General features: G+C 41.5%; 36 protein-coding genes. 16 read left to right on the top strand and 20 right to left on the bottom strand.

What is annotated here, in order from left to right; genetic code table 11:
- The first annotated feature begins 363 nt into the window (after positions 1-363).
- Positions 364-753 (top strand): hypothetical protein, encoded by a 390-nt coding sequence (locus tag VB740_RS04260; protein ID WP_323198820.1) that lies wholly within the window; start codon positions 364-366, stop codon positions 751-753.
- Between the two features lie 154 nt (positions 754-907).
- On the opposite strand, the gene ptsP is transcribed toward VB740_RS04260, so the two are convergent.
- Both ptsP and VB740_RS04250 read right to left on the bottom strand, forming a co-directional pair.
- Positions 908-3427: a phosphoenolpyruvate--protein phosphotransferase gene (gene ptsP, locus VB740_RS04255; protein WP_323198822.1), complete on the bottom strand. Its 2520-nt coding sequence runs from the start codon at positions 3425-3427 to the stop codon at positions 908-910.
- Positions 3428-3512: 85 nt separating this feature from the next.
- Complete coding sequence (locus VB740_RS04250) at positions 3513-4697, bottom strand: hypothetical protein (RefSeq protein WP_323198819.1); 1185 nt, start codon at positions 4695-4697, stop codon at positions 3513-3515.
- A 162-nt stretch (positions 4698-4859) separates the two neighbouring features.
- On the opposite strand from VB740_RS04250, the gene eis reads away from it, so the two are divergent.
- On the top strand, positions 4860-6038 hold the full coding sequence (gene eis, locus VB740_RS04245) for a GNAT family N-acetyltransferase (RefSeq protein ID WP_323198818.1): 1179 nt from the start codon (positions 4860-4862) through the stop codon (positions 6036-6038).
- A 435-nt stretch (positions 6039-6473) separates the two neighbouring features.
- Positions 6474-7778, top strand: a complete 1305-nt coding sequence (locus VB740_RS04240) for a serine hydrolase (protein ID WP_323198817.1) — start codon at positions 6474-6476, stop codon at positions 7776-7778.
- Between the two features lie 310 nt (positions 7779-8088).
- Here the strand turns inward: VB740_RS04240 and VB740_RS04235 are convergent, their stop codons facing one another.
- Positions 8089-10359: a cytochrome-c peroxidase gene (locus tag VB740_RS04235; RefSeq protein ID WP_323198816.1), complete on the bottom strand. Its 2271-nt coding sequence runs from the start codon at positions 10357-10359 to the stop codon at positions 8089-8091.
- A 278-nt stretch (positions 10360-10637) separates the two neighbouring features.
- On the opposite strand from VB740_RS04235, the gene VB740_RS04230 reads away from it, so the two are divergent.
- Both VB740_RS04230 and VB740_RS04225 read left to right on the top strand, forming a co-directional pair.
- Complete coding sequence (locus tag VB740_RS04230; RefSeq protein WP_323198815.1) at positions 10638-11561, top strand: DMT family transporter; 924 nt, start codon at positions 10638-10640, stop codon at positions 11559-11561.
- A gap of 417 nt (positions 11562-11978) precedes the next feature.
- Positions 11979-13688, top strand: a complete 1710-nt coding sequence (locus VB740_RS04225; RefSeq protein WP_323198814.1) for an alpha/beta hydrolase — start codon at positions 11979-11981, stop codon at positions 13686-13688.
- A 214-nt stretch (positions 13689-13902) separates the two neighbouring features.
- Here the strand turns inward: VB740_RS04225 and VB740_RS04220 are convergent, their stop codons facing one another.
- The 3 genes from VB740_RS04220 to VB740_RS04210 all read right to left on the bottom strand — a co-directional run bounded on the left by VB740_RS04220 (position 13903) and on the right by VB740_RS04210 (position 15783).
- Positions 13903-14157, bottom strand: coding sequence for a hypothetical protein (locus VB740_RS04220; RefSeq protein ID WP_323198813.1), 255 nt, complete (start codon positions 14155-14157; stop codon positions 13903-13905).
- Between the two features lie 587 nt (positions 14158-14744).
- Positions 14745-15227 carry a response regulator gene (locus VB740_RS04215; protein ID WP_323198812.1) on the bottom strand — a complete coding sequence of 161 codons (483 nt, stop codon included), beginning with the start codon at positions 15225-15227 and terminating at the stop codon, positions 14745-14747.
- 433 nt (positions 15228-15660) lie between these two features.
- A complete protein-coding gene (locus tag VB740_RS04210) occupies positions 15661-15783 on the bottom strand; it encodes a hypothetical protein (RefSeq protein ID WP_323198811.1) in 123 nt (40 codons plus the stop codon).
- Between the two features lie 43 nt (positions 15784-15826).
- Here VB740_RS04210 and VB740_RS04205 point away from each other — a divergent pair, with 43 nt between their 5' ends.
- The 3 genes from VB740_RS04205 to VB740_RS04195 all read left to right on the top strand — a co-directional run bounded on the left by VB740_RS04205 (position 15827) and on the right by VB740_RS04195 (position 20726).
- Entirely contained in the window at positions 15827-18196 is a 2370-nt protein-coding gene (locus VB740_RS04205; RefSeq protein ID WP_323198810.1) for an ATP-binding protein, read from the top strand.
- A gap of 52 nt (positions 18197-18248) precedes the next feature.
- Positions 18249-18704, top strand: coding sequence for a response regulator (locus VB740_RS04200; protein WP_100901603.1), 456 nt, complete (start codon positions 18249-18251; stop codon positions 18702-18704).
- Positions 18705-18983: 279 nt separating this feature from the next.
- Positions 18984-20726: an ATP-binding protein gene (locus VB740_RS04195; protein WP_323198809.1), complete on the top strand. Its 1743-nt coding sequence runs from the start codon at positions 18984-18986 to the stop codon at positions 20724-20726.
- Positions 20727-20901: 175 nt separating this feature from the next.
- Here VB740_RS04195 and VB740_RS04190 read toward each other — a convergent pair whose 3' ends face one another.
- Both VB740_RS04190 and VB740_RS04185 read right to left on the bottom strand, forming a co-directional pair.
- On the bottom strand, positions 20902-21915 hold the full coding sequence (locus tag VB740_RS04190; protein ID WP_323198808.1) for an alpha/beta hydrolase: 1014 nt from the start codon (positions 21913-21915) through the stop codon (positions 20902-20904).
- Between the two features lie 484 nt (positions 21916-22399).
- Positions 22400-22909: a hypothetical protein gene (locus VB740_RS04185; protein WP_323198807.1), complete on the bottom strand. Its 510-nt coding sequence runs from the start codon at positions 22907-22909 to the stop codon at positions 22400-22402.
- Positions 22910-23183: 274 nt separating this feature from the next.
- Between VB740_RS04185 and truB the strand changes: the two genes are divergently transcribed.
- The 4 genes from truB (at position 23184) to VB740_RS04165 (ending at position 25905) form a co-directional block, all read left to right on the top strand.
- Positions 23184-24068, top strand: coding sequence for a tRNA pseudouridine(55) synthase TruB (gene truB, locus VB740_RS04180; RefSeq protein ID WP_323198806.1), 885 nt, complete (start codon positions 23184-23186; stop codon positions 24066-24068).
- Positions 24069-24144: 76 nt separating this feature from the next.
- Positions 24145-24453, top strand: coding sequence for a hypothetical protein (locus tag VB740_RS04175; RefSeq protein ID WP_323198805.1), 309 nt, complete (start codon positions 24145-24147; stop codon positions 24451-24453).
- Positions 24454-24465: 12 nt separating this feature from the next.
- Positions 24466-24873 (top strand): hypothetical protein, encoded by a 408-nt coding sequence (locus VB740_RS04170; protein ID WP_323198804.1) that lies wholly within the window; start codon positions 24466-24468, stop codon positions 24871-24873.
- A gap of 183 nt (positions 24874-25056) precedes the next feature.
- Positions 25057-25905, top strand: coding sequence for an alpha/beta hydrolase (locus VB740_RS04165; protein ID WP_323198803.1), 849 nt, complete (start codon positions 25057-25059; stop codon positions 25903-25905).
- A 168-nt stretch (positions 25906-26073) separates the two neighbouring features.
- On the opposite strand, the gene VB740_RS04160 is transcribed toward VB740_RS04165, so the two are convergent.
- The 5 genes from VB740_RS04160 to carA all read right to left on the bottom strand — a co-directional run bounded on the left by VB740_RS04160 (position 26074) and on the right by carA (position 30460).
- A complete protein-coding gene (locus VB740_RS04160) occupies positions 26074-26376 on the bottom strand; it encodes a DUF1816 domain-containing protein (RefSeq protein ID WP_323198802.1) in 303 nt (100 codons plus the stop codon).
- A gap of 86 nt (positions 26377-26462) precedes the next feature.
- The gene (rlmB, locus tag VB740_RS04155) at positions 26463-27542 is read right to left on the bottom strand and encodes a 23S rRNA (guanosine(2251)-2'-O)-methyltransferase RlmB (RefSeq protein ID WP_323198801.1); all 1080 of its coding nucleotides are present in this window, start codon (positions 27540-27542) and stop codon (positions 26463-26465) included.
- Positions 27543-27634: 92 nt separating this feature from the next.
- Positions 27635-28114: a Mini-ribonuclease 3 gene (locus VB740_RS04150; RefSeq protein ID WP_323198800.1), complete on the bottom strand. Its 480-nt coding sequence runs from the start codon at positions 28112-28114 to the stop codon at positions 27635-27637.
- A 586-nt stretch (positions 28115-28700) separates the two neighbouring features.
- The gene (locus VB740_RS04145) at positions 28701-29066 is read right to left on the bottom strand and encodes an STAS domain-containing protein (RefSeq protein WP_190727785.1); all 366 of its coding nucleotides are present in this window, start codon (positions 29064-29066) and stop codon (positions 28701-28703) included.
- A gap of 227 nt (positions 29067-29293) precedes the next feature.
- Positions 29294-30460, bottom strand: coding sequence for a glutamine-hydrolyzing carbamoyl-phosphate synthase small subunit (gene carA, locus VB740_RS04140; protein WP_323198799.1), 1167 nt, complete (start codon positions 30458-30460; stop codon positions 29294-29296).
- 221 nt (positions 30461-30681) lie between these two features.
- Between carA and VB740_RS04135 the strand changes: the two genes are divergently transcribed.
- A complete protein-coding gene (locus tag VB740_RS04135; RefSeq protein ID WP_323198798.1) occupies positions 30682-31749 on the top strand; it encodes a retropepsin-like aspartic protease in 1068 nt (355 codons plus the stop codon).
- Here the strand turns inward: VB740_RS04135 and trpD are convergent.
- The 4 genes from trpD to VB740_RS04115 form a co-directional block, all read right to left on the bottom strand.
- Positions 31679-32746 (bottom strand): anthranilate phosphoribosyltransferase, encoded by a 1068-nt coding sequence (gene trpD / locus VB740_RS04130; RefSeq protein WP_323198797.1) that lies wholly within the window; start codon positions 32744-32746, stop codon positions 31679-31681. The genes VB740_RS04135 and trpD overlap by 71 nt on opposite strands.
- 79 nt (positions 32747-32825) lie before the next feature.
- Positions 32826-33707, bottom strand: a complete 882-nt coding sequence (locus VB740_RS04125; RefSeq protein WP_323198796.1) for a DNA adenine methylase — start codon at positions 33705-33707, stop codon at positions 32826-32828.
- 12 nt (positions 33708-33719) lie between these two features.
- Positions 33720-34124 carry a type II toxin-antitoxin system VapC family toxin gene (locus tag VB740_RS04120; protein WP_323198795.1) on the bottom strand — a complete coding sequence of 135 codons (405 nt, stop codon included), beginning with the start codon at positions 34122-34124 and terminating at the stop codon, positions 33720-33722.
- On the bottom strand, positions 34125-34418 hold the full coding sequence (locus VB740_RS04115; protein ID WP_323198794.1) for a hypothetical protein: 294 nt from the start codon (positions 34416-34418) through the stop codon (positions 34125-34127).
- Between the two features lie 235 nt (positions 34419-34653).
- Between VB740_RS04115 and VB740_RS04110 the strand changes: the two genes are divergently transcribed.
- Complete coding sequence (locus VB740_RS04110) at positions 34654-35382, top strand: cytochrome b/b6 domain-containing protein (protein WP_323198793.1); 729 nt, start codon at positions 34654-34656, stop codon at positions 35380-35382.
- A 175-nt stretch (positions 35383-35557) separates the two neighbouring features.
- Positions 35558-35737, top strand: coding sequence for a high light inducible protein (locus tag VB740_RS04105; protein WP_069071239.1), 180 nt, complete (start codon positions 35558-35560; stop codon positions 35735-35737).
- A 148-nt stretch (positions 35738-35885) separates the two neighbouring features.
- Here the strand turns inward: VB740_RS04105 and VB740_RS04100 are convergent, their stop codons facing one another.
- The 3 genes from VB740_RS04100 to VB740_RS04090 form a co-directional block, all read right to left on the bottom strand.
- Positions 35886-36977: a hypothetical protein gene (locus VB740_RS04100; RefSeq protein ID WP_323198792.1), complete on the bottom strand. Its 1092-nt coding sequence runs from the start codon at positions 36975-36977 to the stop codon at positions 35886-35888.
- A 159-nt stretch (positions 36978-37136) separates the two neighbouring features.
- Positions 37137-40112, bottom strand: a complete 2976-nt coding sequence (locus VB740_RS04095) for a molecular chaperone (protein WP_323198791.1) — start codon at positions 40110-40112, stop codon at positions 37137-37139.
- A 211-nt stretch (positions 40113-40323) separates the two neighbouring features.
- Positions 40324-42864: a proteasome protein gene (locus VB740_RS04090; RefSeq protein WP_323198790.1), complete on the bottom strand. Its 2541-nt coding sequence runs from the start codon at positions 42862-42864 to the stop codon at positions 40324-40326.
- A gap of 799 nt (positions 42865-43663) precedes the next feature.
- On the opposite strand from VB740_RS04090, the gene VB740_RS04085 reads away from it, so the two are divergent.
- Entirely contained in the window at positions 43664-46618 is a 2955-nt protein-coding gene (locus tag VB740_RS04085) for a PAS domain S-box protein (protein ID WP_323198821.1), read from the top strand.
- Positions 46619-46675 lie beyond the last annotated feature (57 nt).

Below are 46675 nucleotides of genomic sequence, written 5' to 3'. Positions count from 1 at the left end.
TGTCGCTAACGCACCCTACGTATCTTTTCAAAAATCAAACCGGATTCCTATATATGATAGATGTGGTTCAAATACAAATGATGAAAATTGCTGTAGCTAATATTACATAGCTAAAATAATGCTTGCACTCATCGGGCACTCAAATAAGTTTCAATCCGTCACAATTAGTCATCATGGACAAACCACCGCAAGGCGGAAGTCAAAAATCAAAAGTCAAAAGTCAAAAGAATTGTATTCTGAGCTTCTTGCGCCATTTGAAATGGTATGTTTATTTCCGCGCCCGTTGTACTAGTTAATAGGATTAAAGCAAGGGTAGTTGCAAGAGTTCTGATTAAAATGCAGCAGTTAGTGTAGGAAAACAACGTGAAAATAGCGATTATTGCTAAAACATTAATTACATCTATCGGAATGTGGGCTTTATTTACCCCAAGTCAAGCATCGGCTCAACTTATACCGCAACCTTGGGTTTCAGTCGGTGGAAAAGATGGTGACATAACTTATGCTGTGGGAGCTAGGGCTTTGGATTTTGGGGTTGAGGTAGGAATTGGCCCTGATGGTGCTACCGGAGTAGATGTTTTGAAATTTATCAGTTTGCCATTCATTTCACCCTATGTAGGAGTTGGACTTTATTCAGAAGATAAAGGTGTTGCAGTTTCGGGTGGCGTTCAGGTAGGTGCTACTGATAACGTTTTTGTTGGTGCTGGTTACAATTCTATTCGTGGCTTTAACGGGCAAGTGGGAATAAGATTTTAATTAATTCGTAATTCGTAATTCGTAATGACGCTCCTACGGACGCTCGTTCCTCGCTACCGCTACGCTAACGCTAACGTAATTATTGGTGATCTTGAATTAGTTGGGGTCTAAATCTACAACTAATTCAATTACGGATATCAATTACGAATTAGTATTATGCGGGGGGAATAACTGAAGTTGAGATTAGTTCTCTGACATGAATTGCGGAATCTTGTTGCAATGCTGATGCCACGATCGCTTCACTTTCAACTATACTTAGCCTAGCGATCGCTTGCTTGACTCCAGCTATGGCTTGAGGATTCACGCTCAATTCATCCAGCCCTAAGCCTAATAATATTGGTGTAGCTAAAGTATCTGCTGCCAATTCTCCACATAATCCTACCGAAATTCCCGCCGCATGAGCAGCTTGGATAGTTTGCTGCACCATTCGCAACACTGCTGGGTGTAGGGCATCAACTAAATTTGCCACGCGGGGATTGGTGCGATCGCTAGCCATGACGTACTGACTCAGATCGTTAGTCCCTATACTAAAGAAGTCTACTTCAGCAGCTAACTGATCTGCGATCGCAACTGCTGCCGGAACCTCTACCATAATCCCTACTTTCATCGCTGCATCAAAGGAAATACCAGCTTGATTTAATTCAGCCTGCACTTCATCCAAAATTACTTTAGCTGCACGTACCTCAGTTACACTGGCAATCATTGGCAACATGATCTTAATTTGCTGTCCCACACTAGCTCTCAAAATTGCCCGTAACTGAGTTTTGAACAAATCCAAATGATCTAAACAGAAACGAATTCCCCGCCAACCCAAGAAAGGGTTAGCTTCGGGAAACCCTATTCTGAGATAAGGAAGTGGCTTATCACCACCGACATCTAAGGTACGAATAATTAACGGACGATTATCTAAAACTTGAGCGATCGCCTGATAAACTTCTAGTTGTTCTTCTTCTGTGGGGGCGCTTGTTCTATTTAGATAAAGAAACTCAGTGCGGAGTAATCCCACACCTTCTGCACCGCTAGCAACCGCAACTTGCACATCACTGATACTCCCAATATTGGCGAAGACGCTAACTTGCCGTCCATCACGAGTAATTGCTGGCTGGTGTGCTGTAGTTCGTGCTTCTTGTTGGGCAGTTTGCCAAGCTAACTGCTTTGCTGCCAGTAAATCCAGGATATGTGATTCTGGTTCTACCCAAGCTCTGCCAGTTTCACCATCAAGTGCCATAAGTGTACCATCTGCCAAGTGCAACACTTGGGCATCCACTCCCAAAACTGCCGGAATACCCAATGTCCGGGCGATAATTGCACTGTGAGAAGTAGCGCTACCTGAAGTTGTACAAATACCCAACACCTTTTTCGGATCTAATCTCGCGGTATCTGAGGGGGTTAAATCAGTCGTCACCAAAATTGCAGGTGACTCAAGATGTAGGCTAGCAGGGACATTCCCACCTAGTAATCGCAGCACTCTTTGCCCGACATCTACAACATCGTCAACTCGCTCTTGCAGGTAAGAATCCTCAAGTGTGCGGTAGGAAGTCGCTACTTCATCGACTACGGCTTGCCAAGCTGCTTCAGCATTTATATGGTGTTCAAAAATTCGCTCTTTAGCCGCTTCCAGTAATACTGGATCTTCTAAAAATAGTAATTGGGCATCGAAGATGGCGGCTTCAGCGTCACCAATTTGCAGAGAAGCTTGGGAGAAAACGGCTTGAATTTCTTGTCTAGCGGTGTGGATTGCTGCTTGTAATCTTTGCCACTCTGGATTGGGATCGTTTACGTGATATTCCGTAATTAAAATGTGGGTGGGTTGATAATGAACAACAGGTGCGATCGCAATTCCGGCAGAAGCTGCAATTCCCGAAAGTTCGCCGTGAGTTGCTGGGGTAACTTGATGATTAAGTGCAGGTGGAGAATTTAAAACAACATTATTTTCACCAAAATTATTTGCGAATAATGCCTGTAATGCCGTTAGTGCTTCATCTGCATCAGAACCAGTGGCAGCGATCGCCAATTCGTGTCCTTGACGCACCCCTAAAGTTGTGACTTGGTTAATACTGTCACCTCTAACTAGTTCAGTATTTCTCGTTAAATTCTGCACTAGAATTTGCGATTGAAACCGGGCTGCGGTTGCGACAAACTGCGCTGCGGGGCGGGCGTGTAATCCTAAGTGATTGCTCACAATTAGCCGGATTTCTCGCGTTGGTGATCCTATATTGGTTTTTGCTTGAGTGTTGTGGCTGACAAGTGACAATGGCCTACTAACTACACCCAATTGAGTTGCTTTTGCTAAAAGTGCGCCGTGTGCTTCCGCTATGACTTGATGAATATCTCTACCAGCCGCCGCAGCCACCACAGCAGCCATTGCACCTTCTACTAGAGGTGCTTCACACAAATGAACTTTTTGCTGCTGTGCTTCTGGCAAAAACTCGATTGCCATTTCCGCACTCAGCAAAGCACTACCCAAATCCATTAATACCAAGACACCATTATCAGTGAAAACAGAAGCGATCGCTTCATAAACCTGAATGGGATCTGTACCCAAAGGGTTGTCCGGATCTTCAATCCCTGCTGCAACAGCAATGGGAACTTGGTTCTGAACCATCTGCGCGGCGAGTTCCCGCACACCCAAAGCTAGTTGTTTACTGTGAGAAACGATAACAATTCCGATCACTGCCACACCGCCAAACTTGTTGAGAGGTTTGCGTTTAGCTAGTTATCCCTTTCATTTTCTCATTCCGCACCGCTAAAAACAGGGCTTATTTTAAATTTAATTGTAACTGCCCGAAAATATTCCGGTCTTTCCAGCTAGAAATCCGAATAAAATAGCTTTCTTTTACGGAAATACGTGGTGTCCACTGATAAACTCCATCGCTAGCGGTACGGGAAGAAATGTTTTGGATAAGTTTCTTCCCATCGTACAACTTAATCGAGACATCACCGTTAAGATTATCCCGCCACAATATTAAATAAGGCTGATCTTTCTTTGGAAGTACTTTCCCAACTGGCTGACTGACCAAGATTTTTGGCGCAATCTGATTTTTAGTTTTCTTGCGGAATCCCAGATAATGAGGTAGGTTTCGGAAAGCAGGATTTTCTTGTGAATTAGACAGTTGTGGAAGAATAATATTTCCCTTCTGAGAATTAAATAAATAAGTTGATCTACCTCCGTCAACGGTAATAATATCCCCTTTGACTCCTAATTTACGTAATAAATCGGCTGCCTCATCCAGAGTTGCTTGATTCACCGTCATAATCAACAAAAGCTCGTCACCCTTAACACGATCTTTGTCCAAAGTTCCAATGACTTGATACTTATTTACTTGGTTTTGGGCTAATACTTTTGCCGGATGATCGCTGTATCGGTAAGTGACAATGGCGTTCTTGACTGCATTTTGGTTAAGAGGCGCACCGCTAATTTGGTCATAATCGGTAATATATGCCTGCTTGTTATCCCAGACTAAGGCCTTGAGGCGAATATTACGATAAAATTTATCTTTAGGTTCCTTGATTGGGCCATAAGGGCTATTGCCGCCACTGATGACTACACCATTGAATTTAATTGGAAAGGATAATTGAGTACTAGATTGGTATTGCTCAAAAAAAGAACAATTAATTATTGAGAAAACGTTGTTTGCGTAAAGTTGCTTATATTCGTCTGTTACTTCCGAAAACAACTTATTTTTGAAAAAAGGGCTGTAATGTCCGCCTTCTCCTTTATAATATTTGCCCTCATTTAGACCCATCTTATCTACCTCTCCGGTAATTTGATCTATCTGCATTTTGCCCAGATCAATAACTTGTAGATATGCTTCGTTCCCATTCGTTAATTGTTTTTTATATAATGCTGCCCCATCTATAGTTTGGAGAGGCTGATAAGAAGATAAAGGGTTGAGAGTTTGGGCAATCCAAAGACTACTCAGAATTGGCAATAAAGAAAGCATTTGTTATATAAATCAACATGAGAATTAAGTAAACCTACTAAGTATCCCATATCTGCAAATCCAAACCGCATTAATCTTCTCCTTGTGTACTAAGTCGATGAAGCATTCAAAAAACATCTGTTGTACTATGATTCTGGTTTTGTAATATTAATGGTATAAGAGATGACGGCTCAATTTGAATACAGCACTCTCAGCCATCCGCAGGATATTCAGCAGATGATGTATATCCTTGAGCAATGTTTTCTTAGCCCACTTAGTGCCGAGGAAGCTTACATCAACCAGATTGGCATCGAAAATTTTCGCATTATTCGGGGATTAGAGCAATTAGCGGGTGGATTGGCAACTCTGAATATGGGCCAGTGGTGGGGTGGTGTGCGTGTACCAATGACAGGAATCGCCGCAGTAGGCATTGCTCCAGAATATCGCGGATCAGGAGCTGCGATCGCTCTCATGCAGCACACCCTCAAAGAACTTTATGAACGGGGTATACCGCTCTCTGCTCTTTATCCAGCAGTTCAAAGCTTGTATCGAAAAGTCGGGTATGAGCAGGGTGGTAGCTGGTGTAATTGGGAAGTTGCTACTAAAAATATCCAAGTGCGGGAGCAACCCCTACCTTTGCAACGAATAGTGGATATCAATCATCAAGTCTTTCATGAACTATATCAGCAACAAGCAAGACAAACGCATGGATATTTAGACCGACATCCCGCAATCTGGGAGCGCTTAATCCAACCAGACGAGAAGGAAACATTTTACGCATATTTTATTGGTAGCAAAGAAAAACCTCAAGGCTATATCCTCTTCAGCCAACATCCAGCAGAGGATGGCGCAATTCTGCGAATAAAGGATTGGGTAATTCTCACAGATGCGGCTGCACAATCATTCTGGTCTTTTCTTGCCAGTCATCGCTCCCAAATTGACAAAGTGCGATGGAGGAGTTCTGCAATTGATTCCTTGACATTGCTGCTACCTGAGCAAACTGCCAAGCTCAAGAATACGATGCGTTGGATGCTGCGGATAGTAGATGTAGTCAAGGCGCTGGAAATGCGTGGTTATCCATCGGGAATTCAAGCTGAACTGCACTTAGAAATTCAAGATAATTTGCTAGATGCAAACAATGGTAAATTCATTCTTTCTGTTGCCAATGGACGCGGTGAAGTTACAAAAGGTGGAAAAGGTGAGTTGCAGCTAGATGTCCGAGAACTAGCACCAATATATACAAGTTTGTTCACCCCCTACCATTTGCAAATAGCCGGAAAACTGCATGGGACAGAAACCGCTATTTCAGCAGCTACGCAAATATTTGCAGGTGCGTCACCTTGGATGGCTGATTTCTTTTAAGGGGAGTGGAGATTGGGGAAGCGATTAAACTGTTGTACCTCAAGTTTTTGCTCAACTCACATCCCCGATGCTCCCCAATCCCCAAAAAATAAGTTGGAAACATAATTAATCATTAGATCGTCGTTCCGCTAGATTAGCAATTTCTGTTGTCAATTCATATCACAAACAAGACTGTCAGCGTTTTTTTGATAAATCGTGATTATCTAGCCCTAGATAAGTAAGTAAAGATGAATCAATTCAATTTTGTAGTTTGCGTTTGCGCTATTTCCGCTAAAACGCAAACTACAAAAGTGGATGTTCTCTACTTAGTTATCATCAAAAAAATAACTTGATGAAATTTATGTTTTCTGTCCGGAATTTCAGTATGATCATCAGAAAACAATCTAAGCTCAAGTTGATTTAGTTGCTCCATACTTGCACACCCACAATCACAACATGAAATCACATTTACTGGCGATCGGTTTAAGCAGTTTGCTTCTAGTTGCAGGACAAGCTAAAGCCTCACGATTACAGTCTTGGTACTTTGACTCTAAGCAAAACCAATTACATTTAACTACAATTTCTGGAATCCAACCAAAAGCCTTTTTATTAGAGAATCCTAATCGATTGATAATTGACTTACCTGGAACTAGTTTTAATTCAGATAGCGTCAAAAAATCTTTTGGTAATGCGATTAAAGAAATTCGGATTGGAAAACCAGACAGTAAAACAACTCGTTTTGTCGTAGAATTAGCTCCAGGTTATCATATTGATTCCCGTAATATATCCATCAAGGGAGACTCTCGTTCCCACTGGATTGTAAAATTCAACTCATTTGACCGCCAAAACAATAACATCTCTGGGGAAAATAGAGAAGATATTACCATAAATTCCACAGATGCTTCAACATTTGCAGGAGTTGTAAATCTTGGTCAAGAAATGCCGGGTATCAGTTCTCAGATTCGCGCATTGTTAGCAACTTATAAATCATTGAACCCTGGAATATTTTTCTTAGATTTAGATACAGGTAACTATATAGATATTAATGGCGAAAAAAGATTTGCTGCTGCTAGTACAATAAAATTCCCTTTGTTAGTGGCTCTTTTCCAAGAAATAGACGCTGGGAGAATTAAACTAACAGATAAATTAGTGATGCGGCGCGATTTAAGGGTTGGTGAAGCCGGAACTATGAAATACAAACCCATCGGTACTAAATTTAGCGTCCTCCAAACTGCTACCTTGATGATGACAATTAGCGATAATACCGCAACCAATATGGTTCTTGATCGCTTGGGTGGTGTAGCAAGAGTTAATCAACGTTTTCGTAGCTGGGGATTGCAAAATACAGCAATGCAGAATTTGCTTCCAGACATTCCTGGCAAAAATACAACCAGTTCCAAAGATTTGGTCAGATTGGCGGCGTTAGTTTCTAACAATCGTTTGCTATCCCCAAACAGCCGCAATCAAGTTTTAGGCATCATGCGCCGTGTCAAAACTAACAGTTTGCTACCAGCTGGTATTGGTAAAGGAGCTACGATCGCTCACAAAACTGGTACATTGAGATTTATCATTGGCGATGCAGGTATTATTGAAATGCCTAATGGCAAAAGCTATTTAGCAGGTGTTTTGGTGCAAAGACCAAACCACGATCGCAGAGCTGGAGATTTTGTCCGTGAAGTTTCTCGCAGGGTTTACAATTACCTAAACCAAACCAGAGTTAGCAATATAGAAGCCTCCAGCAATGCCTCCGGCGGTAACTGAGCGACTTGCCTTGAGCGTATCGCTAAAGCGAAAGCTCCGCTAACGCGTAGCGTCTCGTAGAGAAGTCGAAAGGAGCCGAAGTGATGCACTCGTTAAATTGCTCGTAACTACCGTAAATGTAAGGGCGTACAGCTAGCTGTACGCCCTTACATATCCAATACTTTTCGGTTAAGGGGGAAAGGGGAAGGGTTTGATATTTCCCTTTCCCCTTTCCCTTTAACCTTTCCCCAGACCAAAAGAGAGATTGTTGGATTTATCCGAAAAGTATTGCCTACATATCTATCTGTATTAGGTATTTCTTGAAATATTATTAGTTCAAGAAATTTGGTGTACCACTACCACCATTTCTACCAACAGCAGGAATTTCCAGTAGGCTATCTGTAGCTTTGCCAGTACCGTCATTGGTAACAGAGCTAGAGTTCCCTGGATGTCCATTAGGAATGAACAGTTGCGGGTGGTCAAAGGGTGCTTTGTCAGAGACGACTCGCTCATCAGTGAGTCCTTTCAAGAAAGCCACTAAATCATCTTTTTCAGCTTCGCTTAGTCCCAATGGGCGGAGAATGCTTTCCTGGCGGAAATCTCCACCACGATTGTAGAAGTCAACCACTTGTGGCAGAGTCAAATAGCCACCATTGCGGAAGTAAGGGGCAGTTAGTTCTATGTTGCGTAGTCCAGGGGTCTTAAAGTTTCCGTCTGCAACTACTTTGTCATTGGAGCTAACTGTAACATTAGGGCTTGAACCGAGAAGTAGTGGGAATTTACCCAAAGCAGCTACCCGCGACTCCGAAAGCGGATTACCAAATGGGTCTTGACCACCAACACCAACGTCGTCTAGGGTGGGCCTAACACCGATATTAAAGAAACCTGTGTCCGAGACGCTTCTGGGGGTGGTGGTGGCTCTAAGTCTTTGCTTCTTGACGCTGCTAACCGAAGCGTTGGTGAGTTCCGACCCACTATGGCAGAAGATGCAGGCAGCTTTGCCCTGGAATAGTTGTTTGCCTCGTTGCTGCTGTACAGTGAGGGCACTGGTGTTTCCTTCTAAGAAGCGATCGTAGGGCGTATCGTTGGCAATGAGTGTAGACTCGTACAACTGAATTGCCAGCCCAAAGAACAGCGAGAAGTTATACTCCAACAGCGTGTACTCTTTGGTTTTAGAAGAGTTATCAGGCCTGTTGACAAAAGTCCGTCTACCTTCAGCATCAACTTGGATGAGTCGATTAGACTTCCACCACTCCGGCTTAAAGGCATCTTTAATTAGCTGCTCGTAAGTTCTATCCTTCAATCCGGGTTGAGGCGATCTACTATCTGCACCTAAAACGCTGTCTTGTGGATGCACAACCTGTTTGCCTAGCGGTCTAAGGCTAGATAATTTTTGCCCTAGTACTCGAGGGAGCTTTGTACCCCTAATTGACAGAACTTTTTGTAGCAGTGTGCTGATAGATTCGCTGTTGCCAAGTTGCTCCAAATTATTAGTAAGTTCATCAACGGAACTGAGTAGCGGGCCAACTAGAGCATCATCAATATTATCAATATCATCTAGCGGCAGTGTGCTGAGAGATTTTCTGTTATCAATTCGCCCGAACTTATCACCAATTTCTTGAAAAGTGCGACCATCAGCAGACGACTCGAAGGAACTGAGTGGCGGGCCGAGCGCCTGGGAAGCCAAAGACGAATTATTCAGTCTGACTTTGACAAATTTGGGCTGATTTGGCTTTTCTGCTTTCACGACAGAAGCGTTAGGATCTCTTAAACCGAAGGGATTCACTCCATTAAAGATATCCTGCGCGCTTCCATCCCAGAAGTTGCGGAAGTTGAATGCTGCATTAATTACGCTTGGGGTGTTACGCGGCTGGACACGGCGCACATTTGTACCTCCCACGTTAAACACCGGATCTAGCTCGGTTTTTACTTCGTCTTCCGCGCTACCAGGTTTAACATTAACAAACTTTGCATTGGAAACTCCCTGGGAGGAACTGACATCGTTACGGTCAGATATAACCGTCGTAGAATCATTTGGGTTTGACAGCTTATGAAAGGGAAAATCTTCTTTTCTCAGCTGGTAGTTTGGCGCACCACCTACATCAAAAGCTGTATCCGGATTGACTGTACGATCAGCGTTAATCCGCAAAAGTCCAGGAGAAATCTGATTTTTGGATCTATTGTCGGCTCCAGCATGGAAGTGACAAGTAGCACAGGAGGTCTTTCCGTCGCTCCCAACCTGCATATCCCAAAAAAGAGCTTTTCCTAACTTGATTGCAGCTACTTTGTCTTTTACGAAGTCTCCAAGATTGTCAGGCACTGGAACCGATACGCTCTTGAGCGAAGTTAGAGGTGGCGGTGTAACTTGCGCCGATACAGTGTTTCCAGCTATTACTGCTGCCAAAATAATAGCAGCAATTGTTATAGTTCTTGAAAATCTTGATCTCAGGTAGTTAGGCAAAACATTCCTGAATTTCCATCCTTGGCGTTTTATTTTTGTCACCAAAGATTTGAGCAAAAACCGACCTCTTGAGGTCAGTAGCAAGTAAATTGATAAGCCAGTAATAAAGATTACTAAACTTATTATGGGTATAATCCCCATAGGTTTTTTTGGTAAAATAACACCGGGAAAATTATACAACTTCAAGAACACTTCAAATGTAACATTTATGTAAATTAATTACACGATTACAAATTTTATGTAAACAAAAAACGCTATAGGGCTACAAATAAATTCAGTAGGTAGGTAATATATTCTACATTTAACTTGCATAAATAGGCTGCTAAAATGCTTTATCTACAAGAGCTTGGTACAATTTAGGTATGCAAATTAGATATGTTTTAATTTATCATCAGCCCTACTTTAAATAAAATATTTAAATGTCACTACATAAAACTTCTGGTCGCTGGCGTTTAGGGCTAGCGTTATCGCTATTAACGGTCTTATTGTGGGGAGTTTTGCCTATTGCTCTGGCGGTAACTCTGCAAGTGCTTGATGTCTATACCGTCATTTGGTTTCGTTTTTTGGTATCTTTTTTACTGCTTGCCATGTATTTAGGCATACGCGGTAAATTACCAAAGCTAGAACAACTACGTTCTGCTTCTTGGAAATTATTAGCGATCGCTACACTCTTTTTAGGGATTAATTACTTTCTGTTCATGCAAGGTTTAGCACTAACATCGCCTGCTAACGCTGAGGTTCTCATTCAATTAGCTACCCTTTTATTAGGTTTCGGAGGGTTAGTAATTTTTAAAGAACGTTATCGGCTGTATCAATGGATTGGTGTCAGTGTCATGACTTGCGGTTATCTTTTATTTTTTCGGGAACAACTAACAAATTTAATTACAGCGCATGGCACATATATACTAGGTAGCATTTTGGTTGTGCTAGGAGCAATGGCATGGGCTATTTATGCTTTGGCACAAAAGCAGTTATTACAATCTTTATCTTCCTCTAGCATCATGCTGATTATTTATGGGGGCTGTGCTTTATTATTCACTCCTCTAGCCAAAATACAATCACTTTTTATACTTGATGGGTTCCATTTAATAATGCTGGTTTTTTGCGCTTTGAATACTTTGATTGCTTACGGTGCTTTTGCTGAATCATTAGAACATTGGGAAGCATCACGAGTCAGTGCAGTATTAGCTTTGGCTCCCATTGTGACATTAATATCAGTCGCGGTTGTATCAGTTATTGCACCTAATTGGATACCATCAGAACACTTTAGTTTTATAGCAATATTAGGAGCGGGTTTAGTAGTCATAGGTTCAGTAGCGATCGCCTTGGGAAAAACTGATTAATAATAAGCATTCTCAGGATTTTTACTGGTTTTCTCATCGAGTGAATTCGTGCCATCTTCAAAGCTACAACATAAATACTGAGGCAGAGTATTTTTTATTTGTTATGATTTGATAGTGAAGGCAACCTACGAGAGTCAGTCTCTTATATGATGGATAGTTTACCCATCTGTGTGACTCTGTAGGATCTGATTTTTGACTTGATAGCCAAGATAAAAATTCATAAATCAGAATTCAGGAGTCAGATAAAGCTTTCTACATTCGCAAGTCATACACAATTCATACTGGATTCTAACGGCTAACTCCTAAATTCTGTTTTGAAAAAATTGCGGCTAAAAACTTTAAGTAAACCAAGCAGGGTGCCCGAAAAACTACCATAGCCAACACCTAATAAAACCAGACCACCGAAACAGTTGAGCGATGAATAGTTTGTTTGGTAATTGGGCCAGTACCCTGAGAAAAAATTTCTTATTGCTGGTTCTTTCAACACTGCTGCCAACATTTGGAATTAGTAATTCTGTCTTGGCAGCGGAGCGGATTTATGCATCTTATTCAGGTTTAGAGCTTTCCATTTCAGTCGCTACTTTAGAAAAATATGCCAAAACAGGTGTAATTAACGAAGATTTGGTAGGATATCAGCAATATCTGCCTCTACAACAGCTTCAAGAATTGCGGCGGATTTTACTCAATCGTGTGAAAGTTAGTCCGGTAGTAGTTTCGCAACTTCTCTACACACCCCAAGGAGAATTTTTACTGCATCGGTTGGCGCAAGTCATTAAAACTAATCACCCAAAACCAGGATTTGGTAGTTTACGTTCGGCGCTAATTTTAGCTTCTGCGGAATCGGGAGGCTTGACACTTTTGAATGTGTTACGTAAATATCCCACCAGCAGTATTCGCCTTGATGTCGCAGAGACTTTGGAAATAGCTACAGAATTGGAGAAACTCGTTAACCAAACCCATCGGGCGATCGCAGCAGTTTCCCAAAAGTCTAAAATAGAAGCTGCTACCATCAAACAACCAAATTTATCGAAATTACCTGATTTACAAGTTCCGGGAAAGTTGAAGTCGCAAAAATCCACTCTAAAGTTTTTCGACTCAACACGTAATCGGCTTTTATTAACTGATGTTTACATTCCCAATGTCCAGAATACTGCACCCATAATTGTGATTTCTCACGGGTTGGGTTTAGATAGCAGCAACTTTCAATATTTAGCCACGCACCTAGCTTCTTACGGATTCGCCGTCGTTGTTCCCAATCATCCTGGTAGTGATGCTAAACAATTACATTCTCTGTTGAATAAACGCGCCAATGAAATAGCAGAACCAGGTGAATTTAAAGACCGTCCTTTGGATGTCACATATATCCTGAATCAATTGGAAAAAGGCAATCAATCTGATTCACGTTTTAAAGGCCGGTTAAATCTGCAACAAGTTGGAGTATTAGGTCAATCTTTGGGAGGCTACACAGCCTTAGCCTTGGCAGGCGCTAAAATCAACTTTGAGCAGCTAAAACAAGACTGTCGCCCAGCAGCACTGCAAAATACCTGGAACATGTCTTTACTGCTTCAGTGTCGCGCTTTAGAATTGAGCATCAGCAAGTCTGGCAAGGATTATAACCTGCGAGATGAGAGAGTGAAAGCTGCGATCGCAGTTAATCCCATTACTAGTTCTATTTTCGGCAAAGCTGGCTTAAGTCAAATAAAAACTCCAGTGATGATTGTCAGCAGTAGCGATGATACAGTTGCACCAGCTTTATCCGAGCAAATTTTACCTTTCTCCTGGTTTGCAAATTCACAAAAGTACCTCGTCACCCTTGTAGGTGGCACCCACTTTTCCACCATTGGCAACGGGAACCCTGCAAATCAGCAAGTAGCATTACCTGCCGATATGATTGGTGATGCTTCCCAAGCGCGTCGTTACATGAATGTTTTGAGTTTACCTTTCTTCCAAACCTATGTTGCAGGAAAACTGCAATACACCCCCTACCTTAACGCCGCCTACACCCAAAGCATTTCTAGTAAGTCGCTTGGTTTGAGTCTTGTCAAATCATTGAATACAACCGAATTAGCACAATTACTGGATATAAAAGGAGCCAAACCCGCAAAAAAAAAGTTCCCAACACCATAGTCGGCTTCGGATTTTGGATGTTGGATATTGGTGTTGCATTGCTGCACGTAATGATTTTTATTTGACTTGTACAGACTTAATTAATTATATCTGTGCAGTATATTTGCATAAAGGTGCAAATATAAAAGCAATCCTAAATCATTCGTAAAAAAAATCTGTTGCCTATTGCCTATTGCCTGCCACTTTTTTAAACCCAAAGCATAGAAAAAAAAGTTCATCGGTTTTGTTCATTACCAATTCCCAGTTCTTTTTTGCTGTGCTTCAATTCTTTCCAAAGTCCCTTAATCTGCTTGTAAGCTTCTTCGGGGTCAAGCTTTCCCGATGTTTCTAAAATCGAGATGAAGCTAACTTTTTGAGCAAATTCTTGGAGATTGGCGTTAAATATTAGATACTCTGGTCGAATTTGACCATAGTAACGGCTGCGGGGGTAAAAAAAACTGTTTTTGTCTGGGTGATTAGGTTGTACCATTAGCTTGGCTCCTATCTATAATTTTTATTCATAATAGCCAACCCATTCAAAAATTGGTGTGACAGTTGTTACAACACATTTACCTTTAGGCTTTTAATCTGATTTGTAGCTAGAGATTCGAGAAATACTTTTGTGTTTCCGATTGAAGTAGCATTTCCACATCCCAAATCTATTGAGTAGAAACCATCGCTTGTATCAATACTAGAAGCGAGAGAGGCTGCTAAGGCAGCTTTTTCTTTAAAAACAGCTATTATTAGCTTAATAACATCATACTTGCTTTCAGTAAGTTCGTAAATATTTCTTAATATAGATTAAAACCCATTTCTTCTAAGTATAAAAATTGATGTTTTTATACATAAACGTTCGTTTAAGGACATCCAAGAATTAAATTACTCAATTCCTGCATCCAACGTCACTATCCAATTTTTTCTTCCCCTGCTCCCCCTGCTCCCTGCCCCCTGCCCCTGCCTTCCAAAACGATTGATTATTTTTTTAGTTGGAAGTTCTCTAGCCCTTTAGGGCTGGGGTTATCTTACGAGTAGTGAAATTATCTTCGTTTATCGGCTTTTGAAAGGTAGGCTTTTCCTCTACACACGAGAATAGTCGCCAAATAACGAAGAACTTTTTTTACTAGGACACCTAAGCAGTTTCGCTACTTCTATTATTAGCTGTGTAGGGTTTGATGGCTTTTTCATATAAGTTTGAAACCCAGATGCAAGAGCCTTTGTGTGAGCATTATCTTCAGCATTACCACTAAAAGCGATCGCTGGAATTTCTCTAATTTGTACTGAATTAATTGCTCGTACTTTCTGTATTAACGAATACCCAGATTCACCTAGCATATCAATATCGCTAATTAGAAGATCCAGTTTACATCGTTTTATTGCTTCAAATGCTTCTAAAGCTGATGATGCCGTCATCACCTGAATTCCATACTTTTTAAGAACACGGCTAATCAAAACAAGAATATCTTGATTATCATCTACAACTAGAATTGTGATTCCTTTGAAAATACCTACATTTTTTATATCTTCAAGAGGATGTGCATTTTCAAAATGGTTTGACACCATATATTCGCCTCCTGAGTTGGCTAATCAATTAGGGAGGAAGTCCTACAGGTAGCTAGCCGCAAACTAGCTGCCTAGTGGGCATTTTATAATGTTATTAACCTGATTAAATCAGGTTTTACGATCACTAGTCTTATTTCCTTAGATATAAAAATGGCTCGGTTTCGGGAAATTGGTGCTGATTTTTACACAAAACGATATTTTTAGGATTTAAGTTAAATATTGTTTGTAGTATGTTATCACGTTAGCTACAACAGACGAAACTTTGCTTCTCCCATCTCACTTCTAGCCTCAACTATGCAATAGACATCTTGCAAAAGTTCCTTTTGCAAGATGTCGGGGAAAGGTTAAAGGGTAAAGGGTAAGGGAAAATTCCATCCCTTTCCCCCACTTCTGTAATAAGTCTAATAAATAAAGTATTGGCTCTCAAATATCCTCATATGGGAAGCAACATGAGGATATTTGTGCTGAGGTTTACTACTGTAAAAGCCGTGACAAGCACAATTGGTATGCGATCGCATTCATGCTTATCGGCATATACTTTAAAGAAATGTGACATTTAATTGCGCTATTGTAAAAATCAGCTTTACATAAGTTGATTTATGAGCCAGCCTGAAAATACTACTACCCAAGCTACTGCTCTGACTAACCACGATCGCAAACCTATTCACATACCTGGCTCTATTCAACCTCATGGTATTCTACTGGCACTCAGTACTCAGCTAGAGATACTGCAAGTTAGCGACAATACCCAAACATACTTGGGCAAAGAGCCAGAAGAATTGCTCGGTAAACCGTTGAGCTATTTACTAGAAGCTCAACCAGTAGAAGCTGTAAAGCAGTGCTTGGTAAAAAAAATTGGTAGCCATAATGCATTTCAAGTATCAATAAATACTTTACACAGAGAACGATACTTTGACGCGATTGTTCATCGTACAGAAGAAGTTGTGATTCTAGAGTTAGAACCGACAGACTCAAAATCCGAGGTAAGTTTTTTAGGCTTTCATGCCTTGGCGGGTGAAGCGATCGCAAAAATGCAAAGAACATCAAACCTGATAGAATTTTTGCATGTAGTGGCACAAGAAGTCCAAAAAATCATCGGTTTTGATCGGGTAATGGTCTATCGATTTGACCAGTCGGGAGCGGGTTCTGTTATTTCAGAAGTCAAACGAGAGGATTTATCACCTTATTTAGGACTCCACTATCCCGCTACAGATATTCCAGCGCAGGCTAGAGAGTTATATACACGCTGCTTTCTTCGATTTCTCCCTGATTTGACTGCCGAACCTGTTAAGCTACTTCCACCGGAAAATCCGACAACACATCAGCATCTTGACTTAAGTTACTCTGTGCTACGAAGTTTTGATTCGTGTTGTGCGGAATATCATCAAAATATGGGAGTAAAGGCTCTTTTGGTGATTTCGCTGATTCAAGAGCAGAAGCTTTGGGGATTAATATCTTGCCATCATTTAACACCAAAGTATATTTCTTACGAAGTCCGCAAGATGTGCGAATTTTTGGGACAAATTGTGTCTTCTGAATTAGCGCACAAAATTAGTTATTCGGAATGGGACTATAAGGTAAAGCTCAAATCTCTACAATCTGATTTCCTTGAGTCCATTTCCCAGGCAGATAATTTTATCGATGCTCTAATTAAACCTGAAATCCGCTTGCTCGATCTTGTTAGTGCCACTGGAGCGGCGGTTTGTCTGGATAATGAAATTACCCTTGTGGGAGCAACACCGAATATTCATGAAGTTCGGGCGTTAATTGAATGGGCGGATATTCAAGTTAGTAATAACCTATTTTCCACTGATTCTCTGCCCAAGCTTTACCAAGAAGCGCTCATATTTAAAGATACTGCCAGTGGCTTGCTGCTACTGCGAATTTCTAAAGTCCGGCGTTATTATATTCTTTGGTTCCGCCCCGAAGTTATCCAAACGGTAAACTGGGCAGGTAATCCCAACGAATCCATTCAAGCTCAGGCAGATGGTAGCCTTAGCCTATCTCCACGAAAATCCTTTGAGCAATGGCAAGAAACAGTTAGATTAACTTCTCTACCTTGGCAAGCTTGTGAACTTGAGAGTGCGATCGCTCTGAGTAATGCGATCGTTGGTATTGTACTATCTAAGGCGGATGAGTTAGCTAAAATCAACCTAGAGTTAGAGCGCAGCAACCAAGAACTAGCATCCTTTGCCTACGCCGCTTCCCATGACCTCAAAGAGCCTTTGCGGGGAATTTATAACTTCTCAACGGTGCTGCTAGAAGACTATGCTCAAGTATTAGATGATGACGGAATTGAGTGCTTGCAAACAGTAGTTTCCTTGTCTGTACGCATGGAAACCCTCATTAATGCTCTGCTGCGACTCTCGCAGTTAGGACAAGCACAACTGCGAGAGCAAGCAACTGACCTCAACGAATTAGTTACCCAAGTTATTGAAGTCTTTCGTGCTAGTCGCCAAGACTCTGCGCTTGTAGATATTCGCATTCCTCGGCCTTTACCAACAGTTCAGTGTGACCGAGTTCTTGTTAATGAGGTCTTCAGTAATCTCCTGGGCAATGCGTTTAAATACAATGATAAGCCAGAGCAATGGGTTGAGATTGGCTACCTTTCTCAAGAAGAAGCAGGGGGACAAGGGGACAAGGGGACAAGGAGACAAGGGGACAAGGGGACAAGGGGACAAGGAGACAAGGAGACAAGGAGACAGGAGGAAGATAACCCTACCCAATCCCCAATGCCCAATGCCCAATCCCCAATCTTTTATATCCGAGATAACGGTATTGGAATTCCACGGCATCACCTAGAAACTATCTTTCGACTATTTAAGCGGCTCCACTCTCAGGAAAAGTACGGTGGAGGAGCAGGTGCTGGACTAGCTATTGTTAAGAAGATTGTTGAGCTTCATAACGGCCAAATTTGGGTTGAATCTACCGTAGGCGTTGGTTCAATTTTTTATTTTACGCTGGAATAGTTTAAGATAATAACCAAATATGTATTTTTGTTAAGTTCCTTTAAGACCACGAATGACAAAAAAACTTCATGAACCTCTGCTCGTTGTTGAGGACAGCAATGAAGATTTTCGGATGCTACAACGTCTGATGCGGCGCATGTCCGTCCAGAACCCCATACATCGTTGTACTAATGGGGATGAGGTTTTAGACTTCCTCTATCAACTAGGAAGCGAAGCCTTACGCAACTCTAAAGTAGCACTAAGACCTTCTGTTATCTTGCTCGATCTGAATTTGCCAGGTATTGATGGCCGTGACATTTTAGATCGGCTCAAGCAAGACAAGAGTTTCAAGGAAATCCCCATCGTTGTTTTTACCACATCATCTAACCCCAAGGATATTGAACTGTGCTACCAAAAGGGTGCAAATGGATATCTAGTAAAGCCGATGGATGCTCAGGAACTAAAGAAGACGATTCAGGCATTTGTGGATTATTGGCTTGAAGCCAATATGCCGCCTGCCTTGGATTAATTTGTTTATTCTCTGTCGATGAGGCAGTAGGGAAAGGATAACAAAAGAGACGCCTTGGAGGACACAGAGAAATTTTTCTCTTTGAGTCACTATGTCTGCTTGTCTCTTTTAGATGCGTTTTCCCCATTTTCTTGTTTATCTTACCACTTAAATTACTTTAGAATTTCTAAAGAATTTAGATTTTATTTACACTTATTTTATATTATTTTTAGAATTATGCAATAAAAACGCAATCTGGATAAAAGGGATCTACATGGCTCCCCAATCCTCATACTTAATATGTTGGACACATGGACGCTACTCATCATTGATGATTGTGCAGCAGATCGAAAAATCTATCGTCGATATCTGTTGAAAGATCCGCACCAGTCCTACCAGATTTTGGAGGCAGACTGTGCAGAAGAAGCACTTGCTTTGTGCCAAAAAATGCGCTTTGATGTCATCTTGCTAGATTTTTGCTTACCTGATATGAGTGGGTTAGAACTCTTCGATCAGATGCAGCAGGAGATATTTGAGACTTCTGTCCCTGTGATTATGCTGACAGGACGCGGCGATGAAGAGATAGCTGTGCAAGCAATGAAACGGGGTGCATTGGATTATTTGGTCAAGCAACATCTAACACAGGATGTACTGCAACTAACAGTCCGCAACGCTATTAAGCAATCGTGCTTGCAAGCCCAACTCTACAAAACTCAGGAGAGACAGCGCTTAATTGCTACGACTGCTTTAAGAATTCGCCAGTCCCTTAACCTAGAGCAAATTTTGAATACAGCTGTAGCCGAGGTACAGCAACTTCTGAAGTGCGATCGCGTGATGGTGTATCAGTTTGCCCCAGATGCAGACGGTAAAATAGTTGCCTCCTCAGTTGAGCCATACCGCACTGTCGAATTGTGCGATCGCATTGGGGCGGGGACTGGGGAGCAGGGGAGCAGGGGAGCAGGAGAGCAGAGGAGCAGGGGGGAAGTTGCAGTAGGTTTTTCCCCTCTGCCCCTTTGCCCCTCTGCCCCTCTGCCTTTCAATTCCCAATCCCCCATTCCTTATATCTATGAGCTTGGCTTGTGTAATTGTGTCAGCCTGAAAGAGCAATTTAATACTAAGGCAAATTTGGTAGTTCCTATTAACCTGAGTAACAATGGGAACCCAACCCCCAAGCTTTGGGGTTTGTTGATTGCTCACCATAATTCCGGTGAACGACAGTGGCAAACTGATGATGCCCAAATGCTCAATGAAGTTTCGGTGCAACTAGCGATCGCCATCCAACAAGCTGAATTGCTAGCCCAAACTCAAGCAGCCCTTGCCAAAGAAAAGCAACTTAATGCATTTAAATCGCAAATTATTGCCACAGTTTCCCATGAGTATCGAACGCCGTTAACTTCAATTCTGGCTGCTGCATCAACTTTGGCAAAACATAGCCAGCAACTGGATGAGTCTAAACAACATAGGTTTTTGGGAATCATTGAACAGAAAGCCAGGTATATGTCCAAACTCGTGGATAACATGCTTTTGGTTAATCAATTTGAACTGGAAAAACCCAAATATCAGCCAATCCTGCTAGATTTACTGCAATTTTTCTCTGATCTGATAGAACAAGAGCGAGAAACAGCAGGCGATCGCCACGAATTGATTTTTAAAATTACTGGTAATAACCAAGAATTTTGGGGCGATCGCGGACTTTTGCAGCAAATTTTTACTAACTTAATATCCAATGCAATTAAGTACTCTCCAGATGGAGGTATTGTGGAATTCCACCTCATCGGTAAAGAATCACAAGTAATCTTTTATATCAAAGATCAGGGAATTGGCATCCCGATAGAAGATCAAGAAAATTTGTTTCAATCGTTCAGTCGTGGAAGTAACGTTGACACAATCCCCGGTACAGGATTAGGGCTAGCGATCGCTAAAGCTTGTGTTGAGTTACATGGTGGTGATATCACCTTATCTAGTCAAGTAGGGCAAGGAACTAAAGTTACAGTTAGCTTACCGAAGGCATTCCCAATTAGGGCAAACGCATCTAAATACTGACGAAATATCATTCTTTTTATACTCTGCGGCAGAAATTTATAGCGATCGCTCGAAAGCGACTAATGCCCATACTGGACTACACATATTTTTTGAGAAAATGAATTGTTTTGACGTTGCAATGCAACGTCTCTACAAGGGTTTTAGGTAACGCATAATTAATTTCTGGAGATGTCTACTAGGAATCTGGATTGATGCATTTGAGATGCTCACAGCCAAAAGCTTGAGTCATCATTGCAGATAGCTGTTGAGAAACTTGCCTATCAAAGTTGAGTTCTCGCATGATTTGGTCATAGGCTTGTCCCTGCGTGATCCGCTTTGCCATTTGCTCAAACTCTACCCAAGTCAAATCACTCTCAACAAATGCTTTCGCAAGCGTAATTATCAGTTCCTCATAATCATTGTCTTCCAGTTTCGTCATCATTCGGTGTTCAATTTGAAGTGAATCATCGAAACAGTAATACCAAGATTTTGGTTGTTGCTTAAGTACTCTTCGGAAAAAATCTTGCTGTTTCGAGCGACTAACAGCATGATCTGCTTCACTACATACCATTAAGATAGGGGCAGAAACACAGTCTTGAGCCTTTTCTAAAACCTGATATCCCAATTCAAGAAATATCCGTAATGCCTTAAGACGAAAACCTTTATAACCAAAATTACCAGGTGCATCTTTGTTGAACCATTCAAAGTAAATTGGCAATATTTTTATAAGTAAATCGAATAGTGAATAGCGGCTACCCAAATAAGGCGTGAACAATAAGGTGCAGTCAATCTCCTGAGGATGCTCTAAAGCTAACCAAGCAGCTAAAGTTCCACCAGTCGATAATCCACCAATCACAACTTCTTGACCTAGCGTTTTTGCAATCTGTAACCATTTAATTACAAATTGTTGATAAATCTTAATATCTGTTGGCAGAGGTGGAGGGTTTTGATGCCTCCAGTCACCGGAGCGTCCATGACCGGGTAGTAAAGGAATTAAAACATTATATCCGGTGTTAAAGAAGGCTTTACCGAGCGGCTCGAACTGGTAAGGGCCTGCTGTAAAACCATGCAAAAATAAAAAAACTTTTGATCTAAAGTCAGGGTGAATCAAAAATTTGGAACGACAGGCTTCATTCTTTAGACCCAGTGTAGATTCTAATTGGTGAACTTGCTCCAGGATTTCTGCTGTTTTTTGAATGCCAGTTTTCATTGATTCCCGGTCGTATTTACAGATATCAATTTATTTTATTAACTTAATATTTACTACGTATCTAGCAGAGGATATATTGTTATTTAGCCTGTTGGAAGTGTTAAGCTCATCCCATCCCTTTTAGGGCTGGGATTTCACATTGAATGCTAACTATCAACGGCATCAGGGTGTATCTCATCCCATTTTTAAAAAGAGTGGGTTTTCCCGACGCCTTTTTATAAAGTTTTTTCAAAAGACTTTTAGCTCTTTTATCAAGAGCAAAGTTGAAATCTTAACCAGTTTTAGCTGAGTCTGCGAACCTTATTTTGAATTCCCAGTTCACGCAGCGTCTTTGTAGGGGAAGGGATTGACCTCTGTTCTTGCAGCGAGAATAGGTCGATATTGGTCAAAGGTGCAATCGTTGTCATCTGCTCCAATCCCTACCCTATGAGTAGATTGAGGGTAGGGAGTGCCGCGATGCGTTTAAAAATAAATATTGTGATTCTTAATCTCGAATTTCTATCTTGGTAATCAGCCATTCTTTGATTGTTTTCCCGCAAGGCTCAGAACTTTGACAATCATTGACGTTTTCTATCTGATAATACATCTCTACTTTTTTATTGATGTATTTCTTTGGTTCGCAAATATCAAATGATGCACCGACACTTTCATATAATTTACCTTTTTCATCAACAACATTAACGTAGCATTTTAAGTCTCCATTACGCATATCTTTGATAGTACCCAACATTGGCTTATCGTTAGGAATTTCATTATTTTTATTATTAATAGATGTATTTTCATTTAGTGCTGAATTACTAGCCCGTTTGCTAATTTCGATACTATCTATCTTTCCTTTATTTACAGGAATAGAATCAGAATTAACTGGGGTAGTTGTTGCAATATTTGCTTGATTAAGTTTATTCTGTTGAGAAGTACTATTGTCAAAGTTACCGCAACTTGCAATCAACATAGAACAAAGAATTAATGTAGTAGTGAAAATTGCTTTTTTCATTTATTTTATGTCTATAAAACCTTATCGATGATTGTTTTGGTAAAAGTATTTTATGTGTTGTTACTTATATTATAAGTGACAAGGTGGTATTTGCTGTACATGCTCGGCGTTATCTGGATTTTGTGTGTATTATTCGGTAAAGTGCTTGCAGGATGTCTTGAAGCTGATTAGCGTGTATAATTTAATGCATGATTAAGCTTTAATTACCAAATATTAATGCTTTGAGCATTAAATAAGTATTTAATAGAGTTTAGAAGCTGTAAGTATTGATTTTGTGTTATTTCAAGGTTTTCTCAACTTAAACAAACCATTTGACTGGACTTCCCACGACTGCGTAGCGCGGGTGCGAAAATTGTTGCGCCTCAAACGTGTAGGACATGCGGGAACCTTAGATCCAGCTGCTACAGGGGTTTTACCTATCGCCCTTGGTAAAGCCACAAGATTATTGCAATATCTGCCAGAAAACAAAGCTTACAAAGCCACTATTCGGCTGGGTGTGCGTACCACAACCGATGATTTACAAGGTGAAATCATTACTTCTCAACCTTGTGCTGGATTGAGTTTGGCAGATGTGAAAACTGCACTGACGCAATTTGAAGGCAAGATTGAGCAAATACCACCTAGTTACAGCGCAATCCAAGTCGATGGTAAACGTCTCTACGACTTAGCACGCCAAGGGATAACGGTGGAAGTTCCAGTGCGAACCGTGGAAGTTTTTCAGATAGATATTTTGGACTGGAGAGAAGGGGATTTCCCCGAATTGGATGTGGCGATCGCCTGTGGTTCTGGTACATATATTAGAGCGATCGCTCGTGATTTAGGTGCAATTCTAGAAACTGGTGGCACTCTTGCCGCTTTGATTCGCACTCAAAGCAGTGGTTTCGATTTAACAGATAGTCTCACTTTGAGCGACTTAGAAACTAAACTACAAGCTGGTACATTTAAACCGATTTCCCCAGATGCAGCTTTACAACATTTGTCATCTGTTACTTTACCAGCAACATCTGCTCAAAAATGGTGTCAAGGTCAGCGAATTTCTCTAACTTTTGATGTTCCTGAAATAGTGCGAGTTTATGATGAAGAGGCTCGCTTTTTAGGTATTGGGAAATTACAAGATGAAGCGTTGATTCCCCAAATGGTTTTTGAACCGATTTCTTAAATCTGTGATAAGTTAAAAGGTTTAATTTGAGCACATTTGACCACAATGTGTAAAATTATCATCAACAGTAAATTAAATGGTAGCTCTACCCAATAACTGGGCAGATATTGAATTTGATATCATATATCAAACAACGAGTGATTTGCTAGTTTCTTTTAGCCAAGAGCAAATAAAACTGGGAATAAAATATGACTATAATGGCAAACATTTAAAAGCGATTGAGAAAGGACAAGTTCCGCCACGCGCTAATGCTGGGCTTGTTGCTTCCCAAGAAGAGGGGTACGATTTGAAATCAAAAGTGTTAGGTAAAGGCGGCGATAGGCGGTTTCATGCAAAGTTTATTGATGGTGTGTTGCACTTTCCAGGTTTGGTAACAGAACATTAGTGCAGAATAAATATGACAAGACTAGAATTAAAAAATCATCCAGTATGGCGGGATTTGACTGAAATCTTAGAAAACTTAGACGCCCGTAGACTAGTTCAAGAACATCTTGAACTATGTGATTATAAGGTTTGCGGCTACTGGGATGAGCAAGATAAATATTATGAAATAATTACTTTGCCTCGTATCCTCGAAACAGAATTAGTTAGCAGTTCTATTGGCTTTACTCACAAAAAACGGTTTCTAAAGCTAAAGTTTGTTTTCACAATCTCTGGTATTGATGCTATATATCAGCCAAGTCATAATGCTCAAAGAATTGGTGAGTTGCTTCTTGTCTATGATGAAAATCTAGAATTTGTAGATGAAAATTGGCTTTTAGATATTAATTCCCCTTTTTTGGATATCAAACTTCCTCATACCTGAATACTGTAGCAGCTTGGACTGTAATCGAACACTGCAATGCTTGGCAGCTAGCCCTATGACAAGATTAGAAAAATAATAAATATAACGAACTATTATGACAGAAAGTCTAGATCGAATTGAAACAATCCTAGAGCAGACAGCAGAAAGTGCTGAAACGATCGCTAGACAGGAGAACGACGAGTAATGAGCGATCGCCATCCTACCACTGCTGCACGTCTCAATGTTTACATCCAAGGTCAAGGATTCCCCATTCTGGGCTTACATGGTCATCCTGGCACTGGTCGTAGTCTTTCTGTATTTACCAATCATTTATCAAAACGTTATAAAACTTTTGCCCCTGATTTACGTGGATACGGCAAAAGTCGCTGGAATGGTAATTTTGATATGAATGATCATTTGACTGATTTAGAAGCGCTACTAGACCGCTTTGAGATTGAAAAGTGCCTAGTATTGGGATGGTCACTTGGGGGCATTCTGGCAATGGAACTGGCATTACGTTTGCCAGAGCGCATTACAGGGCTGATTTTGGTGGCGACAGCCGCAAAACCCCGTGGCAGTCATCCTCCTATTACTTGGCAGGATAATTTATATACTGGCGTTGCTGCCCTAATCAACTACATAAAACCGAGTTGGCAATGGAATATTGAAACTTTTGGCAAGCGATCGCTTTTCCGTTACCTAATTCAACAACATACATCTACCACTTACAACTACATCGCCACTGAAGCAGTACCAGCTTATTTGCAAACCTCTCCTGCTGCTAGTCGCGCCCTTTACAGTGCAATTCAATCGGGATACAACCGACTTCTAGATTTGCAACAAATACAATGTCCTAGTTTAGTACTTGCTGGTGAACAAGACCGCCATATCACATCTAATTCCAGCTTAGAAACTGCTCAACACCTCAACAATTCTCAATGGCAGTGCTATCCCAACACCGCCCATCTTTTTCCGTGGGAAGTCCCCCAGCAGGTACTGAATGACATTGACCATTGGCTCGAAGTTCATCCGCAGGTAATTGGGAGTCAATAGTCGAATTTTTAAAAAATTTTGACTATTGACGAAGGAGAAATGGAGAGTGAAGATATGGTGACGCGGTGAGTGAAAAAGACGCAGTAACACGGTAAAAGAATTCTCAGTGTTTCCGTGTCTTTGCGTCCCTATATCCTCGCGTCCTATTCATTCTCTGGCCTAACTAACTTAAATCTGACCGCCAAAGGCAGGCTGTACTTTGCGGTCAAATCTTTCCCCCAAGTCTTCAGCGATTGTTAAGGTATTAGGTTTGCAACGCTTGACATTCACAGAAATTCCCGTAGCTCCTTCGATCTCCAAATCTTCTATATATCCAATGCTTGACAATCTTGCTTCAGAAGAATTTAGAAATGGGCCGAAGTAGTATGTGCAACGGGGATTTTGCGTCACAATCTCTACCCACCAAGCCAAGCCGAGGGAGTCGAATGTGTTAATTAACACTTCCTTGAGGTTATGCCAAATGGTTTTCATGGTTTTCGCGAGTTTATAAACGTCTACAGGGTGTTAAACGATATGTTGCTTTATTATGATTTACATTTCTTTATACTCTGTTAGCGTTATTTTTTCAAAGAATTTTTTTGTAATTTATCTAGATGCAGGGTATTTAGCGATCGCTGGCGATAAACTTCATAAAGCGCCATTCCTGCTGCTACAGAAGCATTCAGACTAGGAGTCTTACCTTGTAGAGGAATCGATACTAAAAAATCACAGGAGCGTTGAGTCAACATACCCAGACCTTCACCTTCTGAGCCGATGACCAAAACTATTGGGCCAGTGAAATTGACTGTATGCAAGGGTTCACTGCCACTTGCAGCAGTGCCATAAATCCAATAGCCAGCTTCTTTTAATTCTTCTAAGGCGCGGCTGAGGTTGACAACTCTCGCTACAGCAAAATTTTCTAAAGCGCCTGCTGCCACTTTCATGACAGTGGAAGTGATCCCAGATGCCCTTCTTTGGGGAATCACCAATCCTTGAGCACCTATTGCTTCGGCGGTGCGAATAATTGCTCCCAAGTTGTGGGGATCAGTAATTCCATCAGCTACTACGATTACGGGATCGGTTACAGCTTTTGCCTGTTCAATTAAATCCGGCAATTCGATGTAAGCGTAGGGAGCAACTTGTGCTGCCACACCTTGGTGATTGGCCCCGTTAGTGAGATAGTCTAAACGCTTGGGTTCAACCTCATCAATAACTGTGCCATTTTCCTTTGCTTGCAAGAGAAAATGGTGAAAGCTGGGATCGTAGCGCAGACGGGTAGTAATCCAGATCCGGTTGAGATTGCGTTGATTTTGCAACGCACTCAATACTGGATGACGACCGTAGATGAGATCGCTATCTTCTTCTATCGGTTGTGTAGATACAGGCGGCTGGGAAAAGTTGCTATTTCGTTGCCGAGAGTTGCCAGAAACGGAGTTGCTATCTATTTTCCTGGGATTACGAGTGGGATTAGCAACAGAGATAGGATTGCTATCTATTTTCCTGGGATTACGAGTGGGATTTGCAACAGAGGTAGGGTTGCTATCTATTTTTCTGGGATTGCGAGTGGGATTAGTAATAACACGCTTACCCTGAATTTTTACGGGTTGCCCACGATTGGATTCGTTAGAAGTCTTGACTTTTCTCGGTTTATTTTGCATTTGAGTTATGGATATAGCGTATGGTTCATACCGATTACCTTAGTTTCTGGAACCTAATCTACTGCTTTAGCTATTATTGGGAAATTGAGTTTTCACTCTTTTTCTACATGAAGCATTTGCAACAGTTCGGTTAGACGCTGGTAATCGGTGAGATATAAGTAGCCTATTAAGGTTTCTAGACTAGTTGCCTGTTGATATATTTCGGGATTAAGTCGCTTAGGGCGTCCTGTAGCGGCGTTTCTACCCCGTCGGACAATTTCTAATTCGGTGTCCTTTAGCTGAGGAATCAGCGATCGCAAATGTAGCGCTTGTGTTTCCGCTCTTACCTGCTCCACTACCAGACGATGGTAAATTCCTGACCGCTGCAATGGCAGCAGATAGAACATTCTAACATACAACTCATAAATTGCATCCCCCAAATATGCTAAAGCAGTAGGAGAAATTTGTTGCACTTGTGAGAGGGAAATCTGTTGGAATGGCGCTGTTGTTGTCAAGAGTGCTTCAGTCCAAGATAAACTCTGTTTGGGAGTTTCATCTTGTCCATCTAATAGCTCTTCCTCCTGTGACTTCACAAATAAATCATTCCTTGACGGGCTACATTTGGCAGGCATTCTTTGCAAAGATTGATTTTTCTGAAGTAGGCCATAATACTATACTTAGCATAATCAATACTATCAGAAATACTTACTAATTCTATCTTTTTGATTGAGAAGAAAGCATTTTAAATTACCGTGATGTCAACGCCCATAAACCAAATTTTGCCTACTTGTGGTCTGTGCCTAAGATAGGGTAAAATTATGACATCAAACTCACCCTGTTACTTGATTGCATTGCCATGCTTACTTAGTAAGCGACAATAGCGACGATTTTTAACTATACAGTATCAAGTCAAATTTACCCATAACAAATCTGCTGGCTTTGTATTTCTTACAAATTTCTCAGATTTAATTGTTTATTTGATATTCTAGCCAACAATTACATACCCGAAGAACTGGGTTTCTATATTTTTATTATTGCTCAACTTTAAACATAATAGCTTACCTGGCTTTATGCCTCTCCCACAAGGAGAGAGGTTTCCTGCCAGAAGTTTTAAAAATCAAGCTATCCGACGTTGAATCTGGATAGCCGAATTGGTTCTCTCGGTTCAAGGAATCAAGACTACTTGACGTTTTCTAGAGCTTCTTCAACTGATTTTTGCAGGGAGAGAAACTTCTCTAGGCGAACAAGCTTGACCGTTTGAGTGACCCGGGCATTCGTGACAATTTGCAAGGTGCCTTCAGCAGTTTGAGCCTGCTTGGCTAGCTGTACCAGAGCACCCAAGCCAGAGCTATCAATAAAGTCGATTTGTGAGAGATCCAAAATAATATGCTTAGGACCCTCATCAATCTTACTGCCAAGTACCTTGCGAAATGTCGGCTCAGAAAAGGCATCTAACAAACCTGTGAGGCGGAATAGCTGACAGTTATCCCGGACTTCACGAGTGCCCCTCAGGCTAACGGTTAGATTTAGTGGCTCAGCAATAATTCCCTCCTCATGAGTTAAAGTGAACGCTCAAGTATAGATGGTTTTTGAGCAAGTTGTCTACAATCTGCTGGAATTGGGCATTGGGCATTGGGCATTGGGCATTGGAAAACTCTTCCTCATAACCCATAATCCATTTCCCATTTTTGACTCCCTATTGCCTATTGCCTATTGCCTATTCCCTATTCCCCATTCCCTATTCCCTATTCCCTATTCCCTATTCCCTATTTTTACCTCACTTCGGCTGCCACGGCTTGACGTGCTGTTCGCATGGCTTGAACAAATTGCTCAAACAAGTAATCAGCGTCGTGAGGGCCAGGACTGGCTTCTGGGTGATATTGGACGGAGAACACAGGTAGAGACTTGTGACGTACCCCGGCAACGGTGCGATCGTTTAAGTTCAGGTGGCTGATTTCCACAACCGCTGTAGGCAAAGAATCTGGGTCAATAGCAAAGCTATGGTTTTGGCTGGTAATTTCTATCCGTTGTTGTAAACCAGCTGGCTGATTTAAACCACGATGACCAAATTTGAGTTTATAGGTTTCTGCCCCTAGTGCATGACCTAAAATTTGGTGTCCCATACAAATACCAAAGATGGGCTTTTCACTTAACAGAAGCGCTTTGGCAGTTGCAATACCTTCAGTGACGGCAGCCGGATCGCCAGGCCCATTAGAAAGAAACACACCATCTGGATTGTAATTGAGGATTTCTTCTGGTGACGTATCAGCAGGTACAACAATTACCCGACAACCGTAACTTGTTAAGCGACGCAAAATATTGCGTTTTACACCAAAGTCAAGGGCAACAACGGTAAACGGTTCCCCAAGATTTTCCGCAGCCTCAGAGTTGAATTCCCAGGCTGGAATTGTCGGATCTGACCATTCATAAGCTGTTGGGGTGGTAACTTCCCGAACCAGATTTAATCCTGCCATGTTGGGAGCCGCTTGTACCTGCTCTAGCAATTCCGCTTCATCGAGAATGGTTGTGGAAATGCCACCGTTCATGGCTCCAAACATCCGAATTTTGCGGGTGAGGGCGCGGGTATCAATGCCGTAGATCCCTGGTACCTGGTTTTGCTTCAGGTAGTCTGGTAAGGATTGTGTCGATCGCCAGTTACTCGGCCGGTGACAAATATTCCGAGCGATCGCACCCCGTACTTGAGGGCCATCTGATTCCTCATCTTCAAAATTGACGCCAGTATTGCCTAATTCAGGATAGGTAAAAATGACAATTTGACCGCAGTAACTTGGGTCAGTCAGGACTTCTTGGTAGCCTGTCATACCAGTATTGAACACCACTTCTCCGATCGCGGTTCCCGTAGCACCGAAAGACCAACCGCGATAAGTGGTTCCATCAGCCAGGACAAGTAAAGCAGGTATTGCGTCAGACAGGGGCATAGTAAATTGGGGAGTGGGGAGTGGGGAGTGGGGATCGGGCATTGGGCATTGGGAAAACTCTTCCCTATTCCCTATTCCCTACTCCCCATTCCCCAATACTGCGATTGTTAATTATCCCATGAGTTGAGCAATTGGGAGTTTTTAAAATACTTAATTAAAATTAAAAGGGAATTAAATTAGCGGGAGTGGCTTTGGCAAAGCTTGGGTGGTTAAAATTAATTATGCTTCAGTCTTTTTTATCCCGTGCAACCCTAATTTTTCTATCAAGCGCTTTAGCGGTTTTGTGTGTTGCCTGTAGTGAAGACCAACGGAACACGGCGACTGGTGGCAATGAGCAACCCGCGCCAATTGGGGATCAGGCGTCAGTACAGCCTGCCGTCGAACCAGCAACACCAGCAGTTACTCCTACCCCAGAACCACAATCGCTAGAGCCGTCTGAAAGTGAACCAAGTCTTTTTGAAATGGGGCTAGACAAAGCCGTTGGCGCTTGGAGTATCAGCCGATCTGCTCAATCTCCAGGTGATTGGATTTTGGTGGCAAATCAGTACCAGGATGCGATCGCGCTGATGCAAAAAGTGCGGCGACAAAGCCCAGAATTTGCGATCGCTCAAACCAAAATCACTGAATATCGCCGCCAAATTAAATATGCCCGACAGCAAGCTGCTCCTCGCCCTGTGAGCGTTACCGAACCGAAGAGGGTAGTAGTTGTAGTTCCCCAGACAAGAACCACACCAAAGTTCACCTTACCTCTATCGCCTCCACAAGAAACAAAACCGTTACCAACAGAGCCAGGTTTGCCCTCATCAGTAGTGGTGATTCCAGATCAGGAAGTATTTACAGCACCGATTAAAAGGCGACTTGGTGGAACGCCAATTGTCGAAGTTACTTTTAATGGGCAGCAACAATTTGAAATGATTGTGGACACAGGAGCCAGTGGCACTGTAATTACCCAAGAGATGGCAAATACCTTGGGAATAGTGCCAGTAGGGAAAGCTAAGGCAAATACCGCTAGTGCAAGAGCTGTAGAATTTCCTGTGGGCTATGTCAATTCGATGGCAGCTGGCGGGGTAATAGTGAATAGAGTAGCAGTTGCGATCGCAGGTGCGGAACTAGAAACTGGACTTTTAGGACATGACTTTTTTGGTAACTACGATGTCACCATCAAACGTAATGTAGTAGAATTTCGCCCGCAATTGCGATCGCAATTGCGATCGCAAATCAATTCCCCAGAAACTCAACTAACTGCTCCAACTTCGTCCAAGCAGCCCCACTTTGTAGAATATCCTTAGCGATTTTAATTCCTTGGGCGTGATCTAGCAGTGCGATCGACCCCGCTACTTGTAGCGCCAACGAGGCATTCAACGCTACTGCGTCCTGTTGCGCCTGAGTTCCCTTACCTTGGAGTACTGCCTTTAGAATCACCGCATTCTCTTGGACATCTCCACCCCGAAGCATACCTATGGGAGCAGGTGTTAGATCCAAATCTAGAGGATTAATGCTAGTTAACTGCACTTCTTTGTCTGATAACACCGCCAAATCAGTTAAATCTCCTAACCCAGCCTCATCAAGTTTTTCTCGTCCGTGCAGCACAATCGCCTTTTCCTTGCCCAAATTCTGTAAAGCTTCGGCAACTGTTGCCAAAAGCTTAGGAGTAAATAAGCCCACTACCTGCCCAGTTGGATGCAAGGGATTTACTAACGGTCCGAGCAAATTAAAAATTGTTCGCACCTTCAAAGTCCGCCGTAATGAGGCAACCGCCTTAAGTGCTGGATGCCAACCAGGGGCAAACAAGAAAGTGATCCCCACCTCTTGTAGTGCGGCTTGTACTTTTTCGCTGGATGCACTCAAGTTTACACCCAAGGCTTCCAATACATCTGCGCTCCCCGTGAGACTTGACGCTGAACGATTACCGTGTTTGGCAACAGGTACGCCAGATGCAGCAGCAACAAAAGCAACAGCTGTGGAAATATTAAAGGTTGATGATCCATCTCCACCAGTGCCACAGGTATCTATTACAGTGCCGAGTTCTAAGTGCTGAGTGCTGACTGGGGAACATTGAGATTGTAATACTTCAGCCATGCCGGTTAACTCGTCGGCAGAAATGCCTCTAAAGTTCAGCGCTGTTAAAATAGCCCCTGATAACTCTGGGGGAACCGCTTCACTGAGCCAACCTTGCATCAATTCAGCAGCTTGAGTACGGGACAAAGATTGGCCATCTATTAATTGTTGCAGCAGGACATACCAGCTAGCAGAGGATTCTTGAGCAGGAATTGCGGGAGTTATCATAGCTAAGGTTTGTATGTTGTAGCTATATTGAGAGCTATGGGGTTATCCTACCGGAAAATTGGAAGCTATCAAAGTAGGTTTAAATCTCAAGGCTTAATTGCAAAGCTGGATTAGCAACATCCTGAACTTGTGATTTTTTTTCCAAATCAAGTTTAACTTCGTAGTTAGTAATGAATAACTCTTTTCCTTTAGCCGCACCACTCTGCTTATAGTTATTCATGCCATACTGTAATTCCCACTCTGAGATATTAGCCCATTGAAAATTTTCTCGAATATGTAGTGAGTCATCATAGGTTATTAGCCAGCGATGATCACATTGTTGCAAAAGGTTAGCAAATCTCTGATGTTCAAAAGAAGTGTGCAAGTCACCGTCTTTGCCATATAGCTTTGATTTAGTAGCGCTAAAATATGGTGGATCTAAAAAGAAAAATACATCTTTCCCTTCTGATTTTAAGGGGTGGCTGTAATCCAAATTAGTAATTTGCACATTTTTGTTCAGAATATATTCTAATTTTTCTAATCGTTCTATTGAAGAATCAGTAAATCTTTTATGAAAAGCTTGTTCAGAAAAACCACCTGATTCTACAGTTCCTGAAAAAGTGATTCTGTTGAGAACGAAAAACCGAACTGCTCTTTCTAAATCAGATAAATTATTGACATCTACACTAGTTAATTCTGTAAAGAGTAATTTACCATCTGTATATTTGACTTTAATATGTCGAATTTCTTTAACTAACTGGGCTATATCTGATTGGGCAAACTTCCAGAATAAGAAGAGTTCGCGGTTTAAGTCGTTAATCCAAATCTTGATATCGGGAAACTTTTGCCTTAAATAAATAAATACGGAACCACCACCCACAAAAGGTTCTCGAAATTCCGAAAAGCTCTCTGGCAAGTATTCAACTATCTGATTTATCGCTTTTGACTTACCACCAGGATATCGCAGAGGGCTTTTGAGCATAATTAAAAATCGTCACACTTGGGGTAATAACAAACGTCGAAATCCCTCCTGCTCAAAATGGCGATCGGTTGTTAATGCCTCAGTGACACCACGCTGACGCATCAACACAAAGCTAACAGCGTCACATAAAGAATAGGTTTTGTCTTGCCGCGCCATTAAAAGTTGAACAGCTTCTCGATGCAACAACTCATTGATCCATACCGTCTCAATGTCTGAATTTTCTAACAAATCAATAATAAATTGTAGCGCTGCTGTACGTGGAAAGCGACGAACCTGAGCTAATGCAATAAACTCTGCCAAAACATAGCTGTGAGTTAAGCTAACACTGACATTATCCAGAAACTCAACTGCTTTTTGATGTTCTGGTTCACCACTGTGGACATAGCAAAGTAGCCCAGATGTGTCAAGTAGAAGCACTTAATTTGTTTCCTCAGATGTATCGCTGTATGCTTTGACTAAATCAGCATCAATGCTTTCATTTTCTGCTCCTGTAGCGTAACCGAGGTTAATGCTTCCAGCATGACTTCGGAAACGCTGGCGAGCGGCTTCTTTTTCTGTTTTGGCTTGCGAGGTTTCACGTCTTAGAGAACCATACTGCTGTTCTATGGAAGTAGCTACCAATTCCGCAAGAGATACGCCTGCGACCTCGGCTTGTTGTTGCAATGCCGCATAAACTTCATCACTTAATTCAAAGCTTAAAACCTGACTCACCGCACTACACCTCAGCTACTATATGTAAGCATGTCATATTAACTTAGTTTATCAACAACAGATAGCCTTTTTCTTTATAGTATAAATATTGAGCTACCAGCCAGTAGAGATTAACCACTCTTGTTAGAAATAATTGTAATTCTTATGTGAAATATCCAGGGCAATTTTCTTGTCTCACCAAAAGCTTAAATTATCTATTCAAAATTCCTACAATCATCTACTTAGGATTATTGTTATGCCCCGTTCTGCACCCTACCAACCTTTGTTGTTGCGAATTCTTCACGGCTTAAGTGGAATTTTAGTTATCGCGGCAATTATTACCGGATTTTTGGTTTACAACACTTACGATCGCCGATTTGGTAAAATACCATTTCCTCAAATTGGGGATATTCAGGGCATTCACGGCACTTTTGCATTATTTTTCTTGCTTATTCTCCCTGCTTTTGCCCTCTATAGCTTTCATGCTGGACAAAAGCGCCTACTTCAATCTGATTCTTTGCAGCAACTAACCGAGGTGGGCAAGCCGATTTGGTGGGTTAGCTTGCAACGTCTAGCAAATACTCTCATGCTGATTGCTGCTATTTTGGCTGTGAACTCTGGCAGGATGATGAAGGAAGAGTGGCTTCCAGCAGGGCAGCTACATCATATTTGGTACTCCCTCCACCTTTGCGCCTGGGTTGTGATGGTTGGCTGTGTGGCGATTCATGTTTTGATGTCTACCAAGGTGGGTGGTGCGCCGTTGTTACTCTCAATGTTTTCATGGAAGTTTCGCCCAGAAGATAGCCCTGCTAAATGGTCTAGTCGTTTCCGTGCTTGGTTGACTAGCTTACAGCCTAACTTTGGTGTGGTAATGAATAATTTTATGCAAAACAATTTTTACCTCAGAATTATTGAGGTGATTGTGTTGGGTGGAATTCTGACAGCGTTTGTCTTACCTGTATTTTTTCCCGGTAGTGAGTCATAGGTAATTTGCTGTTACTGCATAGCTTGCCACCGTAGGCGATCGCAAACCTGTTAAGATAAAACTACGTATCCGTAATATCTCCAAGTAAAGTTTATGTTGCATTTTCGTAAAAACCTGTTACATTACTTTACAGGCAGTAATAACTGTCACAACATAAAAGCTCGGAGTATTATTTATGGCAGACGTTAAGAAGACTACGCCTTCGGTTTCAGAAGATCCTAATGCTTTGCGCTGGGGCTTCACTCCTCAGAGCGAAAATTGGAACGGTCGTTTTGCAATGATTGGTTTTTTATCTGCTGTTGCACTTGAAGTGTTTTCTGGTCAAGGGATTTTACACTTCTGGGGCATTTTATAAATTTAAACGTTTTTACCTTCATTAGATTATGAGGCAAGGCGGGGATTCGCAAAATCTTCTGCCTTGCCTCATAATCTCAAGAATTAGAGACGCGATAAATCGCCGTCTCTACAAGGAATATATCCATCAATTCTTTATTGACAGACTACTAACGTGATGAGCGAAATATTACACGACCTGGAGATTCTTCTTGATTAATTCGCGCATATACTCGCAGACAAGTTAAGACTTCGCCAGGAATACCACCACAGTCTAGTTGTAAGTCATCCTTGGATGAAGCACAGATATCTGCATAAAGTCCCGATAATTGGCGAATTCGCACTTCATTACCTGCATTAATAGCTTCATCAGCGACTTTCTTCAGGATGCGCCGTGATTCATGTTGTAGCTTTCCCCACCAAGAATAGCGTTCAGTCGGTGGTACAAATACTAGGGAATGTATTGCTTCGTCCATGTCAATCCAAGCACGGAGAATTGACAGGGGATCAGTGTTTTTCTCTGCTTTTTGGGTGCGTTGGAAGCGATCGCTTAAAGCATCAATATATTGATCGCGCTGTTCTGGTTTGGAGTGTAAAGAAATTACATCAAAGCTAAAAACGCTCTTTAAAGCATGATGTAAATCTGGGTCTATTTCAATAAAATTCATATATAAAAATAGGAATGCCGCTGGTAAATCGGATATATTACCTTGCGTATTCTTCGGATTGGAAAGTGCTTGTTGGTATAAGCATAATCCCTGAGTTTGAACAGTACCACTAAGACCGGGGTAGATAATTTCATCGCGGATAAAGGGAAGTTGATAGAGATTAGAATTATCTGCGATCGCACCAACTTCTTGAGCTAAATCCAAGGTGCGCGATCGCCAAGTTGCAGCCAAATCTTCTGGGACTCGCAATAGCTTGCGTTGAATCTCATTCCATAAATCTGAGTCCGTTGTGCTTTGCAGTTGGGAATTACCCAGATAATAATTAAGTTCTGAGTCAGAATCGAAAGCTTCCCGCAGGTGACTGAGTTTTAAATCAGCTGGCGCATCTTCCCAACCAATATTTTGTTGTGGGGGTTCAGGTTCCAACAGGTTATGAAGTTCTTGCAGCACCTCGTTGCATATTTTAGCTCCTGGATCTAGTGGTAATTTTGTGCGAGCCTGATTTAAAGTAGCCTCTAGTCCATACAAACTAAACCGCAGTAACCGGGCTAACTCTGAGTTTTCTAACTCTAATAATTGACGCAAGTGCTGCATGAATCTCACCTCCAAATATTTTTATAGCGAATTAAACTTGGCAAACCTCTGCGCCCCTTAGCGTTTACTTTGCGCCCCTACCCTGCGGGAAGGCGAAGCGCCTATGCGTTTAAAAATCTTAATTTTTTCAACGCAGAGGAACGCAAAGGTTTAATGCAATTAATGTATACCGCAAAAGGGATCGCGTTCTTTATCAACTTCATTGGGCTGCAATTCTAATTCGGCAAGATAAACGCATCCCTCTTGTTTTAGGCATTCCTGACTGTTTGATGTCCAGTAAGGGACTTCACCGGCGTGCATCCTCAGAATACCTTGATCGTCGAGAGTTACACGATATTGGCAAGGGTAATCTGTTGTTACATCAGGTTTGCTGAGTGCGCCAATTCTTATCCATTTTTTGCTGTTGGTTTCGGCATCTGTTTGATAAATATAGAAAGTGTGTTGGCCAGTTTGGGGGAAGGGAGGTAAGGGATTACTAATTAACCCAATTCCTGGTTCTGTCACACCATCGCGCAGATAGTGAAATTTTTGGAATAATTTACTTCCATCATTTCCTACTTCAAATACAAGATGATAGGCGTCTGGTTGATCAACAGTTGCGGACTCAAGAACATTGACGGCAATATCACCATCATTTAAATCTTTATTGAAGCCTTCTACAGCAATATTCCAGTTCAATTTACCATCAGCAAATAGCGCTGAAGTTTCTGAAACTACCGATTCTAAATCAATGCCAGGAATGTCAATTAAATAATGGGGATTCCCCTGACAAAGCAACACACTAAATTCAAGGGTTTGGTCAATCTCAAACTGAACTTTAATTTTTTTCAGAAACTCTGCTTCTTGCATTCCCAGTTTATTCATCAGGTTTTTACCGTCGAAGCTACCCCATAATCGTAAATCTCCATCCTCGTAGTCTTGACGGTAAATAATATTAGTTAATTGGATTCCTTGCCATGCAGTCCGAACCTTGGCGACAGTTTCCCAAGGTGCTAGTTGATATAGTTCTTGTCCAGCCTTGAATATGGTTAGTAAATCGTTACTTTGGGTTTTGCGTTTGAAGTTGCAGGGTAAATAATAAAACAGGTTTTTGACATCAATTTCTAGCTGGTTGGCTCCCTTACGCAGCAAGCTTTTTGACTCTTCTGGATCGAACCTTAATCTTCGTAGTTTCTCGGCGTAGCAAGCACCGGCGGAGGTGGCTAATTTGGTAAATTCCAACACAAAGGTAATTCGCTCTGGATTCCACACAAAATATGGTGACTTACTAAATTCTTGATATATTTGGCGCTGAACTATGTCTAAATTACAAGTTTTTCCAGACAGAATTAACCAATCAACTTTTTGAGAATTCCAAGAGTCTTTGTTGACATCATCGGGGCGCAAGCGACTTTCCATTAATCCTTTGGCAATACCGATCGCTTCTTTAATTCCTGAAATGGCGGCTCGTTCAAATTGCTGGTTATCTAAAGTGACGCAGATGCTATTTGGATCTTTAACTTGTAATTTAACGGTGCTTTGGGTGAGCAGTTCGGAAATTTGCTGTTCAGAAAGTGTGAAGGTTAATAGAGAATTTTCTGCTGGTGGCTTTTGCCCAAGTTTAAGTTTTGCTGCTTCTGCATAATCCCAGAGAATATAAAAAGATTGCAGGCGTTGAGGTGCTTGTTGCCAACGGGTGGGTAATACTTTCTCGGCAGTATCGAGGGCATCTTTGTAAGCAATATCACCTTCTGGATTCTCTTTATCCAGACATTTTAAAAGACTGCCAGTTTTGAATTTACCTTGTTCTAAAAAGCGCTCATTTAACTCAGAGCTAATTAAATCTTCTAGTTTTTCGCTTTCAATATCACCTGTTGTAACTGCTGTCAATAAAAAATCTGCGATCGCAACTTTTAATAATCTAAAAATTCGCAGTGTAATTAACTCGCCACCTAACTGTAAATGACCAGATGAACCTAATAGTTTGGGTGTGAGTTTATAGTAACGTCCTCCTAAACCTCGGTCTTCATAATCGGCAAAGGTAGGGGTTTTATCCTCTAAAGTCAGTTCAATTAAAGCTAAATCTGTGGTTCCCCCGCCAATATCCAAGACGAGAACATTTTGTGACCATTTGTTTCCTGCTTGGCGACAACGAGTTTTGAATGACTCAATCCCAATGTTGAGATTACCACCAAATTCTCGCCATAAAAAGAATATCGCCACAGAAACAGCTTCATCATAAGCAGTTTGGACATCATCGATACCCAACTGCTCAACTAATTCCTTAACTTCCTTGCGAACAACTGGTGGGGCGACAGTGGGATAGGTGACAACTGCTGTTAAAAAATCTCCTTCTGAAAACCGGCGTTGGGCGCGTTGGCGGTAATCTTCAGTTAACTCGATTAAATGCGCCCAAGCAGATTGAATTAGTTGATTAGCAGTAATTAATTCTTCTTCACCATCCAAAATAACTGGAAACAACCGATCTTGACCAAAATAGCGTTTGGGTGAATGGTGAAACCTGCTGATAATTTCCTTTAAAGAACCGCTTGTACCTTGAGCGATCGCTTTTTTTCGGTTATCTCTAGCTTCCCTACCCATCCGCAGTTTTAAGTCTCCTAAGTGCGAAATTTCCGCCTCGCTGGGAATTTCCGTATCGCGGCGATCGATATCCAGCACAACTGGGATCAAATTTTGCGACTCTAGGGTAGGGACGCGAAACACCTCATGATAAATTTGGTAAAGTTTTTTGCTGACAGCACGGCGGAACCTCTCGCTGTTTCCTAAAGAAAGTTCAATTTGGCGGATTGCTTCCAAAAATCGCTCTTTATTGTCAGTTTCAAAAACTTCACTCAATCGGCTGGGTTCTATCTCCAGATTTTTACTAATTTCTACAATAAACTTTTCCCAATCATCATCGCTGACATCTGGTAAAGCCACGGAGGCGGGAGAACTCAGCCATTGTGATAAGCGATCGCGCAGCCGCATTTCTTGTTCTTTGGGTAAAATTTCTGCGATCGGTACTTCAATTGGATCGAAAAGTGTAACTGTGGAATTCGATGTCCCAAAATCTAAAGCAAACCATCCTGGAAATCTTTTTTGTTGTTTCTCGCTTGGTTCTTGATCGCTATATTTATTGAGTTGAAAAGGGTTCATTATATTATCACTTTCTGTTGTTTGTTTTATAGCTGGCTAAAAACTGTAATGTTGTATTATAAAATTACAAATTTAGAGAATTTTTGTGGTAAAGACTTTTAATTTTTGGTCTTGTACCACTGATTCTCTTTAGCACTAGCTTTTTGATTTGGCGCGATATCTACGGCGGGCTACGCTTAACCGATCGCAATCAGTCACTTTCTGATTTAGCTCATCTCAAATCATCTAAGTAAGAAACAGCAGCAAGTTCTGAAATAATCTGTAACCAAGTAGGAATCGCTATCTCAGATGGCAATTCTCCAGCCGCCAGATATCTCAGCAAAGTTTCTTTTTTTGAGAGGTTTTGTAAACTAGGGATAATTTGATCCAAAATACCTTCTATTTCAGCATTAATTTGCTGATTAACTTCGCTAACATACTGTACAAGATGGAGGCTAGCGCTAGCAGTAATTTCATCTCGCAGCCGCAGTACTAAAAGTTGGTGGTTGCTCGATCTAGGTAAACCTTGGCTTTTCTCTGGTGCCCAGTCAAAGATTTGACCAACGTTGTGTTTATCGTCTTTACGTGCTAAAGGAAAGATAATTTCGGGTGCAACGGTTTTGTCTTTACTAGTGATTTCGGAAATGATTGCTTCTTTCCATTCGTTAGGATCGCATCCTAGTAATAATTTGTAAAAGAGATCAGCATCTTCAAAACCAAATTTTTCTTCGATTTCTTGCTCCATTTCTGGATGAAAAAATGCCTGCAATTGTTCGCGTTCTGGAGCTACATAATTTGACAATTGATTCAACAAATCTACCACCGCTTGATGGATGCGATCGCGGGCAAAATCTTCTACTTCTTTAACAGTTTTCTCAAATACTGGATAAAAATCATCGCTTTTAGTTGGAAGGGAACTATTTACACGGTTTCCTCGATCAAACAGTTTCCCGGCTGCACCTTTAGATTCTGCCAGAGCGATCGCTCCATTGTTGGCTTTGTTGAAGAGTAAAGTCCACTGGTTCCAATTGAGGATTCTAAAAGTGAGTTCGTCTTTTACTACATCGCTGACGACAATACCGCGCCGATCTTTGAGTGGTTCTTTCCCTAAATCTTTTTGGAAATTCCTATAAATTTTATCCAAACTTTCGACCACAAAGCGCAACTCGATGAAGGCGGGACTATCACCTGTAGGGATACCTTGCTCGTGAATTTCATCTATGATGTCCTTCAAGTGATCTTGTTGCTGACTCACCACATCAGCCGATCTCCGAGTATCTTCATACAGTTGCTTCAGACCATGAGTAGCTACATGAGTTTGAATCAATTCCCGCAGCTTACTAAGTCCTCCATCTTGGCTAAAGTAACCTAGCTGTCTACCCAAATAACTGCGAGTGTTAGATCCTAATAGTTGTTCACTTAAGCGGTGCCATTTTTCTTGTAACCGTTTAGACCGATCTAGATAATCAGGATAATCCAAGTTAGCCAAAAACTCTGTTGAGCCGGCTTTCACGCTACTAGAACGTTTTGCCAATTCAGCTAGTCCCAACAGTGGCGATAGTAAAACAATGCGGTCTTTTTGGGTTGTAAACGCTTCTGCACCGTCAATGGTAGTTTGCAGAACTTTGAGTTTTTGGAAAACGGTTTCCTCTTGTAAATGGCTATCTTCAATCAGTTGGTCTAGTTCTCTTTCGCCACCTTCGCTGTCTAGGGGTAGTTGATCGAAGCGACCTACACCTACGAGAATTAAATCTTTCAGGTCTTGTCCCGGTCGCTGCTGCTGCATCATAGTGAAGATTTTATTGGCGCGATCGCTCCCTGGAGATTTACCATTTAGCAATACCAAAATTGTCTGTACTTCTGCCAATTCTCGCAGCGACAAAAAGGTATCCCTAGCCCCCGAATTAGCAGCCCCCAATCCCGGAAAGTCGATGAGAATAAATTTAGCTGCACCTGCAAAATCCCAAATTTCCCGTGATATTTTTACATCAATATCCACGCGGCGGATGAGTGGAAAGCTGTTTTGCAATAACTTCGTTGGTAGCCTCTGGGGTGGACTCGGTAATCGGATATGCGCTGGCGGTAGATCCTCAAATTTCAGAGTTTGGATTGCCATTGGTTGTTCGACCAGCTGTAGCCCTTCGCGGGCGGTAATAGCATCAATCTGGTAGCGCCCACCACACATAACTTCCCCATAGGCTTGATAAGCCCGCAGGAATAATACCAACTCCCGGAGTAAATAACGTAGCTCTAAATTATTACTGCTATTCCATGCTTCTTCACACCAGCCAATAATATCTGTGCCAGAGTTGAGTTTCGATACTGGTATCGGAGGAAGCCCTGCTGCTGTTGTCCGTTTATTGGCTTCCCCTAGCATGAAGCGTAGACACTCATGCACTCCTTCATGAGAAAGATAATCTACCGTAAAATTACTTAATTGTGTAGTTGCAAAGTCGTCTTGCGGTATGATGTGTATGGCGGTAACATTACCTGTAGTGGGATTTTCACTGACTGGCAAAGCATCTGCATATCCAATTAAACTGCCTAAAAGTAAGGTTTTTCCACTACTGAATTCCCCCATCACCCCAATTTTCACAGGTGAAGTTGCAAGGTCTACAGTTTTCTGGGCAGCTGACCGCAGACGCAAGAGACAGTCGTCAAGACTAGCTGGAACCCAATCTTCTTGTTTAGAAGGGTACTGGGGCACAGAATCTATCTTTCGGAGGATGAATTCGCCGTACTCCTTAAAACGGCCCAGTTTATCTGGTTCCATAAAGTAGTTTCCGCCTAACATTAATTTCTGTGAGCTTTATAACATATAAAACGCGATTGCTAGCCATTGTTGCAACGTGTTGATATCACATTTAGCATTTCTCTCATTTAATTTGCGACTCTGGTATGAGGCGTTTTGAACGGTCAAGGCAATTTTGAAAAATCGGGTTTTGCCAGGATAATTAAAAAAGAATACATTTGTTAAAATCCAAGTTTACGAATAAGTAAAGTGAGCTTTTATACCATAATTTTATTGAATAATGCTTAGGCATTAAACCTTTTTATACCCCTTATTTTAAGCAAGCTGCATCGAGCAGCCGGACTCTAATTCATGCTGGATTCTTCTTGATAAAAAATCAATATTTATTTGATATGAAATTCTTGATTATTGTGAATTTATTATAAAGATGTAAACACCTCACAGTGAATCATATAGTTTTCGTGAAGCTAAATCAGGTTTTTGAGTAATACGATTACATAGCTAAGATGAATTTATAGGTGATTTTAAGAAGAAACAAATTCAAACAAATTTCTTGACACATAGATAGCTTAAATTTAATCAAAAATGTTGAAATTAATCTTAATGATAACTTCAGCATTTTTTCAATTTATTTACAGTAAATGAGAAATTGTTGAATATATAAAAATAAATAAAGTATTAAGATGAATAGCAGGTTGTGATAAAAATTATATACATCTATTAACAAATCCTATTTTCAGACAATTACCTTAATAATTTTAGGCAGAGCAGGCAGGCAAAAGTGTTTTCTAAAAAGGTGCAGAGCTACATTAACCAAATCATGGTCGAAGAGGAAGAAATACAACAGGATGAAAAAGTATTTTGCCAGCAGGCGGATACTGTTCCTCTGATGATTTGGATGGCTGGATGCAATGCACTTTACTGTTACTTAAATTCAAATTGGCTGGAATTTACTGGAACATATTTAACAACAGGCGCGTCTACATTTGCGCGAGAAGAGGAGATAAACAATATCTGGACTTGCAGCGTCCATCCAGAAGATAGACAGCCATGTGAAGATATATACCTAAGAGCATTTGCTGTGCATGATTCGTTCCAGAGGCAATATCGTCTGCGTCGGGCTGATGGAGAATATCGCTGGATTTTAGATACAGCCGCGCCAAGATTCGCAGCAGATGGTAGCTTTGTCGGTTATATCGGTTATTGCGTGGATATAACAGAAGTGCGACCTCCCCTGAGAGAAAGCTGCTCAACATCTATAAATTCCTGTTGTTGTTTGCATGAAATTACAGCACAAAAACAGGCAACAGAATTAACAAAAGCACTAGAACAACTACAAGCTGAAACTGCAAAACGCCAAGCACTTGAAGCACAGTTACGCCAAAAGACATCAGAATTTGCAGCGATTTTGCAAGTGCTTCCTGATTTATACTTTCGTATTGATGCTGATGGAAGTATTCTGGATTACAAACCAGGGAAGATCGATCATCCGTATATCTTAACAGGAGATTGTCAGGGCAAGAGTTTGCGAGAATGCCTACCAGCTGCTATGGGCGATCGCTTACAACAAGCAATAACTCAAGTACGTAAAGAAGGCAGGAGGCAGAGGGCAGAAGGCAGAAGGGAAGAATTTGAACGGGGCAATAAAGCCGCCCAATTCTTGGCCACTAAATCAGAGATTATGGTGGGGGACGTAAGAACATGTTCCCTCTGGTCACGGGCAGAAGGCGAAAACAGTATTCCTTCTGCCTCCTGCCTCCTGCCCTCTGCCTTTCTTGTTGAAACTCAATATGAAGTCAGTTTTGAATATACCTTACCGCTCTCAGAAAAGAACAATAATTTTGAAGCTAGGTTATTACCATTACCAGACCAGCAAATTATAGTTCTTGTCAGCGCCACCAGCGACAACATACAAGCAGCAGTTACAGAAAGTGATGCCAAGTTTCGCAGCATTGTCGAAAACGCCAATAACATTATTTTTGCCTTGACACTTGAAGGAATATTTTCCTACGTTTCTCCTAACTGGACTGAAATTTTTGGGCACGAGGTTGCAGAGGTTGAAGGCAAATCCTTTATTCCCTTTGTGCATCCTGACGATGTGCCTATCTGTGCCGATTATTTTCAACGTATTTTGACAACAAGCGAGAAACAAGACGCAATTGAATATCGGGTAAAACACAAAAATGGTAGTTGGCGATGGCATACAAGCAACTCATCTGCTATTAGAGACGCCAATGGTAATGTTTTAAACTTCGTTGGTATTTGCTATGACACCACTGACCGCAAACTAGCAGAAGTTGCGCTAAGAGAAAGCGCTCAACGAGAAGCACTACTCAATCGTCTTTCTAACCAGATTCGAGCTTCCTTGGATCTCAATTACATTGTGGAAACCGCAGTGCAGGAGATTCGCAACTTATTCCAAATTGATCGCTGCGCCTTTTTTTGGTATCGGCAAGACGCTGAGGTTCCCTACTGGGAGAGAGTATATGAGGCGAAAAGTTCCTTTTTACCCTGTCTGCTTAACCAGCAAGAAGCAATTAACGCAGAAATCAAACTCATCGCAGCCAAAACCTTGAATAGAGAAATTATTCGCATTGATGATGTAGAGATTGTGGGCGATTCCATAGCACGGCAGTTTTTGCAGGATTTTGGTTTCACTGCGTTTATGTCACTCCCCGTACACACCCAATCTGGCGAAATAGGCACATTTAGTTGTGGTTATTGTAGTGGCTTCCGCCCTTGGCTGGACAACGAAGTAGAATTATTACAAGCAGTTACAGTTCAACTAGCGATCGCCATTGACCAAGCTAAACTTTATACCCAAAGTCGTATCGCTGCCCAAACTGCCCAAGACAAAGCCCAGCAACTAGAAGCGGCGCTGCTAGAACTCCAGCAAACCCAAGCGCAACTGATTCAAACTGAAAAAATGTCCAGTTTGGGACAATTGGTTGCAGGTATTGCCCATGAAATCAATAATCCCGTCAATTTTATTTACGGCAATATTAGCCACGCCCGTGAATATATCAAAGACTTGCTCCACTTGGTAGAACTTTATCAACAGAGCTATTGCCCACCAACACCAGAGATTCACCAACAAATCTACACCATTGATTTAGACTTTCTCAAACAAGATTTGCCCAAAATCCTGGATTCTATGAACATGGGAGCCGAACGGATTCGGCAAATTGTCCTATCTTTACGCAATTTCTCTCGCCTTGATGAAGACGGCACAAAGCCAGTGGATATTCATGAAGGTATTGATAGCGCCTTGCTGCTGTTGCAAAATCGCCTGAAAGCCAAACCAGGACATCCCGAAATCCAAGTAATCCGAGACTATGGCAATCTGCCACAAGTATTATGTCACGCTGGACACATGAATCAGGTGTTTATGAATCTGTTGACAAATGCGATTGATGCAATTGAAGAGTCATTTGTCATTAGTCATTTGTCATTAGTAAACAACACTGAACAAAGGACAAATGACCAAGGACAAATGACTTTTCCCACAATTCGTATTCGTACCCTAATTCAAGAAGACCGTGTAATCATTAGCATTACCGACAATGGCCCAGGCATGACTGAGGAAGTACGCAAACGCATCTTTGATCCATTCTTTACCACAAAATCTGTGGGTAAAGGTACGGGTATGGGGTTATCAATTAGCTACCAAATTATTGTAAAAAAACATGGTGGGCAAATCCAGTGCATTTCAGCACCAGGAGAAGGTGCCGAGTTTGCGATCGTGATTCCACTCAAGCAGCAACTTGATTCATAGATATTAGGACTTACGCACTGTACAAAGTAATCATCTTGTGTATCAACGTAAAGGCGT

The organism is Nostoc sp. UHCC 0251, from assembly GCF_034932245.1.
GTDB lineage: Bacteria > Cyanobacteriota > Cyanobacteriia > Cyanobacteriales > Nostocaceae > Nostoc.
The sequence above is the reverse complement of the archived record's forward strand: the minus strand, read 5'-3'. Positions and strand labels throughout refer to the sequence as shown.

Coding starts and splice junctions, on each gene's coding strand:
- VB740_RS04250 (WP_323198819.1), bottom strand. CDS start 4,697: ATGCTTTCTTTATTGCCAATTCTGAGTAGTCTTTGGATTGCCCAAACT.
- eis (WP_323198818.1), top strand. CDS start 4,860: ATGACGGCTCAATTTGAATACAGCACTCTCAGCCATCCGCAGGATATT.
- VB740_RS04240 (WP_323198817.1), top strand. CDS start 6,474: ATGAAATCACATTTACTGGCGATCGGTTTAAGCAGTTTGCTTCTAGTT.
- VB740_RS04235 (WP_323198816.1), bottom strand. CDS start 10,359: ATGGGGATTATACCCATAATAAGTTTAGTAATCTTTATTACTGGCTTA.
- VB740_RS04230 (WP_323198815.1), top strand. CDS start 10,638: ATGTCACTACATAAAACTTCTGGTCGCTGGCGTTTAGGGCTAGCGTTA.
- VB740_RS04225 (WP_323198814.1), top strand. CDS start 11,979: ATGAATAGTTTGTTTGGTAATTGGGCCAGTACCCTGAGAAAAAATTTC.
- VB740_RS04220 (WP_323198813.1), bottom strand. CDS start 14,157: ATGGTACAACCTAATCACCCAGACAAAAACAGTTTTTTTTACCCCCGC.
- VB740_RS04215 (WP_323198812.1), bottom strand. CDS start 15,227: ATGGTGTCAAACCATTTTGAAAATGCACATCCTCTTGAAGATATAAAA.
- VB740_RS04210 (WP_323198811.1), bottom strand. CDS start 15,783: ATGTCACATTTCTTTAAAGTATATGCCGATAAGCATGAATGCGATCGC.
- VB740_RS04205 (WP_323198810.1), top strand. CDS start 15,827: ATGAGCCAGCCTGAAAATACTACTACCCAAGCTACTGCTCTGACTAAC.
- VB740_RS04200 (WP_100901603.1), top strand. CDS start 18,249: ATGACAAAAAAACTTCATGAACCTCTGCTCGTTGTTGAGGACAGCAAT.
- VB740_RS04195 (WP_323198809.1), top strand. CDS start 18,984: ATGTTGGACACATGGACGCTACTCATCATTGATGATTGTGCAGCAGAT.
- VB740_RS04190 (WP_323198808.1), bottom strand. CDS start 21,915: ATGAAAACTGGCATTCAAAAAACAGCAGAAATCCTGGAGCAAGTTCAC.
- VB740_RS04185 (WP_323198807.1), bottom strand. CDS start 22,909: ATGAAAAAAGCAATTTTCACTACTACATTAATTCTTTGTTCTATGTTG.
- VB740_RS04175 (WP_323198805.1), top strand. CDS start 24,145: ATGGTAGCTCTACCCAATAACTGGGCAGATATTGAATTTGATATCATA.
- VB740_RS04170 (WP_323198804.1), top strand. CDS start 24,466: ATGACAAGACTAGAATTAAAAAATCATCCAGTATGGCGGGATTTGACT.
- VB740_RS04165 (WP_323198803.1), top strand. CDS start 25,057: ATGAGCGATCGCCATCCTACCACTGCTGCACGTCTCAATGTTTACATC.
- VB740_RS04160 (WP_323198802.1), bottom strand. CDS start 26,376: ATGAAAACCATTTGGCATAACCTCAAGGAAGTGTTAATTAACACATTC.
- rlmB (WP_323198801.1), bottom strand. CDS start 27,542: ATGCAAAATAAACCGAGAAAAGTCAAGACTTCTAACGAATCCAATCGT.
- carA (WP_323198799.1), bottom strand. CDS start 30,460: ATGCCCCTGTCTGACGCAATACCTGCTTTACTTGTCCTGGCTGATGGA.
- VB740_RS04135 (WP_323198798.1), top strand. CDS start 30,682: ATGCTTCAGTCTTTTTTATCCCGTGCAACCCTAATTTTTCTATCAAGC.
- trpD (WP_323198797.1), bottom strand. CDS start 32,746: ATGATAACTCCCGCAATTCCTGCTCAAGAATCCTCTGCTAGCTGGTAT.
- VB740_RS04125 (WP_323198796.1), bottom strand. CDS start 33,707: ATGCTCAAAAGCCCTCTGCGATATCCTGGTGGTAAGTCAAAAGCGATA.
- VB740_RS04110 (WP_323198793.1), top strand. CDS start 34,654: ATGCCCCGTTCTGCACCCTACCAACCTTTGTTGTTGCGAATTCTTCAC.
- VB740_RS04105 (WP_069071239.1), top strand. CDS start 35,558: ATGGCAGACGTTAAGAAGACTACGCCTTCGGTTTCAGAAGATCCTAAT.
- VB740_RS04100 (WP_323198792.1), bottom strand. CDS start 36,977: ATGCAGCACTTGCGTCAATTATTAGAGTTAGAAAACTCAGAGTTAGCC.
- VB740_RS04095 (WP_323198791.1), bottom strand. CDS start 40,112: ATGAACCCTTTTCAACTCAATAAATATAGCGATCAAGAACCAAGCGAG.
- VB740_RS04090 (WP_323198790.1), bottom strand. CDS start 42,864: ATGGAACCAGATAAACTGGGCCGTTTTAAGGAGTACGGCGAATTCATC.
- VB740_RS04085 (WP_323198821.1), top strand. CDS start 43,664: ATGGTCGAAGAGGAAGAAATACAACAGGATGAAAAAGTATTTTGCCAG.